The organism is Streptomyces sp. NPDC001922, from assembly GCF_042891165.1.
GTDB lineage: Bacteria > Actinomycetota > Actinomycetes > Streptomycetales > Streptomycetaceae > Streptomyces.
This window is the reverse complement of sequence record NZ_JBIASV010000005.1, coordinates 112856-170384: the sequence shown is the minus strand read 5'-3', so window position 1 is coordinate 170384 and position 57529 is coordinate 112856. Positions and strand designations below refer to the sequence as shown.

General features: G+C 71.3%; 51 protein-coding genes and 4 tRNA genes (1 of these 55 only partly in view). 16 read left to right on the top strand and 39 right to left on the bottom strand.

Features of this window, described 5'->3' with window-relative positions; genetic code table 11:
- The 8 genes in view from ACFYYR_RS10710 to ACFYYR_RS10675 are tightly spaced (at most 52 nt apart) and all read right to left on the bottom strand, a layout consistent with a single transcriptional unit that may run on beyond the window.
- Positions 1–859, bottom strand: the 5' portion of a protein-coding gene (locus ACFYYR_RS10710; protein WP_388849717.1) for a TrpB-like pyridoxal phosphate-dependent enzyme. It extends 509 nt beyond the left edge of the window; the window shows 859 of its 1368 coding nt (coding positions 1–859); it begins with the start codon at positions 857–859; its stop codon lies off the left edge, out of view.
- A 35-nt stretch (positions 860–894) separates the two neighbouring features.
- Positions 895–1578, bottom strand: a complete 684-nt coding sequence (locus ACFYYR_RS10705; RefSeq protein ID WP_388849714.1) for a transglutaminase family protein — start codon at positions 1576–1578, stop codon at positions 895–897.
- A gap of 50 nt (positions 1579–1628) precedes the next feature.
- Positions 1629–2768 (bottom strand): acyl-CoA dehydrogenase family protein, encoded by a 1140-nt coding sequence (locus tag ACFYYR_RS10700; RefSeq protein ID WP_388849711.1) that lies wholly within the window; start codon positions 2766–2768, stop codon positions 1629–1631.
- Between the two features lie 37 nt (positions 2769–2805).
- Positions 2806–3180, bottom strand: coding sequence for an ectoine synthase (locus tag ACFYYR_RS10695; protein WP_388849709.1), 375 nt, complete (start codon positions 3178–3180; stop codon positions 2806–2808).
- Positions 3177–4043: a tryptophan synthase subunit alpha gene (trpA, locus tag ACFYYR_RS10690; RefSeq protein ID WP_388849706.1), complete on the bottom strand. Its 867-nt coding sequence runs from the start codon at positions 4041–4043 to the stop codon at positions 3177–3179. Before trpA ends, ACFYYR_RS10695 begins: the two co-directional genes overlap by 4 nt.
- Positions 4036–5085: a hypothetical protein gene (locus tag ACFYYR_RS10685; protein WP_388849703.1), complete on the bottom strand. Its 1050-nt coding sequence runs from the start codon at positions 5083–5085 to the stop codon at positions 4036–4038. Before ACFYYR_RS10685 ends, trpA begins: the two co-directional genes overlap by 8 nt.
- Positions 5082–5342: a phosphopantetheine-binding protein gene (locus ACFYYR_RS10680; protein WP_388849700.1), complete on the bottom strand. Its 261-nt coding sequence runs from the start codon at positions 5340–5342 to the stop codon at positions 5082–5084. The genes ACFYYR_RS10685 and ACFYYR_RS10680 overlap by 4 nt, the downstream gene beginning before the upstream one ends.
- Before the next feature lie 52 nt (positions 5343–5394).
- Entirely contained in the window at positions 5395–6885 is a 1491-nt protein-coding gene (locus ACFYYR_RS10675) for an AMP-binding protein (RefSeq protein WP_388849697.1), read from the bottom strand.
- A gap of 580 nt (positions 6886–7465) precedes the next feature.
- Here ACFYYR_RS10675 and ACFYYR_RS10670 point away from each other — a divergent pair.
- On the top strand, positions 7466–8401 hold the full coding sequence (locus ACFYYR_RS10670) for a LuxR C-terminal-related transcriptional regulator (RefSeq protein ID WP_388849694.1): 936 nt from the start codon (positions 7466–7468) through the stop codon (positions 8399–8401).
- Between the two features lie 514 nt (positions 8402–8915).
- Here the strand turns inward: ACFYYR_RS10670 and ACFYYR_RS10665 are convergent.
- The 9 genes from ACFYYR_RS10665 to ACFYYR_RS10625 form a co-directional block, all read right to left on the bottom strand.
- Entirely contained in the window at positions 8916–12815 is a 3900-nt protein-coding gene (locus ACFYYR_RS10665; RefSeq protein ID WP_388849692.1) for a DNA-directed RNA polymerase subunit beta', read from the bottom strand.
- Positions 12816–12942: 127 nt separating this feature from the next.
- Positions 12943–16425 (bottom strand): DNA-directed RNA polymerase subunit beta, encoded by a 3483-nt coding sequence (gene rpoB / locus ACFYYR_RS10660; RefSeq protein WP_351507644.1) that lies wholly within the window; start codon positions 16423–16425, stop codon positions 12943–12945.
- Between the two features lie 611 nt (positions 16426–17036).
- Positions 17037–17423, bottom strand: coding sequence for a 50S ribosomal protein L7/L12 (rplL, locus tag ACFYYR_RS10655; protein ID WP_388849688.1), 387 nt, complete (start codon positions 17421–17423; stop codon positions 17037–17039).
- Positions 17424–17534: 111 nt separating this feature from the next.
- Positions 17535–18095: a 50S ribosomal protein L10 gene (rplJ, locus tag ACFYYR_RS10650; RefSeq protein WP_351507648.1), complete on the bottom strand. Its 561-nt coding sequence runs from the start codon at positions 18093–18095 to the stop codon at positions 17535–17537.
- Positions 18096–18653: 558 nt separating this feature from the next.
- Positions 18654–19376 (bottom strand): 50S ribosomal protein L1, encoded by a 723-nt coding sequence (gene rplA, locus ACFYYR_RS10645; RefSeq protein ID WP_388849685.1) that lies wholly within the window; start codon positions 19374–19376, stop codon positions 18654–18656.
- A gap of 96 nt (positions 19377–19472) precedes the next feature.
- The gene (gene rplK / locus ACFYYR_RS10640; RefSeq protein ID WP_351507651.1) at positions 19473–19907 is read right to left on the bottom strand and encodes a 50S ribosomal protein L11; all 435 of its coding nucleotides are present in this window, start codon (positions 19905–19907) and stop codon (positions 19473–19475) included.
- Positions 19908–20086: 179 nt separating this feature from the next.
- Positions 20087–20977, bottom strand: coding sequence for a transcription termination/antitermination protein NusG (gene nusG / locus ACFYYR_RS10635; protein ID WP_388849681.1), 891 nt, complete (start codon positions 20975–20977; stop codon positions 20087–20089).
- Between the two features lie 70 nt (positions 20978–21047).
- Entirely contained in the window at positions 21048–21344 is a 297-nt protein-coding gene (gene secE, locus ACFYYR_RS10630; protein ID WP_388849678.1) for a preprotein translocase subunit SecE, read from the bottom strand.
- A 108-nt stretch (positions 21345–21452) separates the two neighbouring features.
- Positions 21453–21525: transfer RNA gene (locus ACFYYR_RS10625), tRNA-Trp, on the bottom strand.
- Positions 21526–21731: 206 nt separating this feature from the next.
- On the opposite strand from ACFYYR_RS10625, the gene ACFYYR_RS10620 reads away from it, so the two are divergent.
- Positions 21732–22970 (top strand): pyridoxal phosphate-dependent aminotransferase, encoded by a 1239-nt coding sequence (locus ACFYYR_RS10620; protein WP_388849675.1) that lies wholly within the window; start codon positions 21732–21734, stop codon positions 22968–22970.
- A 252-nt stretch (positions 22971–23222) separates the two neighbouring features.
- The gene (locus ACFYYR_RS10615; RefSeq protein WP_388849672.1) at positions 23223–24242 is read left to right on the top strand and encodes an adenosine deaminase; all 1020 of its coding nucleotides are present in this window, start codon (positions 23223–23225) and stop codon (positions 24240–24242) included.
- Positions 24243–24499: 257 nt separating this feature from the next.
- Here ACFYYR_RS10615 and ACFYYR_RS10610 read toward each other — a convergent pair whose 3' ends face one another.
- The 8 genes from ACFYYR_RS10610 to ACFYYR_RS10575 form a co-directional block, all read right to left on the bottom strand.
- Positions 24500–25555 (bottom strand): UDP-N-acetylmuramate dehydrogenase, encoded by a 1056-nt coding sequence (locus ACFYYR_RS10610; protein ID WP_388849669.1) that lies wholly within the window; start codon positions 25553–25555, stop codon positions 24500–24502.
- Positions 25556–25688: 133 nt separating this feature from the next.
- Entirely contained in the window at positions 25689–27125 is a 1437-nt protein-coding gene (locus tag ACFYYR_RS10605; protein WP_388849666.1) for a DHA2 family efflux MFS transporter permease subunit, read from the bottom strand.
- A gap of 108 nt (positions 27126–27233) precedes the next feature.
- Positions 27234–27791 (bottom strand): TetR/AcrR family transcriptional regulator, encoded by a 558-nt coding sequence (locus ACFYYR_RS10600; protein WP_388849663.1) that lies wholly within the window; start codon positions 27789–27791, stop codon positions 27234–27236.
- Positions 27792–27990: 199 nt separating this feature from the next.
- A complete protein-coding gene (locus ACFYYR_RS10595; protein ID WP_388849661.1) occupies positions 27991–28419 on the bottom strand; it encodes a MaoC family dehydratase in 429 nt (142 codons plus the stop codon).
- The gene (locus ACFYYR_RS10590) at positions 28419–28871 is read right to left on the bottom strand and encodes a MaoC family dehydratase N-terminal domain-containing protein (RefSeq protein WP_388849658.1); all 453 of its coding nucleotides are present in this window, start codon (positions 28869–28871) and stop codon (positions 28419–28421) included. Before ACFYYR_RS10590 ends, ACFYYR_RS10595 begins: the two co-directional genes overlap by 1 nt.
- 233 nt (positions 28872–29104) lie before the next feature.
- Complete coding sequence (gene rpmG / locus ACFYYR_RS10585) at positions 29105–29269, bottom strand: 50S ribosomal protein L33 (RefSeq protein WP_003956487.1); 165 nt, start codon at positions 29267–29269, stop codon at positions 29105–29107.
- Between the two features lie 84 nt (positions 29270–29353).
- Positions 29354–29426, bottom strand: a tRNA-Met gene (locus ACFYYR_RS10580).
- Between the two features lie 46 nt (positions 29427–29472).
- Positions 29473–29545, bottom strand: a tRNA-Thr gene (locus ACFYYR_RS10575).
- 225 nt (positions 29546–29770) lie between these two features.
- On the opposite strand from ACFYYR_RS10575, the gene ACFYYR_RS10570 reads away from it, so the two are divergent.
- The 7 genes from ACFYYR_RS10570 to ACFYYR_RS10540 all read left to right on the top strand — a co-directional run bounded on the left by ACFYYR_RS10570 (position 29771) and on the right by ACFYYR_RS10540 (position 34496).
- Complete coding sequence (locus ACFYYR_RS10570; protein WP_388849655.1) at positions 29771–31060, top strand: amidohydrolase family protein; 1290 nt, start codon at positions 29771–29773, stop codon at positions 31058–31060.
- A gap of 84 nt (positions 31061–31144) precedes the next feature.
- A complete protein-coding gene (locus ACFYYR_RS10565) occupies positions 31145–31807 on the top strand; it encodes an SDR family oxidoreductase (protein WP_388849652.1) in 663 nt (220 codons plus the stop codon).
- 113 nt (positions 31808–31920) lie between these two features.
- Entirely contained in the window at positions 31921–32145 is a 225-nt protein-coding gene (locus ACFYYR_RS10560) for a hypothetical protein (protein ID WP_388849649.1), read from the top strand.
- An 11-nt stretch (positions 32146–32156) separates the two neighbouring features.
- Positions 32157–32402, top strand: a complete 246-nt coding sequence (locus ACFYYR_RS10555; protein ID WP_388849646.1) for a hypothetical protein — start codon at positions 32157–32159, stop codon at positions 32400–32402.
- A gap of 190 nt (positions 32403–32592) precedes the next feature.
- Positions 32593–33246, top strand: coding sequence for a TMEM175 family protein (locus ACFYYR_RS10550; RefSeq protein ID WP_388849643.1), 654 nt, complete (start codon positions 32593–32595; stop codon positions 33244–33246).
- A 207-nt stretch (positions 33247–33453) separates the two neighbouring features.
- Positions 33454–34299 carry a DUF4231 domain-containing protein gene (locus ACFYYR_RS10545; RefSeq protein ID WP_388849640.1) on the top strand — a complete coding sequence of 282 codons (846 nt, stop codon included), beginning with the start codon at positions 33454–33456 and terminating at the stop codon, positions 34297–34299.
- The gene (locus ACFYYR_RS10540; RefSeq protein ID WP_388849637.1) at positions 34299–34496 is read left to right on the top strand and encodes a hypothetical protein; all 198 of its coding nucleotides are present in this window, start codon (positions 34299–34301) and stop codon (positions 34494–34496) included. The genes ACFYYR_RS10545 and ACFYYR_RS10540 overlap by 1 nt, the downstream gene beginning before the upstream one ends.
- A 392-nt stretch (positions 34497–34888) precedes the next feature.
- On the opposite strand, the gene ACFYYR_RS10535 is transcribed toward ACFYYR_RS10540, so the two are convergent.
- A tRNA-Tyr gene (locus ACFYYR_RS10535) sits at positions 34889–34971 on the bottom strand.
- A gap of 190 nt (positions 34972–35161) precedes the next feature.
- Between ACFYYR_RS10535 and ACFYYR_RS10530 the strand changes: the two genes are divergently transcribed.
- The gene (locus ACFYYR_RS10530; protein ID WP_388849634.1) at positions 35162–35650 is read left to right on the top strand and encodes a YajQ family cyclic di-GMP-binding protein; all 489 of its coding nucleotides are present in this window, start codon (positions 35162–35164) and stop codon (positions 35648–35650) included.
- Positions 35651–35786: 136 nt separating this feature from the next.
- Here ACFYYR_RS10530 and ACFYYR_RS10525 read toward each other — a convergent pair whose 3' ends face one another.
- From ACFYYR_RS10525 to ACFYYR_RS10470, 12 genes are all read right to left on the bottom strand, one after another.
- Positions 35787–36179 carry a YccF domain-containing protein gene (locus tag ACFYYR_RS10525; RefSeq protein WP_388849631.1) on the bottom strand — a complete coding sequence of 131 codons (393 nt, stop codon included), beginning with the start codon at positions 36177–36179 and terminating at the stop codon, positions 35787–35789.
- Positions 36176–37039: a zinc metalloprotease HtpX gene (htpX, locus tag ACFYYR_RS10520; RefSeq protein ID WP_388849628.1), complete on the bottom strand. Its 864-nt coding sequence runs from the start codon at positions 37037–37039 to the stop codon at positions 36176–36178. The genes ACFYYR_RS10525 and htpX overlap by 4 nt, the downstream gene beginning before the upstream one ends.
- A gap of 396 nt (positions 37040–37435) precedes the next feature.
- Positions 37436–38998 (bottom strand): NADH-quinone oxidoreductase subunit N, encoded by a 1563-nt coding sequence (locus tag ACFYYR_RS10515; protein ID WP_388849626.1) that lies wholly within the window; start codon positions 38996–38998, stop codon positions 37436–37438.
- A complete protein-coding gene (locus tag ACFYYR_RS10510; RefSeq protein ID WP_388849624.1) occupies positions 38998–40680 on the bottom strand; it encodes a NuoM family protein in 1683 nt (560 codons plus the stop codon). The genes ACFYYR_RS10515 and ACFYYR_RS10510 overlap by 1 nt, the downstream gene beginning before the upstream one ends.
- A gap of 15 nt (positions 40681–40695) precedes the next feature.
- Positions 40696–42690, bottom strand: a complete 1995-nt coding sequence (locus tag ACFYYR_RS10505) for an NADH-quinone oxidoreductase subunit L (protein WP_388849622.1) — start codon at positions 42688–42690, stop codon at positions 40696–40698.
- Between the two features lie 79 nt (positions 42691–42769).
- Entirely contained in the window at positions 42770–43153 is a 384-nt protein-coding gene (gene nuoK, locus ACFYYR_RS10500) for an NADH-quinone oxidoreductase subunit NuoK (protein ID WP_388849620.1), read from the bottom strand.
- Entirely contained in the window at positions 43153–43869 is a 717-nt protein-coding gene (locus ACFYYR_RS10495; protein WP_388849618.1) for an NADH-quinone oxidoreductase subunit J, read from the bottom strand. The genes nuoK and ACFYYR_RS10495 overlap by 1 nt, the downstream gene beginning before the upstream one ends.
- Complete coding sequence (locus ACFYYR_RS10490) at positions 43866–44414, bottom strand: 4Fe-4S binding protein (RefSeq protein ID WP_388850332.1); 549 nt, start codon at positions 44412–44414, stop codon at positions 43866–43868. Before ACFYYR_RS10490 ends, ACFYYR_RS10495 begins: the two co-directional genes overlap by 4 nt.
- A gap of 104 nt (positions 44415–44518) precedes the next feature.
- On the bottom strand, positions 44519–45487 hold the full coding sequence (locus ACFYYR_RS10485; RefSeq protein WP_388849616.1) for an NADH-quinone oxidoreductase subunit H: 969 nt from the start codon (positions 45485–45487) through the stop codon (positions 44519–44521).
- On the bottom strand, positions 45484–46872 hold the full coding sequence (locus ACFYYR_RS10480; protein WP_388850329.1) for an NADH-quinone oxidoreductase subunit C: 1389 nt from the start codon (positions 46870–46872) through the stop codon (positions 45484–45486). Before ACFYYR_RS10480 ends, ACFYYR_RS10485 begins: the two co-directional genes overlap by 4 nt.
- A 317-nt stretch (positions 46873–47189) precedes the next feature.
- A complete protein-coding gene (locus ACFYYR_RS10475) occupies positions 47190–47900 on the bottom strand; it encodes an NADH-quinone oxidoreductase subunit B (RefSeq protein WP_388849613.1) in 711 nt (236 codons plus the stop codon).
- Positions 47891–48307 carry an NADH-quinone oxidoreductase subunit A gene (locus tag ACFYYR_RS10470; protein WP_351507706.1) on the bottom strand — a complete coding sequence of 139 codons (417 nt, stop codon included), beginning with the start codon at positions 48305–48307 and terminating at the stop codon, positions 47891–47893. The genes ACFYYR_RS10475 and ACFYYR_RS10470 overlap by 10 nt, the downstream gene beginning before the upstream one ends.
- Positions 48308–48490: 183 nt before the next feature.
- Here ACFYYR_RS10470 and ACFYYR_RS10465 point away from each other — a divergent pair, with 183 nt between their 5' ends.
- The 5 genes from ACFYYR_RS10465 to ACFYYR_RS10445 all read left to right on the top strand — a co-directional run bounded on the left by ACFYYR_RS10465 (position 48491) and on the right by ACFYYR_RS10445 (position 56101).
- A complete protein-coding gene (locus tag ACFYYR_RS10465) occupies positions 48491–49675 on the top strand; it encodes a sensor histidine kinase (RefSeq protein ID WP_388849610.1) in 1185 nt (394 codons plus the stop codon).
- Positions 49676–50180: 505 nt separating this feature from the next.
- A complete protein-coding gene (locus tag ACFYYR_RS10460) occupies positions 50181–51536 on the top strand; it encodes a sensor histidine kinase (protein ID WP_388849607.1) in 1356 nt (451 codons plus the stop codon).
- A gap of 431 nt (positions 51537–51967) precedes the next feature.
- Positions 51968–52627 (top strand): response regulator transcription factor, encoded by a 660-nt coding sequence (locus ACFYYR_RS10455; protein WP_351507900.1) that lies wholly within the window; start codon positions 51968–51970, stop codon positions 52625–52627.
- 464 nt (positions 52628–53091) lie between these two features.
- Positions 53092–55014 (top strand): 2-oxoacid:acceptor oxidoreductase subunit alpha, encoded by a 1923-nt coding sequence (locus ACFYYR_RS10450; RefSeq protein ID WP_388849604.1) that lies wholly within the window; start codon positions 53092–53094, stop codon positions 55012–55014.
- Complete coding sequence (locus tag ACFYYR_RS10445; RefSeq protein WP_388849601.1) at positions 55007–56101, top strand: 2-oxoacid:ferredoxin oxidoreductase subunit beta; 1095 nt, start codon at positions 55007–55009, stop codon at positions 56099–56101. The genes ACFYYR_RS10450 and ACFYYR_RS10445 overlap by 8 nt, the downstream gene beginning before the upstream one ends.
- 225 nt (positions 56102–56326) lie before the next feature.
- On the opposite strand, the gene ACFYYR_RS10440 is transcribed toward ACFYYR_RS10445, so the two are convergent.
- Positions 56327–56830 (bottom strand): hypothetical protein, encoded by a 504-nt coding sequence (locus tag ACFYYR_RS10440; protein ID WP_388849598.1) that lies wholly within the window; start codon positions 56828–56830, stop codon positions 56327–56329.
- Positions 56831–57529: the final 699 nt, after the last annotated feature.

Sequence of the window (57529 nt, the reverse complement as noted above, 5' to 3'; positions counted from 1 at the left end):
GCACCGGCTGGCCGCCGCGGAGCTGCTGACCGAGGAACGGGAAGGCGAGCCCGCCCAGGTTGCTGCCGCCGCCGGCGCAGCCGATCACGATGTCCGGGTAGTCCTCCGCCATGTCCAGCTGGGCCATGACCTCCTGGCCGATGACCGTCTGGTGCAGCACGACGTTGTTGAGGACGCTGCCGCCCGCGTAGTTGGTGCCCGGGTCGTTCATGGCCAGTTCCAGCGCCTCGGAGGTGGCGATGCCGAGGCTGCCGGGGCAGTCCGGGTCCCCGTCGAGGATCTTCCGGCCGATCTCCGTCTCGGTGGACGGGCTGGGCAGGCAGGTGGCGCCGTACGCGTGCATCAGGGCCCGGCGCTGCGGCTTCTGGTGGTAGCTGACCCGCACCATGAAGACCTTGACCTCGAGGTCGAACAGCGCACCGGCCAGGGCGAGCGAGGAGCCCCACTGCCCGGCGCCGGTCTCGGTCGCCAGCCGCCGGATCCCGGCCGCCTTGTTGTAGAAGGCCTGGGGCACGGCGGTCGACGGCTTGTGGCTGCCGGCCGGGCTGCCGCCCTCGTACTTGTAGTAGATCCGTGCCGGGGTGCCGAGCTTCTCCTCCAGCCGCCGGGCCCGGAAGAGCGGGGACGGCCGCCACTGGGCGTAGATCTGCCGGACCTCGTCGGGGATCTCGATCTCCCGCTCGGTGGACAGCTCCTGCTCGGCCACCTCCTTGGGCATGATCCCGGTCAGGTCGTCGACGGTCGCGGGCCGGCCCGTGCCCGGGTGCAGCAGCGGCTCCAGACCGGGCAGATCGGCGGCGATGTTGTACCAGTGCTCCGGTATGCGCACATCGCTGAGCAGGTACTTCACGGATTTCACGGCGGTGGTCCTCTCGGTGTTCCTGGTGTGTGCGCTCAGCGCGGTGCGGGGGCGGTGCGGGCGTCCGCCTCCAGGGAGCCGGGCACGAAGCGCGCCGCGGCGGGCCCGGTGAAGATCCCCGGGTGCTCCCGGCGCAGCCCGTCGAGCACCTGGTCGTACGGGAGGTCGTCGAACTCCCCGTGCTCCTGCAGGAACTCCATGTGGGCCCGGCCGTTCTCGTCGTAGGGGTGGTGGAGGCTGTCGCCCCGGCCGTCGAACTCCAGCGGGCTGATGCCGTACAGCCGGCACAGCAGCCGGTTGAAGACCGGGGTCGCCCGGATCCAGCGGCCCAGGTGGAGGGAGGTGAGGGCGTGGTAGTGGAAGACCTCGCCGCCGATGAACTCCCGGACCGCCTCGGAGGAGAGGTGGTTGCGCACATCGGTGAGCACGATCCGGGCCGGGATGTCCACGGCCCGCAGCGCGGAGACGTAGAGCACCGACTTGTGCAGGCACATCCCCTTGCCGGCCTTGAGCACCTGTGAGGCGGTGAGTCCCTCGCGGGAGAGGTCGGCGCCGTAGATCTCGTAGCGGATCCGGTCGCGCACGGCGTAGTAGAGCTTCACCGCGCGGTCGCGGGGGTCCTGGCCGCCGTCGGGCAGCACATCCTCGACGAACCGCCGGATCTCCGGGGAGTCGTGGTCGAGGAAGGCGGTGCTGCTGAGCGAAGGTGCGAACTCCATGCGGGAACCCCGTCCGGTCGGAAGGTGGAGGCCGTGGTGTGCGGAAGCGGTCACAGGCCCAGGGCGGCGGCGATGCGGGAGGACTGGATCTCGGAGGTGCCCGAGTAGATCGTCCCGCCGACCGCGTTGCGCAGCTCCTGCTCCAGGCCGTACTCGGCGGTGTAGCCGTTGCCGCCGAAGACCTGTACGGCGCTGAGCGCGGAGGCCAGGTTCGCCTCGCTGACGACACGCTTGGCGATGGCCAGGTCGGTGGTGACCGGCTCCCCCGCGGTGAGCTTCTGCGCGGTGTCGTAGAGCCACTTGGACGCGGTCTCCACGCCGATCTTCATGTCGACGATCTTGTGGGAGACGGCCTGGAAGTCGCCTATCGGCTGCCCGAAGGCGGTGCGCTTCCGGGCGTACTCGACACAGCGCTCCATCCGCTGCCGCATCTCGCCCAGCACCACCGCGAAGGAGCAGAGGATCTCCCACTTCATGACGTGGTCGAGGATCAGGAAACCGGTGCCGGGCCGCCCGACCAGCGCGGACGCGGGCACCCGGCAGTCGTCGAGGAACAGCTCGCACAGCGGGGAGGACTTCAGCCCCATCTTGGCGATCGGCGTGCCGAACTCCAGCCCGGGGGTGTCCCGTTCCACCGCGAACACGCTGAGCCCCAGCGGGCCCGCCGTGGGATCCGTCCGGGCGTAGACCATGACCAGCCCGGCGACCGGCCCGTTGCTGACGAACGCCTTGGAGCCGCGCAGCACATAGCCGTCGCCGTCGCGCACCGCGCTGGTGCGCATGTTCAGCGCGTCGGAGCCGACGTCCGGTTCGCTGATGGCGTGGGCGCCGATCAGCGAACCGTCGCAGACCCGCGGGAGGTACCGCCGCTTGGTCTCCGCGGAGCCGAAGCGCTGCAACGGCACCCCGGTGGAGGCCAGGTGGGTGGTGACGGAGAAGTTCAGCCCGCCGTTGCGGCAGCCGTACCCCAGCCCCTCCAGCATGTACATGGTGGTGAGCAGCGACTGCCCGAGCCCGCCCCACTCCTCGTCGAACGGCAGCCCCAGCAGTCCGCTGTCCGCCGCCGCGGCCCAGGGCCCGCGCGGGAATTCGGCGTCCGCGTCATAGCGCAGATGCTCCTCGCCCAGGCGGGCGAACCACGGCGTGAGACCTTCGCGCAGCTCCCGCTGCTCCCTGGTCCATTCGATCACTGCTGCTCCTGTGGTGGGGGCCGGGCCGGCCGCGTGCTCAGTAGTGGGAGGCGGCGTCGTCGCCGAGGGAGTGCCGCTCGTCGCCGCGCAGCGCCGGCGAGAAGACACAGATCAGCCGCAGGTCCTCCTCCGGATGCGCGATCAGCCAGTGCGCGTCGTTCCGGTCGAGGGCGTAGAGGGTGCCGGGGGTGACGAGCGTGCTGTTGCCCGCCGTGTCGATCACCTCGCCGCGGCCCGAGATGCAGTAGCAGGCCTCGAAGTGGTTCTTGTACTCCAGCAGGGACTTGGTGCCCGCACTGACCAGGGTGTCGGTGACGGTGTAGCCCATGCCGTCGTCCGCGACGAGGAACCGGCGGCTCAGGCCGTTCCCCCACTCGACGCAGGGCACCTCATCAAGCTGACGGACAATCATGCGTTCCTCCCGTTGGTGCTCGGCGACGCGGCGTTCGGCGCCGCGGGTCGCAGCAGATCTCGTACGAAGTGCTCGGCCGCGGCCACCGGGTCCCGCCCGGCCAGCTGCGCCTCCTCCAGCCGGCCCACCAGGGCGGTGCCGACGATCGCGGCGTCCGCGCCCAGCCGGCCCATCGCCCGCACGTCGGCGGCGGTACGGACCCCGAAGCCCACCGCGACCGGGGCGACGCCCGGCCGGGCGAGACCGGCCAGGACGGGCCGCAGGGCCTCCGGGTCGGGGGCGGCGGATCCGGAACGCCCGTAGTGGGCGACGAGGTAGAGATAGGCGGAGGCCGACCGCGCGGCCTCCTCCCGCACCGCGGGCGGGGACGAGGCGTAGCAGGTCGCCACGGTCGGCAGGCCCGCCTCCCGCGCCGCCTCCGCGCAGCGCGGACGGGCCAAGGGGGGAGCGCCGTGGACGAGGACGGCGTCCGCCCCGGCCTCCCGCACCCGCCGCATGAACGGCTCCGGCCCCGCCGGGCGCACCGTGTGCCGCCAGTCGGCGAGCAGCGCGACCCGGGTGTGCCGCAGCCGGGGGCGCACCCGCGCCAGCATCCCCAGGGCGGCCGCCAGGTCCGTGCCGCGGTCCAGGGCCCGGCGGGCGGAGCGCCGGATGACGGGCCCGTCGGTCACCGAGTCCGGGAAGGGCACGGCCAGTTCGAGGCAGTCGACGCCCAGTGCGTCCAGCCGGAGCAGCAGCTCCTCGAAGCGTTCCGGCGGGCCCGGGTCGCCCGCGTTCAGGAAGACCGCCAGCCCGGGGTCGCCGGGCCCCCGGCCGGGGAAGAACGGGCGCGGCGCGGGCGGCGCGGCGCGGGTGTCAGCCATGGACCATCACCGCCGGGGGCGCGGCACGGTGCGCCCGCAGCCGCTCCACCAGGTCCACCGCGGCCCCGGAGGCCATGGCGTCCCGGGCCGCGTCCAGGGCCGTGGACCACTCGGCGTACGCGCCGGAGGCGACGGCCGCGGCGGCCGCGTTCAGCCGGATGGACTCCACGGCGGCGCGCGGTCCCCGGCCCGCGAGCAGTTCCCGCAGCTGGGGGCCGGGCGGGGTGCCCTCGGCGGCCGGCGCCAGATCGGCCAGGGTGCCGGGCGCGAAGTCGGCCCCCTCCGGGGCGAGCACCCGCGGGGCGCCGCCGTCCACGCCGATCCGGTTCTCCGCGAAGCTCACCAGCTCGTCCACGCCGAGCCCGTTGTGCACCAGCCACAGCTGCCGCCCGCCGACCGCCCGCAGCGCGGCCAGTTCGGTGAGGACGGGCAGCACCCGCGGGTCCGCGACCCCGGTCAGCTGCGCGGTGACGGGCAGCCGGGGCAGGAACGGCCCCAGGGTGTTCACCGCCCGGCCCACCTGCTTGATCCCGAACGGCATGATGCCGCGGGCCAGCAGGGTCAGCTCGCGCGGGTAGACGAACGGCCCGGCGAACACCACGCCGTACCGCTCCAGCATCTCCTCGCACTCCGGGTACGAACCGGCGAGCGGGACGCCGAGCCGCTCCAGGATGTCCACCGATCCGTAGCGGCTGGTGTAGCCGCGGGAACCGGACTTCACCACCCGGGCCCCGGCCGCGGCCGCGACCAGACAGGCCGCGGTGGAGAGGTTGAAGGTGGGCGGCCCGCCGCCGGTGCCGACGACGTTGACCGTGCCGGACCAGGAGCCGCCGGCCCGCGGGGCGCGAGCGTCCAGCGACCGGAGGAGGGCGTCGAGCGTGCCGGCGTCCGGCAGCGCCGTCGACAGGGAGGCCAGCACCGCGAGCGCCTCGCCCTGCGCCGTCGCGCCCGACTCCAGCCGGTCCCAGAAGTCCGTCCACGGCTCCGCCCCGGTCACCGGCTCGCGTGCGGTGAGCGCGGGCAGCAGCCGGGACCGGGTCACCGTCCCTCCGGTGCCAGGGCCTTCGGAGCGCAGAACGCGTCGATCGCCGCGACCGTACGGAAGTTGTCCGGCGCGATGTCCAGGGTGTCCATGTCCAGACCGAAGGTGGTCTCCAGCCAGCTCACCAGGGTGAGCAGCCCGAGGCTGTCGATGACACCGCTCGCCAGCAGGTCGTAGTCGTCGGCCAGTTCGTCCGGCGTGATGTCGAGTGCGTACTCGTCGATCAGGAAACGCTTGATCTGTTCGGTGCGGGTCATGGCCTCTCCCCTTGCAATGCGTATGCCGTACGTGTGCGGTGCGCGGTGTGCGTCAGTCCCCGGCCGGGGCCGGGACGGGACGGGCCACCAGCGCGCGGTCGACCTTTCCGGTCGAGGTGCGGGGCAGCGGGGCCTCGGCCCACGCGACCGTGGACGGGACCGCCGCCCGCGGCAGCCGCTGCGCCAGGTACTGGCGCAGCGACAGGTTGTTGAGCCGGGATCCGTCGGCGCGGCGCACCACGGCGTGGAGCCGCTTGCCGGCCCGCTCGTCCGGCAGCGCGAGCACCGCGGCCTCGACGATCTCCGGGTGCGCGGAGAGCGCCGCCTCCACCTCCGCGGTGTTGATCCGTACCCCGCGGACCTTGACGACGAAGTCCCGGCGGCCCTCCAGGGTCAGCGTCCCGTCCTTGTGGCGCCGCACCAGGTCGCCGGTGCGGTACCAGGGCACCGGACCGTCGTCCGGACCGGCGACGAACGGGCTCTGAGCGGGGCCCGCGACCAGGTATCCGGTCGCCTGGAAGGGGGTACGGACGACGAGTTCGCCGCGCCCCGGCCCCCGGAGCACCGTCCCGTCGTCGGCTCGCACCCAGGCCTCGGCCCCCGGCACCGGCTCCCGGCCGAGCGGCAGCGAGCCGTACGGCATCGGGCCGGCGGGATCGATCTCGTGCACGAAGCTGTCGTTGGTCTCGGTGCAGCCGTAGACGTTGTGGAAGCGGGCCCCCGGGAAGAGCTCCGGCAGCGCGGCGAACGCCCGCGGCGCCATCGCCTCCCCGGTGACCAGCACATGCCGCACCGAGCCGAAGTGCGCCCCGGTGCGGGCGAGCAGGTCGTACAGCAGCGGCACGCCCTGGACCAGGTCCACCGGGCGGGCCTGAAGCGTCTCCCGCAGATGGGCCGGGTTGCCGGCGAGCCCCGGGTCGACGAGGGACACGCAGCCACCGCTGCCCAGCGTCGTCCAGATGTCGAGCAGACACAGATCGAAGTTGAGCGGCGCGTGGCTGAGCACGGTGCTCTCCGGCGTGAGGCCGAAGTGCTCCGCCGCCCAGCCGGTGAACCGGTCCACCGCGCCGAAGGACAGCGGTACGACCTTGGGCAGCCCGGTGGATCCCGAGGTCGTCAGCAGCAGCGCGGTGTCCCCCGGGTCCCCGTCGCGGGCCGCGGGCTCACCGGCACCGGAGGGCACGGCCTCGCCGGCGACCAGCTCCTCCGGATCGGGCAGCCGCTCCGCGCCGGTCGCGGAGAGCAGCGCGGTCAGCGCCTCCTCCCCGAGCTCGGGCGAGACCAGCAGCAGCGGCCGGCGCACCAGCAGAGCGCCGAGCACCACGGCCACCGCCGCGGGCGACTTGGCAGCCACCAGCGCCACCGGACGGACGGTGTCCGCGGCCGGCTCCCGGCCGTCCCGGGGCCCGAGCCCGGCCGCCGCGGTGGCGGCCAGGCCCAGGAGCTCCCGGTACGTCGTCGTCCTGCCGTGCCCGAGCAGGGCGGGCGCATGCGGGTTCAGCCGACCGTGCCGGAGCACGCGTCGGGACAGTGAAATCTCCATCGTGGGTCCTTCTCGGCACGGCGTGCGACGCGAATGACGGATTCCGAATTCACCGCGGAACGCAAAAACGAAGAGTTCTCACGGAATTCGAACGGCCTTTTCTCCGCCCCCGCGGAGCGACCGGGAAGACTTGCGGACAACCGAGTTCCCGCCAGGGGAACTCAGCCCCACTCGAAGTCGTTCTCCGCCAAAAGCGCACCGGCCTGCGCCGCCACCTGTGACATCCCCTGTGCCGAGGCCGTACCGGCCGGACCCACGCCGACGATCAGCACGACACATCCCCCGACGACTCCGCGCACCACGCGTCTTGCCGCGCTCGTGGTACCGCGTCCCCCCGCAGTCGTGTGCACTCCGAACCACCCCCGGTTAATCCAATATTGAACGAAACATCCGCTGGAGCGGAGTTTCCCTGACAAAGAGACTCCCTGGCCGACAGCCCCGCGTAAAGTGAAAGTGCCTGGCCGCAGGCTGCCATGGCGCACAGCGGACAGCGGCCCCGCTCCTTCCGCTTAGCCTCTGGAAAGGGGTTGCTGTGGACCTGGGTAAGGACAGAACCTCACTGGCTCGTCTCTACCGCAGCATGCTGAATGAGCCCACCCTGGGCATGGAGGAAGTACGCCGACGTACGGGGCTCGACGAAGAGGAATTCGCCGAGGCCACCCGGCTGCTCCAGGAGATCGGGGTGCTCTCCGACGACGGCTCGGGGCGCATGACCACCGTGTCCGTGGAGAAAGCGCTCGCCAGACTCACCCTGCGCGCCGAGGAGTCGGCCGAGGGCTGGCTGGCGGAGTCCGTACGGCTCCGCAAGGCCATCCGGCTGCTCTCCACCGAACTCGCCGACCAGTACCACAGCCAGGCCAGTCTGGCCTCCGCCGAACTGATCATCGGCATGGAGAACATCTCGGCGTCCCTGGAGAGCACCTCCGAGGTCGCCGAACACGAAGTCCTCAGCATGCACCCGGGCCCCGTGGTCGAGAGACGCACGCCCGCCCGCATCGCCCGCAACGCCCGCGCCATCGAACGCGGCGTCGTCATGCGGACCATCCACCTCGCGTCGACCTCCCGGACTCCCCACGGAGTCCGCTACTTACGCGAACTGGAGGAGATCGGCGCCGAGGTACGGCTGGCCACGACCATCCCGTTCCGGCTGATCGTCGTCGACAACTCGATCGCCTTCACCCCCGCCCCGGGCATCGAGGGCCAGACCGCCGCACTGGTCACCCGCGGCCCCCTCATCACCCACCTGCTGCGCCTGGTCTTCGAACACTGCTGGCACAGCGCGGCGCTCCTCTCCGCCGACACCCCCGCACCACCGGCCGACACCCCGCTCGACGCCCAGCAGACCTCGGTCCTGCGGCTGCTCAACGCGGGCCTGAAGGACGAGGCCATCGCCCGCGAACTCGGCGTCTCCATCCGCACCCTGCGCCGCATCACCGCCGACCTCATGGACAAACTGGGCGCCACCAGCCGCTTCCAGGCCGGCGTCCGAGCCCAACAACTCGGCTGGCTCGGCTGACCCCACACCCCCCGAAAAACCCCACCCGGCACGGGGCCACCAGGCCGGAAGAGAGAGAAGCCACCGAACGCAAGGGGCGGGGGCCCAAGGCCGCTGAACGGACGCGATGAAGCGATGCCACCGGTCCGGCGGTCCGGACGCAAGGGGCACCGGCCCGGTGGCCTGGCCATCACACGGTGAGGGCCCGGTGGCCCGACCGTCAGGGCACGGTGCCGCAGGGCTGGGCGGACGTCAGGGGGTGGGGGCGCAGGGGTGGGGGGGGGTTTCCGGTACGTTGCTTTTTTTTGTGGGCCCCCCGGGGCCGAAAATTTTCGTCCCCCCCCCCCCCCCCCCGGGCCCCCCCACCCCCGAAACCCACCACACACCCGCGCCCAACAAACAAGGCCCCGCACAAACGAACCGCAAGCCCCCCAAGCGCGCCGCATGGCGACAACGCCGCGAGGCGGCCACCCCCTCCAGGGTGACCGCCTCGCGCAAACCGCCACTGACGTCCTCGGACGTCAGCCGTCCGACATCAGCCGTTGTACGGCCCGTAGTCGTAGTCCTCCAGCGGAACCGCCTGACCGGAACCCGTGCCGAAGGGCGAGTAGTCGATGTCGTCGTAACCGACGGCCGAGTACATCGCAGCCTTCGCCTCCTCGGTCGGCTCGACCCGGATGTTGCGGTAGCGGGACAGACCCGTACCGGCCGGGATGAGCTTACCGATGATCACGTTCTCCTTGAGGCCGATCAGGGAGTCCGACTTGGCGTTGATCGCCGCGTCGGTGAGCACCCGGGTCGTCTCCTGGAAGGACGCCGCCGACAGCCACGACTCGGTCGCCAGCGAGGCCTTGGTGATACCCATCAGCTGCGGACGGCCGGAGGCCGGGTGGCCGCCTTCCGTGACCACACGACGGTTCTCACCCTCGAAGCGCGACCGCTCCACGAGCTCGCCCGGCAGCAGCTCCGCGTCGCCGGACTCGATGATCGTCACACGGCGCAGCATCTGCCGGATGATGATCTCGATGTGCTTGTCGTGGATCGACACACCCTGCGAGTTGTAGACCTTCTGGACCTCGCCGACCAGGTGGACCTGGACAGCGCGCTGGCCGAGGATCCGCAGCACGTCGTGCGGGTTGGTGGCACCCACGGTGAGCTTCTGGCCCACCTCGACGTGGTCGCCCTCGCCCACCAGCAGACGGGCCCGCTTCGAGATCGGGAACGCCGTCTCGTCGGAGCCGTCGTCCGGAGTGACGACGAGCTTCTTGGTCTTCTCGGTCTCCTCGATCCGGACGCGGCCGGCCGCCTCCGAGATCGGGGCGACACCCTTCGGCGTACGGGCCTCGAAGAGCTCGACGACACGGGGCAGACCCTGGGTGATGTCGTCACCCGCCACACCACCGGTGTGGAAGGTACGCATCGTCAGCTGGGTGCCGGGCTCACCGATGGACTGGGCCGCGATGATGCCGACGGCCTCACCGATGTCGACCAGCTTGCCGGTGGCCAGCGAACGGCCGTAGCAGTAGGCGCAGGTGCCGACCGCGGACTCACAGGTCAGGACCGAGCGGGTCTTGACCTCCTCGACACCGTGCCGGACGAGCTGGTCGATGAGGACATCGCCCAGGTCGACGTTGGCCGGAGCGATCACCTTGCCGTCGACGACGACGTCCTCGGCGAGCATCCGCGCGTACACGCTGGTCTCGACGTCGTCCGCCTTGCGGAGCACGCCGGCGGCGTCCTTCGCGGCGATCTTCAGCTTGAGACCGCGCTCGGTGCCGCAGTCCTCCTCGCGGATGATGACGTCCTGCGAGACGTCCACCAGACGACGGGTCAGGTAACCCGAGTCGGCGGTACGCAGCGCGGTGTCCGCGAGACCCTTACGGGCACCGTGGGTGGAGATGAAGTACTCCAGCACGGAGAGACCCTCACGGAACGACGCCTTAATGGGCCGCGGGATGGTCTCGTTCTTCGCGTTGGACACCAGACCACGCATACCCGCGATCTGACGCATCTGCATCATGTTTCCGCGCGCACCCGAGTCGACCATCATGAAGATGGGGTTCGTCTTCGGGAAGTTCTCGTTCATGGCCTCGGCAACCTCGTTGGTCGCCTTGGTCCAGATCGCGATGAGCTCCTGGGTGCGCTCGTCCTTGGTGATCAGGCCGCGCTCGTACTGCTTCTGGACCTTCTCGTCCTGCGCCTCGTAGCCCGCGACGATCTCCTTCTTCGCCGCCGGAACGACGACGTCGGAGATCGCGACGGTGACACCGGAACGGGTCGCCCAGTGGAAACCGGCCGCCTTCAGGTTGTCGAGCGTCGCCGCCACGATGACCTTCGGGTAGCGCTCGGCGAGGTCGTTGACGATCTCGGAGAGCTGCTTCTTGCCCACCGAGTAGTCGACGAACGGGTAGTCCTCGGGCAGCAGCTCGTTGAAGAGCGCACGGCCCAGGGTCGTCCGCAGCCGGAAGCTGTCACCCTGCTGCCACTCCGGCTCGCCCTCCTCCGGAACCGGCGGGGTCCAGCCACGCGGCGGGACGGTGCCGATCGGGAAGCGGATGTCGACCTTCGCCTGGAGCGAGAGCTCGCGGGCGTCGAACGCCATGATCGCCTCGGCGGTGGAGCCGAAGGACCGGCCCTCGCCCTTGACCTCGCGCTCCTCCTCGTCCGTGGTGAGGAAGAAGAGGCCCAGCACCATGTCCTGGGTCGGCATGGTGACCGGACGGCCGTCGGCCGGCTTGAGGATGTTGTTCGAGGACAGCATCAGGATGCGGGCCTCGGCCTGGGCCTCCGCGGACAGCGGCAGGTGCACGGCCATCTGGTCACCGTCGAAGTCCGCGTTGAACGCGGTGCAGACGAGCGGGTGAATCTGAATGGCCTTGCCCTCGACCAGCTGCGGCTCGAAGGCCTGGATGCCCAGACGGTGCAGCGTCGGCGCACGGTTCAGCAGCACCGGGTGCTCGGCGATGACCTCTTCGAGCACGTCGTACACGACCGTGCGGCCGCGCTCGACCATGCGCTTCGCCGACTTGATGTTCTGCGCGTGGTTGAGGTCCACCAGGCGCTTCATCACGAACGGCTTGAAGAGCTCCAGCGCCATGGCCTTCGGCAGACCGCACTGGTGCAGCTTGAGCTGCGGGCCGACGACGATGACGGAACGGGCCGAGTAGTCGACGCGCTTACCGAGCAGGTTCTGCCGGAAGCGGCCCTGCTTGCCCTTGAGCATGTCGGACAGCGACTTCAGCGGACGGTTGCCCGGGCCGGTGACCGGCCGGCCGCGGCGGCCGTTGTCGAACAGCGCGTCGACGGCCTCCTGCAGCATCCGCTTCTCGTTGTTCACGATGATCTCGGGGGCACCGAGGTCGAGAAGCCGCTTCAGACGGTTGTTCCGGTTGATCACACGGCGGTACAGGTCGTTCAGGTCGGAGGTCGCGAAGCGGCCACCGTCCAGCTGCACCATCGGACGCAGGTCCGGCGGGATCACCGGGACGCAGTCCAGCACCATGCCCTTGGGGCTGTTGCTGGTCTGCAGGAAGGCGGAGACGACCTTGAGGCGCTTGAGCGCACGGGTCTTCTTCTGGCCCTTGCCGGTCCGGATGATCTCGCGGAGGCGCTCGGCCTCCTCGTCGAGGTCGAAGGTCTCCAGACGCTTCTGCAGCGCGGCGGCGCCCATGGAGCCGTCGAAGTAGGTGCCGAAGCGGTCGCGCAGCTCGCGGTAGAGCAGCTCGTCGCCCTCGAGGTCCTGGACCTTGAGGTTCTTGAAGCGGCTCCACACCTCGTCGAGGCGGTCGATCTCGCGCTGGGCGCGGTCACGGAGCTGCTTCATCTCGCGCTCGGCACCCTCGCGCACCTTGCGGCGGGCGTCGGCCTTGGCGCCCTCGGCCTCCAGCTCGGCCAGGTCGCCCTCGAGCTTCTTGGCACGGGACTCCAGGTCGGCGTCGCGGCGCTGCTCGATCTGCTGGCGCTCGACGGAGACGTGGGCCTCCAGCGAGGGCAGGTCGCGCGTCCGGCGCTCCTCGTCCACCCACGTGATCATGTAGGCGGCGAAGTAGATGACCTTCTCGAGGTCCTTCGGGGCGAGGTCGAGCAGGTAGCCAAGCCGCGACGGGACGCCCTTGAAGTACCAGATGTGGGTGACGGGAGCGGCGAGCTCGATGTGGCCCATCCGCTCACGGCGCACCTTGGCGCGGGTGACCTCGACGCCACAGCGCTCACAGATGATGCCCTTGAAGCGGACGCGCTTGTACTTGCCGCAGTAGCACTCCCAGTCCCGGGTCGGACCGAAGATCTTCTCGCAGAAGAGTCCGTCCTTCTCGGGCTTGAGGGTGCGGTAGTTGATGGTCTCCGGCTTCTTGACCTCACCGTGGGACCACTGACGGATGTCGTCAGCAGTGGCGAGGCCGATCCGCAGCTCGTCGAAGAAGTTGACGTCGAGCACTTGTCGTCAATCCCTCTTTCGGGGTCGAGTCTTCAATGGTCTGACTGGGGTCCGGCTGGGGGTCCCCCCAGTGCCACAGGGGCTCTGGGGAGGGCCGGGGCTCCTTGCGGGGCCCCGGCCAGACCCGTCAGACCTCTTCGACGCTGCTCGGCTCGCGCCGCGACAGGTCGATACCGAGCTCCTCCGCAGCGCGGAAGACGTCCTCGTCGGTGTCGCGCATCTCGATGGACATGCCGTCCGAGGACAGCACCTCCACGTTGAGGCACAGGGACTGCATCTCCTTGATGAGCACCTTGAAGGACTCGGGGATGCCGGGCTCAGGGATGTTCTCGCCCTTGACGATGGCCTCGTAGACCTTCACGCGGCCGGTGACGTCGTCGGACTTGATGGTCAGCAGCTCCTGGAGGGCGTACGCGGCGCCGTAAGCCTCCAGCGCCCACACCTCCATCTCACCGAAGCGCTGGCCACCGAACTGGGCCTTACCACCCAGCGGCTGCTGGGTGATCATCGAGTACGGACCGGTCGACCGGGCGTGCAGCTTGTCGTCGACCAGGTGGTGGAGCTTGAGGATGTACATGTACCCGACCGAGATCGGGTCCGGGAACGGCTCACCGGAGCGGCCGTCGAACAGGTTGGCCTTGCCGGAGGGCTGGACCATCCGCTCGCCGTCGCGGTTCGGGATCGTCGACTCGAAGAGACCGGCGATCTCGTCCTCGCGGGCGCCGTCGAAGACCGGGGTGGCGACGTTGGTGCCCGCGGCCACCTCGTCGGCGCCGATCCCCTGGAGGCGCCGCATCCAGTCCTCGCCGCCCTCGACCTTCCAGCCCTGGCTGGCGAGCCAGCCGAGGTGGATCTCCAGGACCTGTCCCGGGTTCATTCGGGACGGGACACCCAGCGGGTTGAGGATGATGTCGACCGGGGTGCCGTCCTCCAGGAACGGCATGTCCTCGACCGGGAGGATCTTGGAGATGACGCCCTTGTTGCCGTGGCGGCCGGCGAGCTTGTCACCATCGGTGATCTTGCGCTTCTGTGCCACGTAGACGCGGACCAGCTGGTTCACGCCCGGGGGCAGCTCGTCGCCCTCCTCGCGGTCGAAGACGCGGACGCCGATGACCTTGCCGGTCTCGCCGTGCGGCACCTTCAGCGAGGTGTCACGGACCTCACGGGCCTTCTCACCGAAGATCGCGCGGAGCAGGCGCTCCTCCGGGGTCAGCTCGGTCTCACCCTTCGGGGTGACCTTGCCGACCAGGATGTCGCCGGCCACGACCTCGGCACCGATCCGGATGATGCCGCGCTCGTCGAGGTCGGCGAGGACCTCCTCGGAGACGTTCGGGATGTCCCGGGTGATCTCCTCGGGGCCCAGCTTGGTGTCACGGGCGTCGACCTCGTGCTCCTCGATGTGGATCGAGGAGAGGACGTCGTCCTGGACGAGGCGCTGCGACAGGATGATCGCGTCCTCGTAGTTGTGGCCCTCCCACGGCATGAACGCGACGAGCAGGTTCTTGCCGAGCGCCATCTCGCCCTCGTCGGTGGACGGACCGTCGGCGAGGACCTGGCCCTCGATGACGCGCGCGCCCTCGTCGACGACGACCTTCTGGTTGAAGGAGGTGCCCTGGTTGGAGCGGGAGAACTTGGCGACGCGGTACGTGGTGTACGTGCCGTCGTCGTTGGCGACCGTGACGTAGTCCGCGGAGACCTCCTGGACCACACCCGGCTTCTCGGCCTTGATGACGTCACCGGCGTCGACCGCGCAGCGGTACTCCATGCCGGTGCCGACCAGCGGGGCCTCCGCCTTGATCAGCGGCACGGCCTGGCGCATCATGTTCGATCCCATGAGCGCACGGTTGGCGTCGTCGTGCTCGAGGAACGGAATCATGGCGGTCGCGACCGACACCATCTGGCGCGGCGAGACGTCCATGTAGTCGACCTCGTCGCCCGGGATGTAGTCGACCTCGCCGCCACGGCGGCGGACCAGGACCCGGTTCTCGGCGAAGTGCAGGTCGTCCGTCAGCGGGGCGTTCGCCTGCGCGATGACGAAGCGGTCCTCCTCGTCGGCGGTCAGGTAGTCGACGTCGTCGGTGACCTGGCCGTTGGTGACCTTGCGGTACGGGGTCTCGACGAAGCCGAACGCGTTGACCCGGCCGTAGGAGGCGAGCGAGCCGATCAGACCGATGTTCGGTCCTTCCGGCGTCTCGATCGGGCACATGCGGCCGTAGTGCGACGGGTGGACGTCACGAACCTCGAAGCCCGCCCGCTCACGGCTCAGACCACCCGGACCCAGCGCCGACAGCCGGCGCTTGTGGGTCAGACCCGACAGCGGGTTGGTCTGGTCCATGAACTGGGACAGCTGGCTGGTGCCGAAGAACTCCTTGATGGAGGCGACGACCGGCCGGATGTTGATCAGGGTCTGCGGCGTGATCGCCTCGACGTCCTGGGTGGTCATCCGCTCGCGGACGACGCGCTCCATCCGGGCCAGACCGGTGCGGACCTGGTTCTGGATGAGCTCGCCGACGTTGCGCAGACGACGGTTGCCGAAGTGGTCGATGTCGTCGGTCTCGACAACGATGGAGTTGCCGTTCTCGCCGATCGTCTCGGTCTCGCCCGCGTGCAGCTTGACCAGGTACTTGATCGTCGCGATGACGTCGTCCGTGGTCAGGACGCCGGCGTCGAGCGGCTCGTCCCCGCCGAGCTTCTTGTTCACCTTGTAGCGGCCGACCTTCGCGAGGTCGTAGCGCTTCGGGTTGAAGTAGAGGTTCTCCAGCAGGGTCTGCGCGGCCTCGCGCGTCGGCGGCTCGCCCGGACGCAGCTTGCGGTAGATGTCGAGCAGCGCGTCGTCCTGGCCCTGGGTGTGGTCCTTCTCCAGGGTGGCGCGCATCGACTCGTACTGGCCGAACTCCTCGAGGATCTGCTCGGTGGTCCAGCCGAGCGCCTTGAGCAGCACGGTGACGGACTGCTTGCGCTTGCGGTCGATGCGGACACCGACCATGTCGCGCTTGTCGATCTCGAGCTCCAGCCAGGCACCCCGGGACGGGATGACCTTGGCCGAGAAGATGTCCTTGTCGGACGTCTTGTCGATGGAGCTGTCGAAGTACACACCCGGCGAGCGGACGAGCTGCGAGACGACGACACGCTCGGTGCCGTTGATGCAGAAGGTGCCCTTGGGGGTCATGAGCGGGAAGTCGCCCATGAAGACCGTCTGGGACTTGATCTCGCCGGTCTCGTTGTTGGTGAACTCGGCGGTGACGAAGAGCGGCGCGGCGTACGTGAAGTCGCGCTCCTTGCACTCGTCGATGGAGTTCTTCGGCGGCTCGAAGCGGTGGTCGCGGAAGGTCAGCGACATCGACCCGGAGAAGTCCTCGATCGGGGAGATCTCTTCGAAGATCTCCTCCAGACCGGACTTGGTGGGGACGTCCTGTCCACTGTCCAGGGCCGACTCGACACGAGCCTTCCATGCGGCATTGCCGAGCAGCCAGTCGAAGCTCTCGGTTTGCAGCGCAAGGAGGTTCGGAACCTCGAGGGGCTCCTTGATCTTCGCAAAGGAGATGCGCAGCGGTGCGGTGCTGGCGCCGTTGTTCGTATTGGCAGTCGAGGCGTTGCGCGAGGCGGCCAAGAGGGGGTCCTTCCGAGGGCTCGGACTCACTACGCGCGTACCGGTCCAGTCCGCACATACAGAGAGAAATCCCAGGTCAGGGATCTTCATCCAGTAATGCTCGAACGTGGGCGTGCCCCTGGTGACGGGCAGGGAGCAGCTAACAGGCAGCGCAAAGGGTCAGTGTAGCCACTTGGCCCACTGATGTCCAGAGCGGATTTCCGGAGACCGGCAGTGCCAATCTCTCCCTCCGGTGAGAGGTCTCCCCCTCGCTGTTCTTCAATCTTCGGCAAGCCACGCGCTGGAAGCGCAACTCGTTACTTCCCTCTTCGTCTTCGATCCATGCCTCGGATCCTGGATCGCGGAAGACGCGTCCCGAGAATTGCGCGCCGCGTGCCGTTCGTCAAGGCCCCCCGCCCTCCGGGGGCCCTCGCGGGAGCCCGCAGGCCGGACAACGAAGATCACCATACCTGTCGTCGCGCGACGAGCAAGGGAACCGCAGCGGGAACGACCGAGAGCGACCACCCCGATGGGTGATCGCTCTCGGTTCAGCAGGGTTTCACCGGGACGGGGACACCGCGCGGCGGCGCCCCCGGTCCCCCGGAACCCGAGGGGTCACAGGACCCCGAAGGTCACTTGACCTCGACGGCCGCGCCGGCGCCCTTGAGGGACTCGGCAGCCTTCTCGGCGGCCTCCTTGCTGACCTTCTCGAGGACCGGCTTCGGGGTGCCGTCGACGAGGTCCTTGGCCTCCTTCAGACCCAGGGAGGTCAGCTCACGCACGACCTTGATGACCTGGATCTTCTTGTCGCCGGCGCCGGTGAGGATGACGTCGAACTCGTCCTGCTCCTCGGCGGCCTCGGCGGCCGGGGCGCCCGGGGCACCGGCGGCGGCAACGGCGACCGGGGCGGCAGCCTCGACGTCGAACTTCTCCTCGAAGGCCTTCACGAACTCGGAGAGCTCGATGAGGGTCATCTCGCTGAACTGCGCGAGCAGCTCGTCCTGGGTGAGCTTCGCCATGGTGGCGGTCCTTCCACTAATTCGGCTGGTGCCGGATGTACAGCTTCGTTGTGGCGGGCGTCTGCCTGACGGCAGTTCGTATACGGGCCCGCTGCGACCGAACGCGGAGTGTTACTCCGACGCCTCGGCCTCGGCGGGAGCCGGCGTACCGGCACCGCCCTGCTCGACCTTGCCGCGAAGGGCGTCCGCGGTGCGGACGAACTTCGAGAGCGGGGCCTGGAAGGTCGCCGCGGCCTTGGCCATGGACGCCTTCATGCCACCGGCAAGCTTGGCGAGCAGCACCTCGCGGGACTCGAGGTCCGCGAGCTTCTTGATCTCATCGGCGGACAGCGCCTTGCCGTCAAGGACACCGCCCTTGATGATGAGGTTGGGGTTTTCCTTGGAGAAGTCACGGAGACCCTTCGCCGACTCCACCGGGTCACCGGTGACGAAGGCGACAGCCGTCGGACCCGCGAACAGGTCGTCGAGCTGGTTGATCCCGGCCTCGTTGGCCGCAATCTTGGTCAGCGTGTTCTTCACCACGGCGTACTGGGCGTTCTCACCGAGCGAACGGCGCAGCTGCTTGAGCTGAGCCACGGTGAGACCGCGGTACTCGGTCAGCACGGCGGCGTTCGAGCTGCGGAACTTGTCCGTCAGCTCGGCAACCGCGGCGGACTTGTCGGGCCTCGCCATGAGCCTCGGCCTCCTTCCGGGTGATGATCCTCGACTGACCTTCCGATCAGCCGTGACACGTCTCTTCGCTCCGTCTGTGCTCTGTGCAAAGCCTTTGGAAGCAAAGCAGCCGGGACCGCCCTCGTGGGCACACTGGGCTCCGCTACCCCGGGCTCGGCGACGAGCCGTCGGAAGAGAAGCAACGGAAGGGGCTGCACAAAACGAAACGCCCCGGTGCAGGCGCACGGGGCGTGACTCGACCACACGAACCCGAAGGTCGCATGGGAGTTCCATCCTCATTCACCTGCACGGGCCGTCCGCGAGAAGCGGATCCTTCGGCTGCCGCATGCCCTGGGGCACCCGGCAACGACCAGCGGTCTTTGGCTACCGGAGCAGCTTACGCGGAGCGGCCGTCGCCAGGCAAATCGACCACCTGCGGGGCTCCGGGGCCGTACGGAGCCCTGCGCCGCGGCACCGGCTGCCACGCAGAAAGCCATGCAAAAGGCCGGGCCCCGCGCCTCGTGCAGAGGTGCGGGGCCCGGCCCGACGCAGACGCGCCGCAGCGGTCGGATCCGAGGATCAGACGGCGGCGGGGTCCTCCTCGGTGAGGAGGTTGCGGGTGCGGTTGGCGTCCAGCGGGATGCCGGGGCCCATCGTGGTGGTCAGCGCCGCCTTCTTGATGTAGCGGCCCTTCGCGGCGGACGGCTTCAGACGGAGGATCTCCTCCAGCGCGGCGCCGTAGTTCTCCACCAGCTTGGCCTCGTCGAAGGAGACCTTGCCGATGATGAAGTGAAGGTTCGAGTGCTTGTCGACGCGGAACTCGATCTTGCCGCCCTTGATCTCGGTCACGGCCTTGGCCACGTCCGGGGTCACGGTGCCGGTCTTCGGGTTCGGCATCAGGCCACGGGGACCGAGCACGCGGCCGAGGCGGCCGACCTTGCCCATGAGGTCCGGGGTGGCGACGACGGAGTCGAAGTCCAGACGGCCCTTCGACACCTCGTCGATGAGCTCGTCGGCACCGACGATGTCGGCGCCCGCGGCACGCGCGGCCTCGGCACGGTCACCGGTCGCGAAGACCAGGACCCGGGCGGTCTTACCGGTGCCGTGCGGAAGGTTCACGGTGCCGCGGACCATCTGGTCGGCCTTGCGCGGGTCAACGCCCAGACGGAAGGCGACCTCGACGGTGGCGTCGAACTTCGTCGCGGAGGTCTCCTTGGCGAGACGGACGGCCTCGAGCGGGGCGTACAGGCGCTCCGTGTCGACCTTGGCGTCCGCAGCGCGGAGAGTCTTGCTGCGCTTCACTGCTGCTCCTCAGGGGTGTGGAGTCGTGGTACGGGCCGGCGCATGGCCCTGCCACGGGGTGTGCCGGGCGGTGTCACCGCTCGGCAGGGGTGGCTGTCAGCCCTCGACCGTGATGCCCATGGAACGGGCGGTGCCGGAGATGATCTTCTCGGCGGCGTCCAGGTCGTTGGCGTTCAGGTCGGGCATCTTGGTGGTGGCGATCTCGCGGACCTGGTCGCGGGTGATCTTCGCGACCTTGGTCTTGTGCGGCTCGCCGGAGCCCTTCTCCACGCCCGCGGCCTTGAGGATCAGCTTCGCGGCCGGCGGAGTCTTGGTGATGAAGGTGAAGGAGCGGTCCTCGTAGACCGTGATCTCCACCGGCACGACCATGCCACGCTGCGACTCGGTCGCGGCGTTGTAGGCCTTGCAGAACTCCATGATGTTGACGCCGTGCTGACCCAGCGCGGGGCCGACCGGCGGAGCCGGGTTGGCGGCACCGGCCTGGATCTGGAGCTTGATCAGCCCCGTGACCTTCTTCTTCTTGGGAGGCATGCTCTCTCCGGGTCCTAGTGAGAGGTGTTTCGCCTCCGGACCGGTTCATCCGGTTGGAGGCATACCGCACAACGATAACGGGTATGGCTGCGCGTCCAAAAACCGAGAGGTCAGACCGGCTTCGGAAGCCGGTCTGACCTGGTCGGCAGCTGGTGTGCCCGCGGACGGTGGTCCGGGGGTCAGTTCTTCTGGATCTGGTCGAAGCTCAGCTCGACCGGGGTCTCGCGACCGAAGATCTCGACGAGGCCCTTGACCTTCTTGGAGTCGGCGTTGATCTCGTTGATCGTCGCCTGCAGGGTCGCGAACGGGCCGTCGGTGACGGTGACCGAGTCGCCGACCTCGAAGTCCAGCACCTGGACCTCGACCTTGCGGCTCGGCGCCGGGGCACCGGCCTCCTCGGCGGCCTTCTTCGCGGCGGCCTCCTCGGCCTCCGGGGCCAGCATCTTGACGATCTCGTCCAGCGTCAGCGGGTACGGGTCGTAGGCGTTGCCCACGAAGCCGGTGACGCCCGGGGTGTTCCGGACGACGCCCCACGACTCGTTCGTCAGGTCCATGCGCACCAGCACGTAGCCGGGGAGCTTGTTCTGGCGGACGGTGCGGCGGTCGCCGTTCTTGATCTGGACGACCTCTTCCTGCGGCACCTCGGCCTGGAAGATGTAGTCCTCGACGTTGAGCGAGACGGCGCGCTGCTCCAGGTTGGTCTTCACCCGGTTCTCGTAGCCCGCGTAGGTGTGGATCACGTACCACTCGCCGGGCAGGGTGCGCAGCTCGTCGCGGAGCGCCTGGATCGGGTCGGCCGGGGCCTCGGCGCCGGCGGCGGCCTCGTCCTCGGCGGTCTCGGCGACGGCGGTCGCGTCGTCCTCGAGGTGGAGCGCGGCCTCCTCGGCGGGCTCACCCGCGGCGGCGTCGGCGGCCTCGGCGAGGTCGACCTCGTCGGCGCCTTCGATGATGTCGAGCGCGTCGTCGTCGAGCCGTTCCTCATCGACCGTGCCGGGCACGTCCACGGCCGCCTCGGCCGTCGCCGCAGCCTCTTCGCCCTCGACGGCGTCGTTCAGGTTCGGGTCAGACACGGTGGCTGCTTCTTCCTGGCTTCAAGGGGTGGAACAGGCGGAGGGACACCTCGCGGGCCCGCCCGCGGGATCAGCCGAAGACGTACTTGACGGCCTCGGAGAATCCATAGTCAATCACGGTCACAAGGCCGATCATGATGACAACGAAGACAATGACGACGGTGGTGTACGTCGTCAGCTGGCTGCGCGTCGGCCAGACGACCTTGCGCAGCTCGGCGACGATCTGTCGGTAGAAGAGCGCGAGCCGGGCCATGGGGCCCTTCTTACCGCGCTTGCCGCCGCGACGCCGCTTCGACGCCGGAAGCTCGTCCTCGTCTTCGGGACGACCGCTTTCAGGCGTCGCGGTGGAGCCAGGGGCTGCCGTCACTCGTCCTCACCTGAATCCCGGGTCGTGGCCGTGCCGCGCCCGGTGGAGCCGCACGGCGATGCAATTCGTTACGTACATGCGCACACATCCTGGCGAAGGTGTGTGTAGCAGGGCCGGAGGGACTTGAACCCCCAACCGCTGGTTTTGGAGACCAGTGCTCTACCAATTGAGCTACGACCCTTTGTTGTGTTCCCCCAACCTACCGCATCCGCCCGGGTGCACGGAGTGCGCGGGGAGCAGCGGCCGGTGAGGGCCAACGACCAGTGAGTGTACGTGTTCCCGCGCTGGGCGTCGAACAGGTGGCACCCCGCCCCGGCCGGGCACCCCGGGGCGGGCCCGGCGCAAACCCCCGTTCCGGGTCTCCGGGTGGTCTGCGACGATGCAGGTATGAGCGCTGCTACTCCTCCCGCACAGTCCCCGCGCGACCGACGGGTCTCGGCCCGTATCGGCGCGATCTCCGAGTCCGCAACTCTCGCCGTGGACGCCAAGGCCAAGGCCCTCAAGGCCGCCGGGCGTCCCGTCATCGGCTTCGGTGCCGGTGAGCCCGACTTCCCGACGCCGGACTACATCGTCGAGGCGGCGGTCGAAGCGGCCCGCGACCCGAAGTACCACCGCTACACCCCGGCCGGCGGTCTGCCCGAGCTGAAGGCCGCGATCGTCGAGAAGACCCGCCGCGACTCCGGCTACGAGATCGAGGCGTCGCAGGTCCTGGTCACCAACGGCGGCAAGCAGGCGATCTACGAGGCCTTCGCCACCGTCCTCGACCCGGGCGACGAGGTCATCGTCCCCGCGCCGTACTGGACCACCTACCCGGAGTCGATCCGGCTCGCGGGCGGTGTGCCGGTCGACGTCGTGGCCGACGAGACGACCGGCTACCGGGTCTCCGTCGAGCAGCTGGAGGCGGCCCGCACGGAGCGCACGAAGGTCGTGCTCTTCGTCTCGCCGTCCAACCCGACCGGTGCCGTCTACTCGCGCGCCCAGGTCGAGGAGATCGGCCGCTGGGCCGCCGAGCACGGCCTGTGGGTGATGACCGACGAGATCTACGAGCACCTGGTCTACGGCGACGCGGAGTTCTCGTCGCTGCCGGTCGTCGTGCCGGAGCTGCAGGACAAGTGCATCGTGGTCAACGGCGTCGCCAAGACCTACGCCATGACGGGCTGGCGCGTGGGGTGGCTCATCGCCCCGAAGGACGTGGTCAAGGCCGCGACCAACCTCCAGTCGCACGCCACCTCCAACGTGTCGAACGTGGCCCAGGCCGCGGCGCTCGCCGCCATCTCCGGTGACCTGGAGGCCGTGCGGACGATGGGTGAGGCGTTCGACCGCCGGCGCCGGACCATCGTGCGGATGCTCAACGAGATCGACGGCGTGGAGTGCCCGGAGCCGGAGGGCGCGTTCTACGTCTACCCGTCGGTCAAGGGGCTGCTCGGCCGGGAGATCCGCGGCAAGCGGCCGCAGAGCAGCGTGGAGCTGGCCGAGATCATCCTGGAGGAGGCCGAGGTCGCGGTGGTGCCGGGCGAGGCCTTCGGCACCCCGGGCTACCTGCGGCTGTCCTACGCCCTGGGCGACGAGGACCTGGTCGAGGGCGTCTCGCGGGTCCAGAAGCTGCTGGGCGAGGCGCGGGCGTAACGCCGCCCACCGCCCTTCCGATGCGGGCTCCCGGCTCCGGCCGGGAGCCCGCGTCGCGTTTCCGGCCGCTCCTTTCCTCTCCCGGCCGGCTGCGGTGCGCACCGGGACCGCGGGGCGCCGCCCCGGCGTCGCTGCTCCCGGATCGTCGCGGCCCCGGATCGTCACGCGCCCCGGATCGAACGCGCCTGTGGGCAACCCCTCGATCGGGCAATGCCCTACCCGCCGGGCCGACGGATGCGGCAAGATCCTGGGATGGAGAGCGTTCGTGATGTCCGTCAGCTGCCGAAGGCCCATCTGCACCTGCACTTCACCGGGTCGATGCGGCCCAGCACCCTGCTGGAGCTCGCCGACAGGTACGGCGTCCACCTCCCGGAGGCGCTGAGCGGCGGCGAGCCGCCGACCCTCCGGGCCACCGACGAGCGGGGCTGGTTCCGCTTCCAGCGGCTGTACGACATCGCCCGGTCCTGCCTCAGGACGGCCGAGGACATCCAGCGGCTGGTGCGCGAGGCGGCCGAGGAGGACGCCCGGGACGGGTCCGGCTGGCTGGAGATCCAGGTCGATCCCACCTCGTACGCGCCGCGGCTGGGCGGGCTGATCCCGACGATGGAGGTCATCCTCGACGCGGTGGAGTCCGCCTCCCGGGACACCGGGGTCGGGATACGGCTCCTCGTCGCGGCGAACCGTATGAAGCACCCGCTCGACGCCCGTACCCTGGCGCGGCTCGCGGTGCGGTACGCGGACCGGGGGGTCGTCGGCTTCGGCCTCTCCAACGACGAACGCCGGGGTTTCGCCCGGGACTTCGACCGGGCCTTCTCGATCGCGCGGGAGGGCGGGCTGCTGGCGGCTCCGCACGGCGGCGAGCTGTCCGGTCCGGCGAGTGTCCGGGACTGCCTCGACGACCTGGGCGCGGGGCGGATCGGGCACGGGGTGCGGGCCGCTGAGGACCCGCGGCTGCTGCGCAAGCTCGCCGACCGCGGGGTGACCTGCGAGGTCTGCCCCTCCTCGAACGTGGCGCTGGGGGTCTACGAGAAGCCGGAGGACGTGCCGCTGCGGACGCTGTTCGAGGCGGGGGTGCCGATGGCGCTGGGCGCGGACGACCCGCTGCTGTTCGGGAGCCGGCTGGCCTCGCAGTACGAACTGGCCCGGGAGCACCACGGGTTCACCGACGCCGAACTGGCCGAGCTGGCCCGGCAGTCGGTGCGCGGATCGGCCGCGCCGGCGGAGGCGAAGGCGAAGCTGCTGGCGGGGGTCGACAGCTGGCTGGCCGGCTGAGCGCGCGCCGGGGCTGAGACCCGGCTCGTCGGCCGGCCGCGCCGAGGGGCGGCCCCCGGCTCGGTGTGCACGGGGGCGGCTCCCGGCTCGGCGGCTGCGTCCGCCCGTCGGCGGGGTGCCCGTCAGCGAACGGAGGCGGGGCAGGGCCTGGGCAGCACGGCCGGCCGCCGGAGGCGGGACGGCGCGTGGCGGCGCGGCTGCCGGGCCCCGGCCCGGACGGGCCGGGGGTCACGCCCCGGCCCGGCCCCGCACGGGTGCTACAGGCTGACGCCGACCGTCACCGGCTCGTTGACCAGCGTGACGCCGAAGGCGGCGTGCACCCCGTCGCGGACCTCGCGGGCGAGGGCCAGCAGGTCCTCGGTGGTCGCGTCGCCGCGGTTGGTCAGCGCCAGGGTGTGCTTGGTGGAGATCCGCGCCGGACCGCTGCCGTAGCCCTTGGTGAAGCCCGCCTTGTCGATGAGCCAGGCGGCGGAGGTCTTGGTCAGGCCGTCCCCCGCGGGGTAGGCGGGCGGCGCGGCATCCGGGCCGAGGCGGTCGGCGACCCGGGCGAGGAACGCCGCGTGCTGCTCGGCCGTGAGGATCGGGTTGGTGAAGAAGGACCCCGCGGACCAGGTGTCGTGGTCCTCCGGGTCCAGCACCATGCCCTTGCCCGCGCGCAGCTTCAGCACGGCTTCTCGGGCCCGGGCCGCGGGAACGCGGTCGCCGGGGCCGACGCCGAGCGTGCGGGCCAGCTCGGCGTACTTGACCGGGGCCGACGCCCCGCCGGCGTCCTCCAGCGCGAAGCGGACCCGGAGGACGACGAAGCGCTCGGGGTCCGCCTTGAAGCGGCTGTGCCGGTAGGAGAAGGCGCACTCCGCGTTCGGGAGGGTCACCTTCTCGCCGGTCCTGCGGTCGTAGGCGACCACCTCGGTGATCACCGAGGAGACCTCCTGGCCGTAGGCGCCGACGTTCTGGATGGGCGTCGCACCGGCGGATCCGGGGATGCCGGCGAGGCACTCGACGCCGGCGAGGCCCGCTTCCACGGTGCGGGCGACGGCGTCGGACCAGTTCTCGCCGGCGGCCAGCTCGAGACGGCTGCCGTCGAGGGAGAAGCCGCTGGTGGCGATGCGCAGCGCGGTGCCCTCGAAGCCCTTGTCACCGATGACGAGGTTGCTGCCGCCGCCGACGATCAGCAGCGGGGTACCGGTGGCGTCGGCGTCGCGGACGGCGGCGATGACCTCGTCGTCCGTGGTGGCGGTGACGAGGCGGGCGGCGGGGCCGCCCAGTCGGAACGTGGTCAGGGGGGCGAGGGGCGCGTCATGGAGTTCCTGCACGCGCTCAAGGGTAAGGGGAGGGCCGGTCCGGGCCGGGGCGGTGGGGCGGACTACGGGCGCGGGGCCCCGCCGGGGCGGAGGCGGACGCAGCCGATGCCCGGTTCACCCGGGCATCGGCTCCGCCACCGGCACCTCAGACGACGACCGGCTCCTCCCTCGTCTCCCCCGCCGCGGCGAGGGACGGCTCGGGGGTGCCGCGCCGCCCGGGTATCAGCAGGGCCGCCACGGCGGCGACGGCCACGGCCGCGGCACCGGTCCACAGGGCCGGGGTCAGGCCGTCGGTGAACCGCTGGGGCGACTCGTAGCCGCCGCGGGCCGAGAAGACCGCGGCCAGCACCGCGACGCCGAGGGCGCCGCCCAGTTCACGGAAGGCGTTGTTCGCGCCGGAGGCGATGCCCTGCTCGGCCGGCCGGACGCTCGCCATGACGACGTTCGCGGCGGGCGCGAAGTAGAGGGCCATGCCGACACCGCTGATGATCAGGGCGGGGAGCTGCTCGGCGTAGGAGACGCCGGGTTCGATGACGACGGCGAACAGGGCGAGGCCGAGCGCCTGCAGGCCGAGCCCGGCGGCGACCACCGGCCGGCCGCCGACGCGGTCCGAGAGGTACCCGGCGAGCGGCGCGACGAGCATCGGCATGCCCGTCCAGGGCAGCATCCGCAGCCCCGCCTCGGTCGGCGAATAGCCCGCGACCCCCTGGAGGAACTGGCTGAGCAGGAAGATCGATCCGAACATGCCCAGGAACATCAGCAGGCTCGCGGCGTTGACGGCGGAGAAGGCCCGGCCGCGGAAGAGCCGCATGGGGAGCACGGGGTGCGCGGCACGGAGCTGGTGGCCGACGAAGGCGGCCGTCAGCGCACCGCCCGCGATCAGCCCGGTGAGGACCGGCCCGCTGGTCCAGCCGTCGGCGTTCCCTCTGACCAGCGCATAGACGATGCCGAAGAGGCCGGCGCCGGCGAGCCCCGTGCCGACGGGGTCGAGCCGGGCGCCCGGGCGCCGGCTCTCGTGGAGCCGCAGCCGGGCGAGGGGCAGCAGGGCCACGCCGATCGGCACGTTCAGCCAGAAGATCCACTGCCAGGAGAGGTGCTCGGTGAGGGAGCCGCCGATGAGCGGACCGGAGGCGACCGCGAGACCGTTGACGGCGCCCCAGATCCCGTACGTCATCCCGCGCCGCTCGGCGGGGACCGCGGCGGTGAGCAGGGTCAGTGTCAGCGGCATCATGATCGCGGCGCCGACGCCCTGGACGGCGCGGGCGGCGATCAGGCCGTCGATGCCGGGGGCCAGAGCGGCGCCCGCCGAGGCCGCCGTGAAGACGGCCAGCCCCACGCCGAAGAGCCGCCGGCGGCCGAACCGGTCGCCGAGGGCCGCGCCGGACATCAGGAGGACGGCGAAGGTGAGGGTGTAGGCGCTCACCGTCCATTCGAGATCGTCCAGCGCCCCGCCGAGATCCTCCCGGATGGCGGGCAGGGCGGTGGTGACGACGAGGTTGTCGAGCGCCGCCATGAAACCGGCGGCGCTGGTGATGATCAGTGCCCAGACCGTCCGGCCTCGCTGTCCTGCCGGATCCTTCATGCCGCACCTCCAAATATTAGTTATGGATCACTAACTTTCTGGACCGAACCACTGCGACACCCCGGACGACTGCGCCGTCCCGAGCACCGCAGGGGGCGGACCCGGAAGTCACTCCATCGGGAGCTGCATCCCGGACCAGACCCGGTGATCGGGGGAGAAGCCCAGCGCCACCAGAACGTTGATCAGCATGCCGTAGGCGAAGAACCCCGCGGTCTCGGCGCTGTCCCCGCCGAGGGCGAGGTGCGCCTGGTCCCAGAGTTCGAGCCAGGCGGCCCGCACCCCGGCCCCGAATTCGTGATCACCCGCGGCTTCCGCCGCGGCCACCGCGACGTACAGCTGGAGCTGCATCAGCAGCATGTCGGGGTCGTGGACGAGGCGGCGGTAGGCCGCCCCCATCGCGTCGTGCGCGCTGAGTCCCGGCTCCTCGCGCACCGCCTCGGCGAAGGCCCGGCGGGTCTCCGTCACACAGCGGTCCGCCGCCGCCAGGAAGATGGCCTGCTTGTTCGGGAAGAGCCGGAAGAGATACGGCTGCGAGACACCGACCCGGCGGGCGATGGTCTCCGTGGAGGTGCCGTGGTAGCCGCCGCGGGCGAACTCCGCCATCGCGGCGCGGACGATGCTCTCCCGCCGCTCCTCGGCGCTCATCCTCATGCTTCCCTTGGCCATGAGAACAAGTTAGTGACCAATCACTAACGAAGCAACCCGAAGCGTCGCCCCGTGTGCCGAGGGGGCTGCCGTCCGGGCCGGGCTCGCGGTGCCCGCCCGGCCCGGACGGCGGGGGGGGGGCCCCGCCCCCCCGGCCGGGGGCGCCCGCCCCCCCCCCCCCCCCCCCCCCCCCCCCCCCCCGGGCCCCACGCCGAAAGGCTCAGGCCAGGCGGACCAGGGCGCGGGACATACCCAGCACCTTCTGCCCGGCGCTCATCGCGGTGAGGTCCACCCGCACCGTGTGGTCGTCCAGCTTGGCGGCCACCTTGGCGCTGACCTCGATGGACGCCCCCTCGCCGTCGTTGGGCACGACGACGGGCTTGGTGAAGCGCACCCCGTACTCGACGACCGCCCCGGGATCCCCGGCCCAGTCGGTGACCACGCGGATCGCCTCCGCCATCGTGAACATGCCGTGCGCGATGACGTCGGGGAGCCCGACCTCCTTGGCGAACGTCTCGTTCCAGTGGATCGGGTTGAAGTCGCCGGAGGCACCGGCGTAGCGGACGAGGGTGTCGCGGGTCACCGGGAAGGTCTGCGCGGGCAGTTCGGTGCCGACCTCGACGTCGTCGTAGGAGATCGTCGCGGTCATCAGGCCTCCTCGGCGGCGCGGGCCACCAGCTTGGTGTAGGCGGTCACCACGTGCTCGCCGCTGTCGTCGTGGACGTCGCCGCGGACCGACAGCACGTCGTTCCCGGCGAGGGATTTGATCGACTCGATCGACGAGGTGACCGAGAGCCGGTCCCCCGCGCGGACGGGGCGCGTGTGGACGAACTTCTGGTCGCCGTGGACGACGCGGCTGTAGTCGAGCCCGAGCGCCGGGTCCTCGATGACCTGGAAGGCCGCCTTGAAGGTGACCGAGAAGACGAACGTCGGCGGCGCGATCACATCGGGGTGGCCGAGCTCCTTGGCGACGTCCGGATCGGTGTAGACGGGGTTGGCGTCCCCGATGGCCTCCGCGAACTCGCGGATCTTCTCCCGGCCGACCTCGTACGGCCGGGTGGGCGGGTAGCTCCGCCCGACGAAGGACTGGTCGAGCGCCATCTGGTCTCCCTGATGTGCGGTGGTGCGGCCCGAACGGGCCGTGCGGAGAAGGGGGGTGGCCGGAACCGACACGGCGGGCCGGCCCCGGCTCGGGGCGGGCCGAGCCGTCCGGCCGCCGTCACGCCCGGGGACCACTGCTCCTGCCGGGCGACCACCGGGCCGACGGCACGGCCGCCGACCAACGACGCGAGGCCGCCCCCGGCTCGGGGACGGCCTCGTGATACGAGCCGGTGCTATCGCGTCTCGCGGTGCGCGGTGTGCGAGTTGCAGCGCGGGCAGTGCTTCTTCATCTCAAGACGGTCCGGGTTGTTGCGCCGGTTCTTCTTGGTGATGTAGTTCCGCTCCTTGCACTCCACGCAGGCCAGCGTGATCTTCGGGCGGACGTCGGTGGCAGCCACGTGAGTGCTCCTTGCCGGACGGATGGATGAACGCAGAGAAGAGTAGCCGATCGGAGGACCGAACCCACAATCGGCTACTGTCAGTAGCGGTGACCGGACTTGAACCGGTGACACAGCGATTATGAGCCGCTTGCTCTACCGACTGAGCTACACCGCTTTGATGCGTGCGCACCCCGCCCGAAGGCGGGACACTCGCACATCAGAGCCCCAATACGGAATCGAACCGTAGACCTTCTCCTTACCATGGAGACGCTCTGCCGACTGAGCTATTGGGGCGAGCGATGAAGACATTACACGGTCGGCCGCCGAAGGTGAAATCCGTATCGGCCGCCCACAGACCGCTCCTGGCCACCACACCGGTACGACTATTGGGCTCCTCCGCGATGGCGCACCGGCGGCGCTCTAGGCTCGTCCCGCGCTGCGTGATCTTGGCGGCGCGGGGCCCCTGCCGGTGCCTTCCGGAGGACGGCCCCGGGCCCCCGAACAACGGCAGGGAGCGCGATGTCCGAAAGCCACCCGCAGCACCCCCCGAGACGTGACGGCGCGGCGCCGGACCCCGTGACGCTGCTGCTGTGCGGCGCCGGGCTGGCGGACGGCCGGACGGTGGACGTCCGGCTGAGCGGCGGGCGTATCGAGGCCGTCGGTACGGCCGGGAGCCTCGAACGCGCGGGCGGCTGCACCGAGAACGGCGCGCGGGTCGACCTGCACGGCTACCTGCTCCTCCCGGCGCCCGCCGAGCCGCACGCGCACAGCGACACGGCGCTCACCGCCGCCGCGGAGGGGCCCGTCCCGTACACCCTCGAGGACGTCCAGCGGCGCACCACGGAAGCCGCGTTGCTGCAGCTGGGGCACGGCGCGACGGCCCTGCGCTCGCACGTCCGGATCGGCGACGTGCAGGGGCTGAACTCGCTGGAGGCCGTGCTCCAGGCCGGCCGGGCGCTGCGCGGTCTGACCGATCTGAGCACCGTCGCGGTGCCGCGGCTCCTCACCGGCGTGGCCGGCGCGGACGGGCTGGCGATGCTGCGGGATGCGGTGAAGATGGGCGCGTCCGTGGTCGGCGGCTGTCCGGACCTGGACCCGGACCCGACGGGCTATGTGGAGGCCGTCCTGGAGGTCGCCGCGGAGCACGGCTGCCCCGTCGACCTGCACACGGAGGCGGACGACCCCGCCCGGCTCGCCCGGCTCGCGGCGATGGCGGGCGGGCTGCGGCCGGGCGTCACGGTGGGCCCGTGCGCGGGCCTGGACCGGCTCCCCCCGGAAGCGGCCCGGCGGGCGGCGGACCAGCTGGCGGCCGCCGGCATCACGGTGGTCTGCCTGCCGCAGGGCGGCTGCGGGTCGATGACCGGGCGTTCGGGCACGGCTCCGGTGCGGCTGCTGCGGGCGGCGGGCGTACGGGTCGCGGCGGGCAGCGGGGCGATGCGGGACGTGGCGAACCCGGTGGGGCGCGGCGACCCCCTGGAGGCCGCGTATCTGCTGGTCACGCAGGGCGGTGAACAGCCCGAGGCGGCGTACGGCGCGATCAGCGGCCGGGCCCGGGCGGCGATGGGGCTGCCCGAGGTACGGGTGGAGGCGGGCTTCCCCGCGGAGCTGCTCGCGGTGCGCGGCGGCGGTCTGGCCGGCGTGCTGTCGCTGGCGTACAGCCGGGTCGTGGTGCACCGCGGCCGGGTCGTCGCGCGGACCAGCGCGGTGCGGGAGTACTGCGACTCGGCGGCCGTGGCGGGGCTCGACCTGCCGAGGCAGTCCCAGGGGGGCTCCTGGTGCCACGGGTCCAACGGGAGCAACGGGTCCTGAACGGGGTGCGGGCGGGGAGGGCCGGTGACCCGAGCCGCAAGTGGCGCACGGCGGACGGCCGGTGAGCGGCGTACGGTCGGGGCCATGCGCATTGTCATCGCTGGAGGGCACGGTCAGATCGCGTTGCGGCTGGAGCGGCTGCTCGCTGCGCGCGGAGACGAAGTATCAGGCATCATCCGCAAGCCGGAGCAGGCCGAGGACCTGCGGGCGGCGGGCGCCGAACCGGTCGTGTGCGACCTCGAGTCCGCCACGGTGGACCAGGTCGCGGCCCATCTGGAAGGGGCGGACGCGGCGGTCTTCGCCGCGGGCGCCGGACCGGGCAGCGGCACGGAGCGGAAGACGACCGTGGACCAGGGCGCGGCCCAGCTCTTCGCGGACGCCGCGGAGCAGGCGGGGGTCCGGCGGTTCCTCGTCGTCTCGTCCATGGGCGCGGACCGCGAGCCGCCGCCGGACACCGACCCGGTCTTCGCCGCCTATCTGCGGGCCAAGGGCGCCGCGGACTCCTATGTGCGGCAGAAGCAGGGGCTGGACTGGACGATCCTGCGCCCCGGCCGGCTGACCGACGACCCCGGTCAGGGCATGGTGCAGCTCGCCGAGCACACCGGGCGGGACGCGATCTCCCGGGACGACGTGGCCCAGGTCCTCGGAGCCCTGCTGCTGGAGCCGGGCACCACGGGACTCGTGCTGGAGCTGATCGGCGGGGCGATGCGGGTGGAGGAGGCCGTCCGGGCCGTCGCCCGGCACTGACCCGGTGCGTCGACCGCGCTCCGGGCATTGAGCCGCTGCTCCGGCCACCGGTGATCAGCGGGCCGGGCCGCTGCCGGGATGCGTCCCGCGGCGGCCCGCAGCACGCTGGGGGCATGGACGGAGAGCAGGGCCCGCCGGTGGTCGTGCACCCGTGGCTCGACGGCGCGCGCCGTGTGACGATCCGCGGCGAGTCCGTCGGCAAGGCGCACTCGCTCGGGGACGTCGTCGAGTTCCTCCGCGTGGCGGGGCTCGACGAGGACACCGTCCGGGTCGACGACCCGCGTCTCATCGACTGGCGCGGCGGTGGCCCCGCGGACTGGCCCGACGAGCGAAACTAGCAGGTGCCGCCATGGAAACACCCATCACCAGGCACGAGCGCACCGTGCTCCGGGCGATCGCCGACTTCCTCGACACCAAGCCGCCGGTCTGCCCGCTGGGGCGGGATCTCGTACGGGCCACCGGGCTGCCCGAGGAGGACGTCGACGAGGCCCTGCGGTCACTGGAGCGGCTCGACTACATCGTCGTCGGACAGCCCGCGCTGGGCGGCCGCGGCGAGGTCACCCACCTCACGCGCACCGGCCAGCACCATCTGTGAGCCGGTCCGGTGAGCCGGTCCCGGCGGCACCACCACCGGCACGCCGCGGGGCGTTCCCCCGAGCCCGGGACGTCCCGTGCGGCGGCGTCCCCGTCCGCGGCCGTGCACGGTTCGAGCGGGCCGGACCCGGTCGGGGTGCCACCGGCGCGCATCGGCCGGGCCCGGGTGCCGCGCGCCTAACGTTTCCACCGTGGATCACGCATCCGCTGCCGCGGCAGCACCTGGGACATCCGGGGGTTCCGAACGCCTGACGGCTCTCTCGGACGGCGTCTTCGCCATCGCCATGACGCTGCTGGTCCTCGACGTGTCGGTGCCGCCGGGCCTGGGGTCGGCCGGTTTCCACGAGGCCCTCCACGAGAACGTGCCGAACCTCCTCGCGTACGTCCTGAGCTTCGCCGTGATCTCGCAGTTCTGGTGGGACCACCGACGGATCCTGGCCACCCTGCCCACCACGGATTTCGGGGTCACCTGCCTGACGCTGACGGGGCTCGGCCTGATCGCGCTCATGCCGTTCCCGACGTCCCTGCTGGCCGAGTACGGCGGGGAGCCGCTGGCCGTCGCCGTCTACTCGGGCGGTGTGGCGGTCACGAACCTGGCCCATGTCGCGCTGCTGCTCGTCTCCCACCGGCTGCAGCGCCGCGGCGGGCTCCCCGTCAACGTCAGGGCCCAGCGCCTGGACGTCGCCGACCTCGCCTCGACCGTAGTGATCTTCGGCGCCGCCGCACCGCTGGCCTTCGTCTCCCCCGGGCCGGCGAAGCTGCTGTGGATCCTGCTGGTCCCGGCGAAGATGCTGATCGGCCGCAGCCAGCGCCGCGCGGTGGGAGCGGGCCACGGCGCCGCCTGACGGGTGAGCCGGGACTCCGGCACGAGGCCCGGGCGCATCGTCCCCCGCTGTCCGCGCTCCGACCGGATCCGGAGCCGAACCGGCGCTTCCACGGTCCGGCCTCCCTGTTCGGCCACGTACGGCACCATTCGGCTGTATACGGCAACGAAGAAGCGGCTACTGTCGGCACTCTCCCAGCAACTCACCCGACCATCGGTCGATCAGCCCATGGGGAAGCCGCACATGCCGCAGTCCGGCCCCGTCTTAGACCACCGCATCAACGCCCTGATAGCCCACCGGCGGACCATCGCCACGCTCCAACGCCAGATCAAACGCACGCGCATGGTCAACGCCGTCCGCCTCACCGGGTTGACCGGCGCCGCGCTGCTGGTGCTCTCCCTGATCGGCGCGACGGCCTTCACCTGGCGCCGCTACGACATGGCGCACATCAACTTCTTCGGCCTCTTCGTTCTCTTCGCCCTCGTCGTCGGCTACCTGTTCTTCGCGGAGAACTTCGAGACCGGACAACCCGCGGGCCAGGACAAGCCGGTCGCGGACCTGAGACTCGACCTCGAACTCGCCGAAGAGGAAAGGGTCCTGGCCGCCGCCCACATCGCGCGCCCGGCCTATGAACGCCAGTACTCGTACCGGGACGCCATCCCCCGGGAGATCGACCGGCTGCGCGCCGAGAGCGCGACCTACCGCCGCTGGCACAACTGGCTCCAGTGGACGCTGATTCTCTGCTCGGCCGCCATCCCCGCCGTCACCGCCCTCTACGACCCACCGCAGCCCGGCAAGGGCATTCTGATCGGCCTGGGCGCCGCCGTCTCCGTCATCACCTCGGTGATGGGCTACTTCAAGTTCAAGGAGCGCGGCTTCAACCTCCATCAGACCGCCGACGCCATCGAGCAGCACACCACCGCTCTCGATCTGGCCATCACCCCGTACAACCACCCGGACGAGAAGGAGAACCTGGGGCTGTTCGCCGAGAACGTCGAGTCCCTGCGGATCGAGCAACGCAAGCGCGAGCAGCAGCTCGACCAGCCCCATCAGGGGCAGCAGGAGGTCGTGTGATGGCGTCCGCCCGGTACGGCCTCCACCGGTGGTTTCTGGCACCGCGCACCACCTGGCGCGCCCGGCGATTACGCGCCGCCCTCCCCCATCTCAGCGGCGATCAGGCGTGGCACCTCGCCCGGCTGCACGGACACCCCGACGAGGTCCCGTACGCCCGGGCCCATCTGCGTCGGCACGACCCGGGTCCGGGGGGCTGAGACCACGGACCCGCTCAGCGGTGCTTCTCCTGGCCGGCTGCCGGAACGTCGGACCGGATGCCGACTGTCGCGGCTCAGGCAGGCAGGTGCGGGGAACCCGCTCCACACCTTCACCTCCTGTGCCGGGACCGCCACGCTTCGTACGAAGCGCCACCGGCACATCGCCGATCACGGCACCGCACCGGATGGACGGTTACGTCGTCCGAACCGCGGAGAACTCCTCCGGGAGCGGGCCACGGGCCGGGGAACACCCGGGGAAGCAGGACTGACACCGAGCGGGATCTTCCGTGCGACGCGGTGAGACGGCCCGGGGCGTCGGTCCAACGGCCCGCAGAACGAGAAAACCCCTCCGACCTGCGATTCAGCAGGTCGGAGGGGTCCTCTTCCCAGTGTGGCGGGTGCAGGGTTCGAACCTGCGTAGGCGTAAGCCGACAGATTTACAGTCTGCTCCCTTTGGCCGCTCGGGCAACCCGCCGGGGATGTGGCCGGGGCGCGCTCCTGTGTCGGTGCTCCCTGGCAACGACGTAAACCATACCCGATGCCAGGGGGTGGTTCGCCACCCGGTTGATCACCGCTGGAACAGGGCCCGACTGGCTAGGCTGGCACTGCGGGCCGGGGACGGCGCCGCACACCTGACGGATCTACGTACGAGGAGCCAACTCAACATGGCCGACTCCAGTTTCGACATCGTCTCGAAGGTCGAGCGGCAGGAAGTCGACAACGCCCTCAACCAGGCGAGCCGGGAGATCTCCCAGCGGTACGACTTCAAGAACGTCGGCGCTTCGATCGAGTGGTCCGGCGAGAAGATCGAGATGCGCGCCAACTCCGAGGAGCGGGTGAAGGCGATCCTCGATGTCTTCCAGTCCAAGCTGGTCAAGCGCGGTATCTCGCTGAAGGCGCTGGACGCGGGCGAGCCCCAGGCATCGGGCAAGGAGTACAAGATCTTCGCCTCGATCGAGGAGGGGATCTCGCAGGACAACGCCAAGAAGGTCGCGAAGATCATCCGCGATGAGGGGCCGAAGGGCGTCAAGGCCCAGGTGCAGGGTGACGAGCTCCGGGTCACCTCGAAGAGCCGGGACGACCTCCAGTCCGTGATCTCCCTCATCAAGGGGAAGGACCTCGACTTCGCGGTGCAGTTCGTGAACTACCGCTGAGGCCGGGCCGCCCGGGCCGGGACATGCGCCCCGGCCCGGGCGGTGGTGATGGACGAGGGTTCGGCCGTGCCGCCCGCTGCCGGATCCCCGTCGGACGTGTCGGCCCTTGGCCGTCGGTCGTGTCGGCCCCTGGCCGTCAGACGGCGGCGAACGGCCGGTCGGTGGGGACGATCTCGCGGCCGAGCGGCATCAGGGAGATCGGGATCAGCTTGAAGTTGGCGATCCCCAGCGGGATTCCGATGATCGTGACGCACAGCGCGAGCCCGGTGAAGAGATGTGTCAGGGCGAGCCACCAGCCGGCGAACACGATCCAGATGATGTTTCCGATGACGGAGCCCGCGCCGGCGTCGCGCCGGTCCACCGTCGTGCGGCCGAACGGCCAGAGGGCGTACCCCGCGATACGGAACGCGGCGATGCCGAACGGGATCGTGATGATGAGGATGCAGCAGATGACTCCCGCGACGACGTAGCCGACGGCGAGCCAGAAGCCCGACAGCACAAGCCAAATGAGATTCAGGATCGTTTTCACGGTCGATACCCTGCCATCTGTTCGAGGCGTGCGATGCGTTCGGCCATGGGGGGATGCGTGGAGAACAGCCTGGACATCCCCCGGACCGGGCCGAACGGGTTGGCGATCATCATGTGACTCGCCGTCTCCAGGCGCGGTTCCGGTGGCAGCGGCAGCTGCTGGGTGCCCGCCTCGAGCTTGCGCAGCGCGGAGGCGAGGGCGAGCGGGTCCCCGGTGAGCTGCGCGCCCGAGGCGTCCGCCTCGAACTCCCGGGAGCGGCTGACCGTCAGTTGAATGATCGACGCGGCGAGCGGGCCGAGGAGCATCACCAGCAGCATGCCGAGGATGCCGGGGCCTTCGTCGTCGTCGGACCGGCCCACCGGGATCAGCCAGGCGAAGTTCACCAGGAACATCACCACCGAGGCGAGCGCTCCGGCGATCGACGAGATGAGGATGTCGCGGTTGTGGACGTGGCTGAGTTCATGCCCCAGGACGGCCCGCAGCTCGCGCTCGTCGAGGATCCGCAGGATGCCGTCGGTGCAGCACACGGCGGCGTTGCGGGGGTTGCGTCCGGTGGCGAAGGCGTTCGGGGCCTGGGTCGGGGAGATGTACAGCCGCGGCATGGGCCGGCGGGCGGCGGTCGAGAGCTCGCGCACCATGCGGTAGAGCGCGGGGGCTTCGAACTCGCTGACCGGCCGGGCCCGCATGGCGCGCAGCGCCAGCTTGTCGCTGTTCCAGTAAGCGTAGGCGTTGGTGCCCAGCGCGACGACGAGCGCGATCAGCAGCCCCGCACGGCCGAAGAGGCTGCCGATGACGAGGATGAGGGCCGACAGGCCACCGAGGAGCAGGGCGGTCTTCAGCCCGTTGTGCCGGCGGTGCACGCTTCGCCCTCCTGGTCGTGGCGGGGAACCCTTGACGCGGTGTTTCCACCTTCCAGTGGACCCTCCCGTACTGGTCAACGCCAGGCGGGAGTCGCTGGTTCCCCAGGTCCTGTCGTCGGACTCCCGTCTGACGACAGGACGACGGGAGTCCGACGGGAGGACCCGGCGCGGGCCGGGGCCCGGCCCGCGGCGTACGGCCGTTCGGGTGAGCGTGCGGGTCAGGTGGGCGGCGCACCGCGCCGGGCACGGGCGGACGGCCGCTCACCGGCGGGCAGGACGCGGCGGGGCCCGGACTCGTCGGGGCAGGGCGGCACGACGGCGTTGCGCGGCGCGGGGCACGCGCGGGCCGTGGCGGGGCCGGAGCCGGGACCGTCGAGGTCACCGGACCCGTACGGGTCAGAGCAGGGTGGCGGAGGCGAAGCGCAGGACCAGCTGCGGTACGCCGGAGAGCACCACGCCGAGGACGGCCGCCAGGCCGATGGCCGCACCGATGGGGGCGGGGATGCGGTGCTTCACCACGGCGGGTGCCGGGGCGGTGCCGGTGCCCTCGGCGGCCGGCTCCGGGACCCCTGCTTCCTGGCCTGCCGTCGCCTCGGGGGCGGGCCGGAAGAGGACGGCGGTCCACTGGAGGTAGTAGTAGAGCGCGATCACGACGTTCACGGCCATCACGACGGCGAGCCAGCCCAGCCCCGCGTCCACGGCCACGGAGAACACGGTGACCTTCGCGAACAGGCCGATGATGCCTGGCGGGAGGCCCGCCAGGCAGAGCAGGAAGAAGCCCAGGGCGAGCGCGGCCAGGGGGCGGGAGGCGTACAGGCCGCGGTAGTCGGCGATCCGGTGGTCCGGGTGTGTCCGGGCGACGAGCGCCGCGACCGCGAACGCGCCGAGGTTCACCGCGCCGTACATCAGCGCGTACGCGACGGTGGAGCCGATGGCCCGGGCCGGGTCGTCCAGGTAGGCCGCCGCGGCGATCGGCACCAGCAGGTAGCCCGCCTGGCCGACGGAGGACCAGGCGAGGAGGCGTACGGCGCTGTGCGCGCGCTCCGGCCGCTGCCGCAGTGCGCCGACGTTGCCCGCGGTCATGGTGAGGGCGGCGAGGACGGCCACGATCGGGCCCCACACATCGGCGTACGCGGGGAACGCCAGGACCGTCACCAGGATGAGTCCGGAGAAGCCGACGGCCTTGCCGACCACCGAGAGATAGGCGGCGACCGGCAGCGGCGCGCCCACATAGGTGTCGGGCACCCAGAAGTGGAACGGGACGGCGGCGGCCTTGAAGGCGAAACCGACGAGGGTGAGGGCGACTCCGGCGGTGACGAGGGAGTCGAACCGGACGGGGACGTCGGTGAGCCCGTCGGCGACCCGGGAGAGATGCAGGCTGCCGGTGGCGGCGTAGAGGAAGCTGACGCCGAGCAGCATGACGGCGGTCGCGGCGACGGACGACAGGAAGAACTTGAGTGCGGCCTCGGAGGAGAGCCGGTCGCCGCGGCGCATGCCGACGAGGGCGAACGCGGGCAGGGAGGCGACTTCCAGGGCGATGACGAGGGTCGCGAGGTCGCGGGAGGCCGGCAGCAGGGCGGCGCCCGCGGCCGAGGACAGCAGCAGGAACCAGAACTCGCCTGCGGGGAGCCCGGAGTCCCGCACGGCGCTCATCGACAGCAGGGCGGCGAGCAGCGCCCCGCCGAGCACCAGGAGCTGGATGATCACCGTGAAGTGGTCGGCGGCGTAGCTGCAGACGTCGGTGTCGGAGGTGAGGCAGAACGTCGTCCGGTCGCCCCCGACGAGGGGCAGCAGCGACAGCGCGGCCAGCGTCAGGCCCGCGACGGTGACCGGGCCGAGCAGGGCTTTGCGCCGGTCGGGCAGGAACAGGTCCGCGACGAGGACGATCAGGGCCACCACCGCGGCGATGGTGGGCGGGGCGATCGCGAGCCAGTCGACGGACTGGACGAGGGAGGTCATCAGCTGCCTCCTCCGAGGAGGTTCTGCACGGCCGGGTCGGTGAGCCCCAGGAGGGCCGCGGGCCAGAGTCCGGCGAGGACGGTGAGGGCGACGAGGGGGGTCCAGGCGGCGAATTCGTACCCCTGGACATCGGTGAGGACGGGCGCGGCGGCCGGTCCGTCCGGCACGGGGGCCGGTGCGCTCGCGGCGGGTGCCGCTGCGGGCTTCGCCGCGGTCGCGGGCTTCGGTGCCGTGGGTTCGGGCGCTCCGGCCGGGACCTCGGGCTCCTCGCCGGGCCGCTCCCCCATGCACACCCGCCGGACGACCACGAGCAGATACCCGGCGGTGAGCACGGTGCCCAGTCCGGCGAGGGCCATGAACGTCAGGTAGGCGGGCCGGCTGAGCCCCGCGGCGGGGTCGAAGGCCGCGAACATCGCCAGCATCTCGCCCCAGAAGCCGGCGAGGCCGGGGAGGCCGAGGGAGGCGACGGCGGCGAAGACGAGCAGCCCGCCGAGCCGCGGCGCCTTGCCGTAGAGGGCGGCGCCGGTCGCTCCGGCGAGGGTGTCCAGGTCGGTCGAGCCGTAACGGTCCTTGACCGCGCCCACCAGGAAGAAGAGGAGGCCGGTGATGAGGCCGTGGGCGATGTTGGCGAACAGCGCGCCGTTGAGCCCGGTGGGGGTGAGGGTGGCGATGCCCAGCAGCACGAAGCCCATGTGCCCCACGGAGGAGTAGGCGATCAGGCGCTTGAGGTCGCCCTTCGCGCCGGTGCGGGCGAGGGCGAGGCAGGCCAGGGACCCGTAGACGATGCCGACGGCGGCGAAGGCCGCGAGGTACGGGGCGAAGGTGTGGGCGCCCTCCGGGACGACGGGCAGCACGATCCGCACGAAGCCGTAGGTGCCCATCTTCAGCAGCACACCGGCCAGCAGCACCGAGCCCACGGTGGGGGCGGCGGTGTGGGCGTCCGGGAGCCAGCTGTGCAGCGGCCACATCGGGGCCTTCACGGCGAGGCCGATGCCGATGGCGAGGGCGGCGATCAGTTGCGTGGTGTGACTGAGTGATGACCCGTTGTCAGTGGCGAGTGCCACCATGTCGAACGTGCCGCCCTTGAGCCCGACGAGGAGGAGACCGAGCAGCATGACGACGGAGCCGAGCAGTGTGTAGAGGATGAACTTCCAGGCCGAGGCCGTGCGGCCGGCGCCGCCCCAGCGGGCGATCAGGAAGTACATCGGGATGAGCACCATCTCGAACGCCAGGAAGAACAGCAGCAGATCGAGGACGGCGAAGGTGGCGAGGGTGCCGGCCTCGAGCACGAGGATCAACGCGACGAACCCGCGGGCGGAGGGGCCCTCGGGCATCCGGAAGTAGGAGTACAGCGCGCAGAGGAAGGTCAGAGTCGCGGTGAGGACGAGCAGGGGGAGCGAGATGCCGTCGATGCCGAGGTGGATCCGGACGTCGAGAGCGGGGATCCAGCTGATGTCCGTGGTGGCCTGCATCCGGGCCGGGTGGTCGTGGTCGAAGCCGGCGGCCAGGGCGACGGACAGGGCGAGGACCACCCCGGTGACGGTGACGCCGTGCCGCAGCACGGCCTGTTCGGGGTTGCGGCCCTTCAGTCCGGGCGGTGCGGGCAGCAGGGCGGCGAGAGCGCCGAGCAGCGGCAGCACGACGACGCCGGCGAGGAGGTACTGCATCACGGTGTCATTCATGGGTCCACTCATGGCTCACGCTCCGGCGGCGACGAGGACGGCGGCGATGGCCAGGACGACGGAGCCGGCGAGCAGCGCACCCAGATAGGTCTGCACATTGCCGGTCTGGGCGCGGCGGACGGCCGCACCGAGCAGGCGGGCGCCGGTGCCGGCGCCGCGGACGTAGGTGTCGACGACCTCGCGGTCGAGGAACCGGACCAGTTCGGCCGCCGCGCGCACCGGGCGGACGAACACGGCGGAGTACAGGGCGTCGAGGTGGAAGCCGTGCGCCGCGTGCCGGTGGAGGGGGCCGAGGAGCAGCCGCCCGGGGTCGGCGGGGTCCTGCGCGGTGGCGATGTCCCCGTACACCTCTTCGTGGGTGGCGATGGCCTCGATCTCGGTGAGGGCGGGCTCGGCGTGGGGGTGCGCCACGACGGCGCCGACCGGCACCTTCCGGGCGACGGCGGTGGTGTGCCGCCAGGCGCCGTAGGTGATCAGAGCGCCGGCGAGGGCGAGGCCGGTGCCGAGGACGGAGGTGGTGAGGGTCGGACCGAGGGGGCGGCCGTCGAACCAGTCGGGGAGCAGCCCGGCCGTCACGCCGAACGCGGCGGTGGGGACGAACAGCACCCACAGCACGGCGTTCATGACGAACGGCTGCCGGCCGAGGTCGGGGGCGGCGGCGCCCCGGCCGCGGAAGGCGAGGAGCCAGAGGCGGGCGGCGTAGCCCGCGGTGAGGAGGGCGGTGAGCAGACCGGAGACGAGGACGATCCAGCCGGCGGCGCCGGGGATCCGCTCGGCGTGACCGGTCGCGGCGTGCTCGGCGGCGCCGAGGACGGCTTCCTTGGAGAAGAAGCCGGCGAACGGCGGGATGGCGGCGAGCGCGAGCAGGGCGACGGTCATCGTCCAGAACGCGTCGGGGATACGGCGGCTCAGTCCGCTCATGCGGGACATGGCGGCCAGCGAGTTGGTTCCGGCGGCGGCGATGACGACACCGGCACCGAGGAAGAGGAGGCCCTTGAACGCACCGTGGGAGATGAGGTGGAAGACGGCGGCACCGCGGTCGCCGACGGCGAGCGCACCGGTCATGTAGCCGAGCTGGCCGATCGTCGAATAGGCCAGGACCCGCTTGATGTCGTCCTGCGCGAGGGCGGCCAGGGCGGATCCGACCATGGTGACGGCGGCCATCACGGCGAGGACCACCAGGGCGGCCGCGGAGGAGAGGAAGACGGGCAGCAGCCGGGCCACGAAGTACACACCGGCGGCGACCATCGTGGCGGCGTGGATCAGCGCGGACACCGGGGTGGGGCCGGCCATCGCGTCGGGCAGCCAGGTGTGCAGCGGGAACTGTGCCGACTTCCCCGCGACTCCGGCGAGCAGCAGCAGCGCGATCACGGTGGGGTGGTCCAGCCCGCCGCCGGAGACGGTGGCGGTGAGGATCCCGTTGATGCGGAAGGTCCCGGCGTCGGCGGCGAGCGCGAACAGGCCGAAGAGGAAGGGGACGTCGCCGAGCTTGGTGACGAGGAACGCCTTGAGGGAGGCGGAGCGGGCGGCCTCGGTCTCCCAGTAGTGGCCGACGAGGAAGTACGAGCAGATGCCCATGATTTCCCAGCCGACCAGCAGCACCATCAGGTCGCCGGTGTAGACGACGAGCAGCATGGCGGAGGTGAAGAGGGAGACGATCGCGGCGTACGAGGGGTAGCGCGGGTCGTTCCGCAGATAGCCGGTGGAGTAGAGCTGCACGCAGGTGGCGACGGTGCCGACGAGCACGGCCACGAGGGCGGCGAAGCCGTCGATGTGGAGCGCCAGGTCGATCGGGACCGAGCCGGTGGGGGTGAGCCGGGTCGCGGCGTCGATCGCCGCTCCCCCGCCCTGCCGGACGGCGACCAGGACGGCCAGGACGCCGGCGACCGCGGTCGGGAGGATGGCCAGCGGCCGGACGAAGCCGGGGGCCCGGCGGCCGAGGAGCAGGCCCGCGGCTGCTCCGAGGAACGGCAGCAGCGGGACGAGGACGGCGAGGGTCGTGGTCGTCACGCGGCGGCCTCCGCCTTGTCTGCCGTGAGGTACGAGGGGAACGAGGAGGACGAGGGGAACGGCGGGAGGGGCAGCAGGATCATGTGGCGGCCTCCGCCTTCTCCGCCGTACCGGCCCGCTCGGCCTCCGCCCCGCCCGGGGCGTCGCCGGGGCCGACGGTGTCGGCGAGGTCGCGGAGCCGGTCGACGTCGGAGCTGCCGCGGTTGCGGTACACGAGCAGCACGATCGCCAGGCCGATGCCGATCTCGGCGGCGGCGATGGCGATGGTGAAGAGCGTGAGGGCCTGCCCGGCGTGGAGGGAGTCGCGGAGCCAGACGTCGAAGGCGACGAGGTTGAGGTTGACGGCGTTGAGCATCAGCTCGACGGACATCAGGACCAGGATCGCGTTGCGCCGGGCGAGCACGCCGTAGACACCGGTGCAGAACAGGAGGACGGCGAGTACGGCGGGATAGGCGAGATGCATCAGCGCTTCCCCTCCTCAGTGTCCTGACGTGCGGTGTCTTGGCGGGCGGTGTCCCGGCGGGCGGTGTCCCGGCGGGACGAGGTGCCGCTGCCCCGGCGGGTTGCGGTGGCGCCGGCCGGGCCGGATGCCGTTCCGTCGCCCTGCCCGCCGTCCTTGCCGTCGCCCTGCGGGGCGTCCTTCCCGTCGTCCTTGCGGGACAGGACGATCGCCCCCACCAGCGCGGCGAGCAGCAGGACGGACAGGGCCTCGAACGGCAGCACCCAGTGCTGGAAGAGGATCTCTCCGGAGACCTTGGTCGTCCCCTGGGCGGGGCCGCCGAGGTCGATCCAGGTGGCGCGGAAGGCGTCCACGACCACCCAGACCAGCGCGGCGGCAGCGGCGACGGCCACGGCGAGCGCGATCGGGCGGTTGCCGGAGTCCGCGTCCGGGGACCGGCCGATGGGGGCCCGGGTGAGCATCAGTCCGAAGAGGAGGAGCACCACGACGGAGCCGACGTAGATCAGCACCTGCACCCAGGCGATGAACTCGGCCGTGAGGAGGAGGTATTCGACGGCGAGCCCGCCGAGCGTCACGACCAGCCACAGCGCGGCGTGCACCAGCTGCTTGGTGGTGACGGTGACGAGAGCCGCGCCGAAGGTGACGAGACCGACGAGGAGAAAGGCGATCTCCACCCCGGTCGGCGAGAGGAAGCCGGGGTGGCCTGCTGCGAGGATCACGCGCCGTCCTCCCGCTGCTGCTCGGCGGCCTGCTGCCGTTCCTGTTCCGCAGCGTGCTGCTGTTCCGCGGCCTGCTGTTCGGCGGCGGCCAGCTTGTCCGCGGTCTTGCGGGCGGCGCCGAGCTCCTTCGGTTCCTCGGCGGCCGCGTCGAGCGCGGGCGGCGCGGGCACGGTCCACATCCACTCGCGCAGCTTGTCGCGCTCGTGGGTGAGGTCGTGGATGTCCTCCTCCGCGTACTCGAACTCCGGCGACCAGAACAGCGCGTCGAACGGGCACACCTCGATGCAGATACCGCAGTACATGCACAGGGCGAAGTCGATGGCGAAGCGGTCCAGCACGTTGCGGCTGCGCTCCCGGCCGCCGGGGGCGGCGGGCGGCACCGTCTCCTTGTGGGAGTCGATGTAGATGCACCAGTCCGGGCACTCACGGGCGCACAGCATGCAGACGGTGCAGTTCTCCTCGAACAGCCCGATCACGCCACGGGTGCGGGGCGGCAGCTCGGGCTGCACGTCCGGGTACTGCGCGGTGACCGAGCGCCGCGTCATCGTCCGGAGCGTGACGGCGAGGCCCTTGGCGAGGCCGCTGCCGGGGAACGACGAGCGTCCGGAGGTCTTCCCCTCGGGAGCGGGGCCGGGCGACGGACGGGACACTACTGGATCACCACCTTGACGATGCCGGTGAGCGCGATCTGGGCGAGGGCGAGCGGGATGAGAACGGTCCAGGCGAGTTTCTGGAGCTGGTCCTCACGCAGCCGGGGATAGCTGACCCGTAGCCAGATGACGACGAAGGCGAGGATCGCGGTCTTGAGCAGGGTCCACACCCAGCCGAGGCCGTCGGCGCCGAACGGGCCGTGCCAGCCGCCGAGGAAGAGGACGGTCGTCAGCGCGCAGAGGACGACGATGCCCGCGTACTCGGCGAGCAGGAACAGCGCGAAGCGCAGGCCGGTGTACTCGGTGTACGCGCCGAAGATGATCTCCGAGTCGGCCACCGGCATGTCGAACGGGGGCCGCTGGAGCTCGGCCAGCCCCGCCGTGAAGAAGACGAGCCCGCCGACGATCTGCCACGGCACCCACCACCACTGGAACCCGTCGAGGATCCCTACGAGGGAGACGGTGCCCGCCGCCATGGCCACGGACCCCGCGGCCAGCAGCATGGGCAGCTCGTACGCCAGCAGCTGGGCGGCGGTGCGCAGGCCGCCCAGGAGGGAGAACTTGTTCGCCGAGGCCCAGCCCGCCATCAGCGAGCCGAGGACGCCGACGCCCATGACAGCGAGGACGTAGAAGATGCCCGCGTCGATGACCTGCCCGACCGCCCCGTCGCCGGGTCCGATGGGAATCGCGATGATCACGAGCAGGTACGGGAGCAGCGCGACGGCGGGGGCCATCTGGAAGATCCGCCGGTCGGCACCGGCCGGGACGACGTCCTCCTTCTGCGCGAACTTCACACCGTCGGCGACGAGCTGGGCCCACCCGTGGAACCCGCCCGCGTACATCGGCCCGAGACGGCCCTGCATATGAGCCATGACCTTGTGCTCGGTCTGGCCCACGACCAGCGGAAGGACGAGGAACCCGGCGAAGACGGCGATCAACCGCCAGGTGACGTCGAGGACGTCGCTCATGCGGTTCCGCCTTCCTCGGCTTCGGCCTCGGACTCGTCCTGACCTGCTGACGTCGATGCTTCGGTGGTGGTACGGGCACCCGGTGCGTCCCTGCCCGCGGGCCGGTCACCGCCTCGGCCCGGGTCACCGCTGCCGGTCCCGTCACCACTGCCGGTCCCGTCACCGCTGGCGGCTGCGTCGCCGCTGCCGGCCTTGGGGCTGCCGGTTCCGGCCTTGCCGTCTGCCGGGGCGTCGAAGGCCGGGCGGGCGTGATGCCACGGGGCGTCCGAGGAACGCTGGGCCCGGGGCGTCCGGGCGGAGGCTTCCGCGCCCGGGGTGCCGGCCGCGCCCTCGGGTGCACCGCTGCCGCCCTGCGGAGAGCCGGCCGCGGAGGCATCCGCCGCTGCGTTGTCGGCTTCCTCGGGCCGGTTCTGGCTCACCGAGCCCTGGCTCGCGCTCCGGCTGCGACGCGCGGGGCGCTCGGCGGCGCCCGCCGCGGCCGGCGTCCTCGGCTCAGCCGGAGTTCCGTCGCCTGCCGCGGAACGTCCGGCCGAAGGCATCTGCGTTGCCGAAGGGGACTGCGTTGCCGGAGGAGTCTGCGTTGCCGAAGGAGTCCGGGCGGTCGCCGAGTCCTGCCCGGCCGGAGAAGTGCGTTCCGCCGCAGCGCCCTGCGCCGCAGTCGGCGCCTCGGGCGCGTTCTGCGGGGTCTCGCCCGCCGGGCGCTGGCTCGCCGAGCCGGCGCCCGCGGTCCGGGCGCGGCGCGGCGGGCGCTCGCCCGCCGCCGCGCGGGCACCGCGGGCCGGACGGGCCGGTGCCGGCGGGAGCTGGCCCTTGAGCGGCCCCCACTCGTTGGGGTCGGGGACGCCGGGCGGGAGCATCTGCCGCCGCTTCGGCCCGCCGTGGTCGGACTCGCCCGGCTCCTTCGCACCGGGCCAGGCCTTGACGACCCGGGCCGCCAGCACGAAGTCCTTGCGCAGCGGGTGTCCCTCGAAGCCGTCGGGGAGCAGCAGCGGCGTCAGCTGCGGATGGCCGGTGAAGTCGACACCGAACATCTCGTGCGTCTCGCGCTCGTGCCAGCCCGCTCCGGCGTACACACCGGTCGCGGTCGGCAGCACGGCGGCGCCGTGCGGCACGGTGGTGCGGAGCAGCAGGCGGCGCGGCGGGCCGTCCACCGCCAGTGCCACGACATGGGCGGACACGCGGAAGCCGGCGTCCGCCTCGTCGACCGCGCTCAGCCAGTCGAAGTAGGTGCAGCCGAGCGAGTCCCGCGCCGTCTCCAGGGCGCCGATCCACTCGGTGGCCGGAACGTCGACGGTGAGCAGGTCGTACGCCTCCTCGGCCTGCGCCCCCGCACCGAAGAGCTCTTCGGCGGTCCGCGGCAGCCAGCCGACGGGCGGCGCTGCCACGGCCTCGGCAGCCTGGGCGGCCTCAGCGGCTTCGGCGCCCCCGACCGCCTCGGCAGCCCCAGCAGCCCCGGTGTCCCCGGCAGCCCCGGTGTCCCCGGCGGCTTCTGCGCTCCCGTCACCCGCTCCGGCGTTCCCGGCAGCTCCGCCGTTCCCCGCAGGTGCGGAGCCCTGGGCAGGTGCGGAGTCCTGTGCGGGTGCGGAGCCCTGTGCGGGTGCGGGTGCGGATGCGGGCTGCGCGGATGCGGCGTTCCCGGCGGACGGCTGCTTCCCGGGCTCCTCCGGGGTGGCCTGCTCCTCGCCCCGCCTGGTGGGCTCGGTCACCGGTCCCCCTCCTCGGTGGTTCCCCGGTCAGCCGGTGCCGGGCGATCCGCCGGCGTACCGCCGTCCTGCGACGGCTGCTCCGGGCCCGTGACCAGGCCGCTTCGCAGCGCCGCCGTCGAAGCGCGGCCCGCGGGGCCGACGGAACGGCCCGCGGCGTAGCGGTCGCCCAGCGACTCCCGGGCGATCTTCTCCTGGAGCTTGAGGATGCCCTGGAGCAGCGCCTCGGGGCGGGGCGGGCAGCCCGGGACGTACACGTCCACCGGGATGATCTGGTCGACGCCCTTGGTCACCGCGTACGAGTCCCAGTAGGGGCCGCCGCAGTTCGAGCAGGCGCCGAAGGAGATCACGTACTTCGGCTCGGGCATCTGCTCGTAGAGCCGCTTGACCGCGGGCGCCATCTTGTCGGTGACCGTGCCGGACACGATCATCAGGTCGGCCTGCCGGGGCCCGGGCGCGAACGGGATCACGCCGAGCCGGATGAAGTCGTGCCGGGCCATGGAGGCGGCGATGAACTCGATCGCGCAGCAGGCGAGCCCGAAGTTGAACACCCACAGGCTGTAGCGGCGGCCCCAGTTCAGGACCACCTTCATCGGCTCGGGCGCGAGGCGGGCGAGCGGGCCCAGCCGGCGCGGCTCGGGCAGCAGTTCAGGGGCGGATGTCGCGTCCACAGCAGTTGTCGCGTCCACGGGAGTCGGTGTCACGTCCATTCCAGGACGCCCTTCTTCCAGGCGTACAGCAGGCCCACGGCGAGGAAGCCGAGGAAGATGAACATCTCCACGAGCGTCGTTCCGCCGTAGCCAGGGGCGGCGAAGATCGTCGCCCACGGGAACAGGAAGATCGAGTCCACAGCGAAGATCACGTACAGGAAGGCGTAGACGTAGTAGCGGACCTGGGTGTGGGCCCAGCCCTCGCCGACGGGGTCGACGCCGCACTCGTACGTCAGCAGCTTCTCCGGGGTGGGAACCACGGGCCGCAGCAGCCGCCCGGCCCCGAAGGCCACGGCCACGAACAGTATCCCGACCACCGCGAGCAGGCCGACCACCGAGTAGCTCTGGAAGTAGTCGGCTGCCAGCTGGACGGGTGCCGTGCGCACGGTCGGCGTCGGCTCGAGCACGTCCGCCCCTCGCTCCCTGACTGCCTTGTTGGACGATCTGTACGCAGGCGAGTCTAGGCCCTGCCCGATCCGCCGTGACCAGCCGTCTCACGGGGTGGTGACGCACCGGTGGGGTTATCCCCACCGCAACCCACCCAAGCACCCCATGGCGCACGGGTCGCCCCGCCGGGCAGGGTGATCTCCATGACCGAGAACACCCCGGGGTCCGGCGGCGCCGGCAACGACGACCGGCCGCCCCCCGCACGCATAGCGATGGGCGCGCAGACCTGGCGCGAGATCGCCCACCTCCTGGCCAACCTGCCGATGACGCTCCTCGGCTTCGTCTACACCTATGTGTGGCTCGCCCTCGCCGTCGGGCTCTCGGTGACCGTGATCGGGCTGCCGCTGCTCGCCTTCGGACTGTCCGGGGCGCGGACGCTCGGCAAGGGGGAGCGCGGGCGGGCGCGGAGGCTGCTGGGGGTGCGGATCGACGAGCCGAGCCCGCTGCCGCGCGCGGCGCGGGAGGGCCTCTTCCCGTGGGTGTGGAACAGCCTGAAGGATCCGGTGGGCTGGCGCAGCGCGCTGTACGGCCTGATCCGGCTCCCGTGGGGTGTGGTGACGTTCGTGCTGACGCTCGTCGCCCTGCTGGTGGCGTGGCCGGTGCTGCCGTACATCGCGCGCGGGCTGGCCAACGTGGACCGGGCCATGGTCCGCGGCCTGCTCTCCCCGTCCAGTGAGCTGGAGCGGCGGATCGCCGAGCTGGAGTCGGACCGGGGGACGGTCGTCGACACCGCCGCCGCCGACCTCCGCCGCATCGAACGCGACCTCCACGACGGCGCCCAGGCCCGCCTCGTCGCCCTCGCCATGGACCTCGGCCTCGCCAAGGAAAAACTCCTCGAGGACCCCGACGCCGCCGCCCGCATGGTCGACGAAGCCCACGGCGAGGTGAAACTCGCGCTCCAGGAACTCCGCGACCTCGCCCGCGGCATCCACCCCGCCATCCTCACCGACCGCGGGCTCGAGGCGGCGCTGTCCTCGCTGGCGGGGCGGTGCACCGTACCGACGAAGGTGGCCGTGGAGCTGCCGGCCCGGCCCGCGCCCGCCGTGGAGGGCATCGCCTACTTCACCGTCTCCGAACTGCTCCAGAACGTCAGCAAGCACAGCCGCGCGCGGACCGCGCAGGTCGAGCTGTGGCGGTCGGGCGACCGGCTGCTGATCCGGGTGACGGACGACGGACGGGGCGGCGCGCTGCCGGACCGCGGGAGCGGGCTGGCGGGGCTGACCGAGCGGCTGGGGGCGGTGGACGGGCTGCTCGTGGTCGACTCACCGGAGGGCGGCCCGACGGCGGTGACGGCGGAGCTGCCCTGGCGGGACCGCTCACACGGCTGATCCCGTCCGCCGCACGGCCGATTCCGTCCGCCGCGAGACTGCTCCCGTCCGCCGCGCGACCGATTCCGCCCCGGCCGCCCGCCCCGGCCGCCCGTCCGGGCCCCCGTCCGAGTCGGCCTCCGTGTGACATCCCGTCCCCGGCAGGTGCCGCCCGGATATCCCCTCCCCGGCAGGTGCCGCCCGGTACCGCCGGTTGCGGCAGGACCGTGGGGCGCGGCGGCCGGACCGAGGGGGTGGGGAAAACCCCCTGCCCGAGACGGGGACCGACTCCATGGTCCGGAGAGCCCCGCCCCGGCAGCCTGGAGTACGCAGGCGATCGGACCTCAACGACCGAACGGCCGCACCACCCCGTGAGCCCGCCCCCGTGAGCACGCCGCCGCACGCAGGCCCCCGTACGCACCGCCCGCCGTACCCGCACCCCGCACCACCCCCGTACCCACCGCACGCGGAAACGCCGTGCAAGGAGCGGATCGCTTGCCGCGACCGCAGATCGGACGACGACACCATGGCCACCGCATACGGACAGGAGACGACCGCCGCCCACCGGGTGCCGGTGGCGCTCCGCGCCCCGCTCATGGGCCGCTCCTGGCGCGAGTTCCTCTATCTGCTGCTCAACCTGCCCTTCGCCGTCGTGACGTTCGTCTACGCCATCGCCACGGTCTCGGTGGGGGCCGGGCTGCTGATCACCTTCCTCGGGGTGCCGGTGCTGGCCGCGGGCCTCGCGGGCGCGCGCGGCCTCGGAGCCGTGGAGCGCGCCCGGGCCCGCGGCCTGCTGGGGCTCGTGGTCTCCGCCCCCGAGCCGGTGCGGCCGCGCAAGGGCCGCAGCGGGCCGCTCGCGTACATGACCGCGCAGCTGGCGAGCGGGACCTCCTGGCGGCACGTGCTCTACTGCGTCCTGCACTTCCCCTGGGCCGTGTTCGGCTTCTGCGTCTCGCTCACCCTCTGGACGACCGGGCTGCTGTTGCTGCTCTACCCGCTCTACCACTGGCCGGTCAGCCACGTCACCGGCCAGCCGGGCGCCCAGCTGTACGGGGACGGCGAGGGCCACGGCATCTATGTGGACACCCCGTTCGAGATCGGCGCGACGGCCGGGCTCGGGCTGCTGGTCGTGCTCGTGGCCCCGTGGGTGGTGCGGGGGATCACGCAGGTGGACCGGCTGATGGTGGCGGGTCTGCTCGGACCGTCCCGGCTGGACACGCGCGTGTCGGAGCTGGAGTCGGACCGGGGGACGGTCGTCGACACCGCCGCCGCCGACCTCCGCCGCATCGAACGCGACCTCCACGACGGCGCCCAGGCCCGCCTCGTCGCCCTCGCCATGGACCTCGGCCTCGCAAAAGAAAAACTCCTCGAGGACCCCGACGCCGCCGCCCGCATGGTCGACGAAGCCCACGGCGAGGTGAAACTCGCCCTCCGGGAACTCCGCGACCTCGCCCGCGGCATCCACCCCGCCATCCTCACCGACCGGGGGCTGGGTCCGGCCCTGTCGGCGCTGTCCGCCCGCTGCGCGGCGCCGGTCACCGTGACCGTGGAGCTGCCCCGCCGGCCCGCCGCCGCGCTGGAGGGCATCGCCTACTTCACCGTCTCCGAACTGCTCCAGAACATCAGCAAGCACGCACGGGCCACCCGCGCCACGGTGGATGTGTGGCGCGTCGAGGACCGGATCATGCTCCAGGTCGCCGACGACGGCCGGGGCGGCGCCACGGCGGCGCCCGGCTCCGGGCTGGCGGGGCTGGCCGAACGGCTGGACGCGGTCGACGGGGTCCTGGTCGTGGACTCCCCCGAGGGCCGCGGCACGACGGTCACCGCCGAACTCCCCTGGCGGAGCCCGGACGCGTCCCCGGGCGGGCGGCGGACCGGCTGAGGCGGCGGCCCGGCTGACGCGGCGGCCCGGCTGACGCGGCGGCCCGGCGCCCCACCGGGACACCGGCCGCCGATAACGGAGGGGCCGTTCCCACCGTTGGTCCGAGCACCGGCCCGGTCCCGCGCACCCGCCGGACAGCCCCCGGCGGGTGCGCGGGGCCGGGCCGTGGCCGAACGAGGGCGCCACTCCCGTCTCATCCTCTCGCCCGAGGACGCGAGTGCCCGAATACTGGGATGCTGGTGCCTGCACACAGCACCACGGCACACAGCACGACTGCGCACGGCCGACTGCACACGGCAGTCGGCCGTGGCGCACACGGACACCCCGGGCCGGCGGACCGACCGGCCCGGGCACGCGTGCACACAGGCACAGGCACACGGGCGGACTTCAGAGGAATGTGCGAGCGGGGGACGAGGGGCGTGGAGGACAGGGTGCGGGTGGTCATCGCCGAGGATTCGGTGCTGCTCCGGGAGGGCCTGACCAGGCTGTTGACCGACCGGGGACACGACGTGGTCGCCGGAGTGGGGGACGCCGAGGGGCTGATCAAGGTCATCGGCGAGATGGCCGCGGACGGTGAGCTGCCGGATGTGGTGGTGGCCGACGTCCGGATGCCGCCGACCCACACCGACGAGGGCGTCCGGGCCGCGGTGCGGCTGCGCCGCGACCACCCCGACCTGGGGGTGCTGGTGCTCTCCCAGTACGTCGAGGAGCAGTACGCGACGGAGCTGCTCGCCGGGAGCAGCCGGGGCGTCGGCTACCTGCTCAAGGACCGGGTCGCCGAGGTCCGCGAGTTCGTGGACGCCGTGGTGCGGGTGGCCGGGGGCGGTACGGCGCTGGACCCGGAGGTCGTCGCCCAGCTCCTGGGCCGCAGCCGCAAGCAGGACGTGCTGGCGGGGCTCACCCCGCGGGAGCGGGAGGTGCTGGGGCTGATGGCCGAGGGCCGGACGAACTCGGCGATCGCCCGGCAGCTGGTGGTCAGCGACGGGGCGGTCGAGAAGCACGTCAGCAACATCTTCCTGAAGCTGGGGTTGTCGCCGAGTGACGGGGATCACCGTCGCGTCCTGGCCGTCCTGACCTACCTCGACTCGTGACCGGCCCCTCCCGGCGGGTGACCGGCCCCTCCCGGCTCGGGGCGGGCGCATCCCGGGCCGGGTGTGACGCCGGGGCGCGGGAGGCTCCGCGCGGGGCGCCTCGCGACGCCGTTCCCGCCCCGCCCGGCGCCCCGACCAGCGGCGCTCTCCCGGATGCCGCCGGCCCGGCCGTCCGGCTCCCGCCCCCGGCGCCGGGGTGACCACCCCGGCGGCAGGGCGGGCCGACGGTACGCCGCGGCGTCCTCGGTCTCCGGCCCTAGGCCCAAGGGATGAGCCGCGGGCCGGCTCGGGAGCCGGCCCACAGCTGGGGGTAAACCGGTACGAACCGGCACAGGGCCATGTCTCAGCACTTCGTCCACTATGTGACACTTCCAGGGAAGGTGACCCTTACCGACGTAGAGTGGCCGACGGTTCAACCGGTCGGTATGCGATGCGAGCCGCCGCCTCGAAGGAGGTCCAGTTCAGTGACCAGCCAGGTCGACACCCAGCCCGAGCAGGCATCGGGGCGGGTCATGGGGGAACGCAGTCCCGGCAAGGAGGTCCGCCGTCTCGACCGGGTGATCATCCGCTTCGCGGGTGACTCGGGTGACGGTATGCAGCTGACGGGTGACCGTTTCACCTCGGACACGGCGTCGTTCGGGAACGACCTCTCCACGCTGCCCAACTTCCCCGCCGAGATCCGCGCCCCCGCCGGCACCCTGCCCGGGGTGTCCAGCTTCCAGCTGCACTTCGCGGACCACGACATCCTCACCCCGGGTGACGCGCCGAACGTCCTGGTCGCGATGAACCCGGCGGCACTGAAGGCGAACCTGGCGGACGTGCCGCGCGGCGCGGAGATCATCGTCAACACCGACGAGTTCACCAAGCGCGCGATGGCCAAGGTCGGCTACCAGGCCAGCCCGCTGGAGGACGGCTCCCTCGACGCGTACCACGTCCACCCGGTGCCGCTGACCACGCTGACGGTCGAGGCGCTGAAGGACTTCGAGCTGTCCCGGAAGGAGGCGGAGCGCAGCAAGAACATGTTCGCGCTCGGCCTGCTGTCCTGGATGTACCACCGGCCGACCGAGGCCACCGAGTCGTTCCTGCGGACCAAGTTCGCGAAGAAGCCGCAGGTCGCGGAGGCCAATGTGGCCGCGTACCGGGCGGGCTGGAACTTCGGTGAGACCACCGAGGACTTCGCGGTCTCCTACGAGGTGCAGCCGGCGGCGTCGGCGTTCCCGCCGGGGACGTACCGCAACATCTCCGGGAACCTGGCACTCTCCTACGGCCTGGTCGCCGCCTCCCAGCAGTCCGACCTGCCGCTCTACCTCGGCTCGTACCCGATCACCCCGGCCTCGGACATCCTGCACGAGCTGTCCAAGCACAAGAACTTCGGTGTGCGGACCTTCCAGGCCGAGGACGAGATCGCCGGTATCGGCGCGGCACTGGGCGCGGCGTTCGGCGGGGCGCTGGCGGTGACGACCACCTCCGGCCCCGGTGTGGCGCTGAAGTCCGAGACGATCGGGCTGGCGGTGTCGCTGGAACTGCCGCTGCTGATCGTGGACATCCAGCGCGGCGGCCCGTCCACCGGGCTACCGACCAAGACCGAACAGGCCGACCTGCTGCAGGCGATGTACGGGCGCAACGGCGAGGCACCGGTCCCGATCGTGGCCCCGTCGACCCCGGCGGACTGCTTCGACGCGGCGATGGAGGCGGCCCGGATCGCCCTCACCTACCGGACGCCCGTCTTCCTGCTCTCCGACGGCTACCTGGCCAACGGTTCGGAGCCGTGGCGGGTCCCGGACCTGGTGGAACTCCCCGACCTGCGGGTGCCGTTCACCACCGAGCCGAACCACACCACCGAGGACGGCACCGACACCTTCTGGCCGTACAAGCGCGACCCGGAGACCCTCGCCCGGCCGTGGGCGGTCCCGGGAACGCCCGGTCTGGAGCACCGGATCGGCGGCATCGAGAAGCAGGACGGCACGGGCAACATCTCCTACGACCCGGCCAACCACGACTTCATGGTCCGCACCCGGCAGGCGAAGGTGGACGGCATCGACGTCCCCGACGTGGAGGTGGACGACCCGTCCGGCGACGCCGACGTCCTCGTCCTGGGCTGGGGCTCGACGTACGGGCCGATCACGGCCGCGGTGCGCCGCACCCGCGCCGCCGGCGGCCGGATCGCGCAGGCCCACCTGCGGCACCTCAACCCCTTCCCGCGGAATCTCGGGGAGGTACTGGGGCGTTACCGCTCGGTGGTGGTCCCGGAGATGAACCTCGGCCAGCTCGCGACCCTGCTGCGGGCGAAGTACCTGGTCGACGCCCGTTCCTTCACCCAGGTCAACGGGATGCCGTTCAAGGCCGAACAGCTCGCCGATGTGCTTAAGGAGGCCATCGATGCCTGAGACGACGACGGAGGGCCTGTCCACCTCCGACGCGCTCACCCTGGTACCCAAGGCCGCGGCCAAGCAGTCCATGAAGGACTTCAAGTCCGATCAGGAAGTGCGCTGGTGCCCCGGCTGCGGTGACTACGCCGTCCTCGCCGCCGTGCAGGGCTTCATGCCCGAGCTCGGTCTGGCGAAGGAGAACATCGTCTTCGTCTCCGGCATCGGCTGCTCCTCCCGCTTCCCGTACTACATGAACACCTACGGGATGCACTCCATCCACGGGCGCGCCCCGGCCATCGCCACCGGCCTGGCCTCCTCCCGCCGCGACCTGTCGGTCTGGGTCGTCACCGGCGACGGCGACGCGCTCTCCATCGGCGGCAACCACCTGATCCACGCGCTGCGCCGCAACGTCAACCTCAAGATCCTGCTGTTCAACAACCGGATCTACGGGCTGACCAAGGGCCAGTACAGCCCCACCTCCGAGGTCGGGAAGATCACCAAGTCGACGCCGATGGGCTCGCTGGACGCGCCCTTCAACCCGGTGTCGCTGGCGCTCGGCGCCGAGGCGAGCTTCGTGGCCCGCACGGTCGACTCCGACCGCAAGCACCTGACGGGCGTGCTGCGCGAGGCCGCGGCCCACCCGGGCACCGCGCTGGTGGAGATCTACCAGAACTGCAACATCTTCAACGACGGTGCCTTCGAGGTCCTCAAGGACAAGGAGCAGGCCCAGGAGGCGGTGATCCGCCTGGAGCACGGGCAGCCGATCCGCTTCGGCGCCCCGGCCGAGGACGGCCTCGGCACGAAGGGCGTCGTCCGGGACCAGGCGACCGGCGACCTGAGGATCGTGGACGTGACCGAGGAGGGCACCGCGGACGTCCTGGTCCACGACGCCCACGCCACCTCGCCGACCACGGCCTTCGCCCTCTCCCGCCTGGCCGACGCCGACACGCTGCACCACACCCCGATCGGGGTGCTGCGCAGCGTGGAACGCCCGGTCTACGACACGCTCATGGCCGACCAGCTGGAATCCGCGGTCGAGCGCTACGGCAAGGGCGACCTGTCGGCACTGCTGCACGGCAACGACACCTGGACGGTGGCGGGCTGAGCGACCGTCTGTCGCATCTCTCGCGCCTACGGCCCGGCCCCGGTTTGCGTACCGGGGCCGGGCCGTGGCGATGGTGGAGGCACCCGGCCGAACCCGGCCGTCGCGTCCGAGGGTTCTCAGCCTCTCAGGGCTCTCAGGGCTCTCAGGGCTCTCAGGGCTCGAGCGTCATCCGGGCCTTCCGAGCACACGCGGGCCCGGATCGCGGAGCGTCCCGGGCCGGGACACCTACGCCGCTCCGAGGCTCCATCCCGAGCACTTGCGGCGGTCGACGTCGTTGGCCAGCAGGCAAACCTTGATCTTGACGGTGGCGTTCTCGCGAATGTTTATGGATTGCGTGGTGCACTTACCCTTCTTGCTCGCGATGAGAGACACGCTACCGCCCGGGTAGTCTCCGGACATCTCTGCCTTCACCCCGTCCGACTTGAGGTCGCAGACCTTGAAGGCGTCCCCGTCGGGATCGAAGAACGCCTTCCCGCCCCAGTCCGTGCCGTCCGTGGTGTGAGCCATGGCGAACTGTCCGGCGAGCGCCGGTGAACTGCAGAACAGCACACTTGCAGCCGCAGCGACTCCGACCGCCAGGAACCTACGCACCATATTCGTCCTCTGTTTCATGTGTTCACTTGATGGGCTGCGGGAGTACCGAAAGCGGATCTCCGGGACGGTGTTCCGCACTTCGGCCGCACCACCGCCGACGCCGACGTTCCGGGCGCCCTCGGAACCACGCTTCATGCCGTCCGGGCTCAGGAGTCAGGCCGCCCGAAGTGCCGTCCGAGTCCTGGGGTCGGGTGCCCGAAGCACCCTCCCCGAAGTGCCGTCCGCGCAGCCGGCGCGGGCGAGCCCCCTGCACGGGAGCAACGTCAGCACAGGCAGGCCGCACGTCCGTCCGGTTCCTTCTGGGGCATGTCGCTCCTTGTGGGATGCACACCCCGTCCGCGCGCCTGGTCGTGGCGCGGTCACCCCGTCCCACCTAACGCACTCGAAGGCGCATTAAGCGGACCTGGACCGTACCCCGACGTGAACATGCGAAGCAACTCGGCCATCGGAGCAGCGAAGTTCGGCCACAGGAGCACCGGAGACGGGTCCAGCAGAGCGGTTGCAGCAACTCCGCCCCTCCGCCCCTACCTGTCGTCATTCGTTCCTGTGACGACATCAAAGACACGGAGGCCGAAGACCGGCGGATCCAGGCCGGGCGGGGCCGGGTCGGACGGTCGGGGCCCGGACGGGCCTGCCGCCGGGCGGCGCGGCGGCGAACGGGGTGAGAGTTCACCGATCCGTTCCCCGGGCGCGGCAAGACATCGCCGTCTTCCAAGGGCGAGCTCGCCCATAAGACAGGCGGCCATCGGGAGCGCAATGAGCAATATACGGAACTCAGTTGCAGGGCCATGGATTCACCAAGTAAGTCAAGACTTACCTTTAGCGATCTTTGAC

Bases quoted from the DNA above. Each gene is read 5' to 3' on its own strand.
- ACFYYR_RS10695 (WP_388849709.1), bottom strand. From the start codon at position 3,180: ATGATTGTCCGTCAGCTTGATGAGGTGCCCTGCGTCGAGTGGGGGAAC.
- ACFYYR_RS10570 (WP_388849655.1), top strand. From the start codon at position 29,771: ATGTCCGAAAGCCACCCGCAGCACCCCCCGAGACGTGACGGCGCGGCG.
- rplJ (WP_351507648.1), bottom strand. From the start codon at position 18,095: ATGGCGAGGCCCGACAAGTCCGCCGCGGTTGCCGAGCTGACGGACAAG.
- ACFYYR_RS10605 (WP_388849666.1), bottom strand. From the start codon at position 27,125: ATGAAGGATCCGGCAGGACAGCGAGGCCGGACGGTCTGGGCACTGATC.
- ACFYYR_RS10615 (WP_388849672.1), top strand. From the start codon at position 23,223: ATGGAGAGCGTTCGTGATGTCCGTCAGCTGCCGAAGGCCCATCTGCAC.
- ACFYYR_RS10560 (WP_388849649.1), top strand. From the start codon at position 31,921: ATGGACGGAGAGCAGGGCCCGCCGGTGGTCGTGCACCCGTGGCTCGAC.
- ACFYYR_RS10555 (WP_388849646.1), top strand. From the start codon at position 32,157: ATGGAAACACCCATCACCAGGCACGAGCGCACCGTGCTCCGGGCGATC.
- ACFYYR_RS10600 (WP_388849663.1), bottom strand. From the start codon at position 27,791: ATGGCCAAGGGAAGCATGAGGATGAGCGCCGAGGAGCGGCGGGAGAGC.
- ACFYYR_RS10465 (WP_388849610.1), top strand. From the start codon at position 48,491: ATGACCGAGAACACCCCGGGGTCCGGCGGCGCCGGCAACGACGACCGG.
- ACFYYR_RS10440 (WP_388849598.1), bottom strand. From the start codon at position 56,830: ATGAAGCGTGGTTCCGAGGGCGCCCGGAACGTCGGCGTCGGCGGTGGT.
- nuoK (WP_388849620.1), bottom strand. From the start codon at position 43,153: ATGCATCTCGCCTATCCCGCCGTACTCGCCGTCCTCCTGTTCTGCACC.
- ACFYYR_RS10510 (WP_388849624.1), bottom strand. From the start codon at position 40,680: ATGAATGACACCGTGATGCAGTACCTCCTCGCCGGCGTCGTCGTGCTG.
- ACFYYR_RS10620 (WP_388849675.1), top strand. From the start codon at position 21,732: ATGAGCGCTGCTACTCCTCCCGCACAGTCCCCGCGCGACCGACGGGTC.
- ACFYYR_RS10595 (WP_388849661.1), bottom strand. From the start codon at position 28,419: ATGACCGCGACGATCTCCTACGACGACGTCGAGGTCGGCACCGAACTG.
- rplL (WP_388849688.1), bottom strand. From the start codon at position 17,423: ATGGCGAAGCTCACCCAGGACGAGCTGCTCGCGCAGTTCAGCGAGATG.
- ACFYYR_RS10515 (WP_388849626.1), bottom strand. From the start codon at position 38,998: ATGACCTCCCTCGTCCAGTCCGTCGACTGGCTCGCGATCGCCCCGCCC.
- ACFYYR_RS10545 (WP_388849640.1), top strand. From the start codon at position 33,454: ATGGGGAAGCCGCACATGCCGCAGTCCGGCCCCGTCTTAGACCACCGC.
- ACFYYR_RS10460 (WP_388849607.1), top strand. From the start codon at position 50,181: ATGGCCACCGCATACGGACAGGAGACGACCGCCGCCCACCGGGTGCCG.
- ACFYYR_RS10670 (WP_388849694.1), top strand. From the start codon at position 7,466: ATGCTGAATGAGCCCACCCTGGGCATGGAGGAAGTACGCCGACGTACG.
- trpA (WP_388849706.1), bottom strand. From the start codon at position 4,043: ATGGCTGACACCCGCGCCGCGCCGCCCGCGCCGCGCCCGTTCTTCCCC.
- ACFYYR_RS10705 (WP_388849714.1), bottom strand. From the start codon at position 1,578: ATGGAGTTCGCACCTTCGCTCAGCAGCACCGCCTTCCTCGACCACGAC.
- ACFYYR_RS10675 (WP_388849697.1), bottom strand. From the start codon at position 6,885: ATGGAGATTTCACTGTCCCGACGCGTGCTCCGGCACGGTCGGCTGAAC.
- ACFYYR_RS10445 (WP_388849601.1), top strand. From the start codon at position 55,007: ATGCCTGAGACGACGACGGAGGGCCTGTCCACCTCCGACGCGCTCACC.
- ACFYYR_RS10540 (WP_388849637.1), top strand. From the start codon at position 34,299: ATGGCGTCCGCCCGGTACGGCCTCCACCGGTGGTTTCTGGCACCGCGC.
- ACFYYR_RS10565 (WP_388849652.1), top strand. From the start codon at position 31,145: ATGCGCATTGTCATCGCTGGAGGGCACGGTCAGATCGCGTTGCGGCTG.
- rplK (WP_351507651.1), bottom strand. From the start codon at position 19,907: ATGCCTCCCAAGAAGAAGAAGGTCACGGGGCTGATCAAGCTCCAGATC.
- ACFYYR_RS10680 (WP_388849700.1), bottom strand. From the start codon at position 5,342: ATGACCCGCACCGAACAGATCAAGCGTTTCCTGATCGACGAGTACGCA.
- ACFYYR_RS10475 (WP_388849613.1), bottom strand. From the start codon at position 47,900: ATGGACGTGACACCGACTCCCGTGGACGCGACAACTGCTGTGGACGCG.
- ACFYYR_RS10485 (WP_388849616.1), bottom strand. From the start codon at position 45,487: ATGAGCGACGTCCTCGACGTCACCTGGCGGTTGATCGCCGTCTTCGCC.
- ACFYYR_RS10530 (WP_388849634.1), top strand. From the start codon at position 35,162: ATGGCCGACTCCAGTTTCGACATCGTCTCGAAGGTCGAGCGGCAGGAA.
- ACFYYR_RS10490 (WP_388850332.1), bottom strand. From the start codon at position 44,414: ATGACGCGGCGCTCGGTCACCGCGCAGTACCCGGACGTGCAGCCCGAG.
- ACFYYR_RS10590 (WP_388849658.1), bottom strand. From the start codon at position 28,871: ATGGCGCTCGACCAGTCCTTCGTCGGGCGGAGCTACCCGCCCACCCGG.